This window comes from Kutzneria sp. NPDC052558 (assembly GCF_044547355.1).
In the GTDB taxonomy this organism is placed as follows: Bacteria; Actinomycetota; Actinomycetes; order Mycobacteriales; family Pseudonocardiaceae; genus Kutzneria.
In genome coordinates this window covers 1-57,671 of sequence record NZ_JBIUAG010000049.1, presented here as the reverse complement: position 1 = coordinate 57,671, position 57,671 = coordinate 1, and the positions used below count along the sequence as shown (strand labels likewise).

Annotated in this window: 41 protein-coding genes, 5 pseudogenes and 3 CRISPR repeat arrays (1 of these 49 running past the window's edge); of the genes and pseudogenes, 15 read left to right on the top strand and 31 right to left on the bottom strand. The window is 67.2% G+C overall.

The genetic code is table 11. The features are described 5' to 3' along the window. Window positions 1-1,064: direct repeats of the CRISPR family, unit length 28 nt; unit sequence GGAACAGCCCCGCGTCCGCGGGGACGAC (it extends 575 nt beyond the left edge of the window). Between the two features lie 66 nt (window positions 1,065-1,130). The 14 genes and pseudogenes from cas2e to ACIG5F_RS45810 form a co-directional block, all read right to left on the bottom strand. Next, on the bottom strand, window positions 1,131-1,496 hold the full coding sequence (gene cas2e, locus ACIG5F_RS45875) for a type I-E CRISPR-associated endoribonuclease Cas2e (protein ID WP_396526565.1): 366 nt from the start codon (window positions 1,494-1,496) through the stop codon (window positions 1,131-1,133). Further along, complete coding sequence (gene cas1e / locus ACIG5F_RS45870; protein ID WP_396526564.1) at window positions 1,493-2,452, bottom strand: type I-E CRISPR-associated endonuclease Cas1e; 960 nt, start codon at window positions 2,450-2,452, stop codon at window positions 1,493-1,495. Before cas1e ends, cas2e begins: the two co-directional genes overlap by 4 nt. Beyond that, window positions 2,449-3,111 carry a type I-E CRISPR-associated protein Cas6/Cse3/CasE gene (cas6e, locus tag ACIG5F_RS45865; protein ID WP_396526563.1) on the bottom strand — a complete coding sequence of 221 codons (663 nt, stop codon included), beginning with the start codon at window positions 3,109-3,111 and terminating at the stop codon, window positions 2,449-2,451. Before cas6e ends, cas1e begins: the two co-directional genes overlap by 4 nt. After that, the gene (gene cas5e / locus ACIG5F_RS45860; protein ID WP_396526562.1) at window positions 3,111-3,842 is read right to left on the bottom strand and encodes a type I-E CRISPR-associated protein Cas5/CasD; all 732 of its coding nucleotides are present in this window, start codon (window positions 3,840-3,842) and stop codon (window positions 3,111-3,113) included. The genes cas6e and cas5e overlap by 1 nt, the downstream gene beginning before the upstream one ends. Continuing rightward, window positions 3,839-4,975 carry a type I-E CRISPR-associated protein Cas7/Cse4/CasC gene (gene cas7e, locus ACIG5F_RS45855; protein ID WP_396526561.1) on the bottom strand — a complete coding sequence of 379 codons (1,137 nt, stop codon included), beginning with the start codon at window positions 4,973-4,975 and terminating at the stop codon, window positions 3,839-3,841. Before cas7e ends, cas5e begins: the two co-directional genes overlap by 4 nt. A 20-nt stretch (window positions 4,976-4,995) precedes the next feature. Further along, on the bottom strand, window positions 4,996-5,652 hold the full coding sequence (gene casB / locus ACIG5F_RS45850; RefSeq protein ID WP_396526560.1) for a type I-E CRISPR-associated protein Cse2/CasB: 657 nt from the start codon (window positions 5,650-5,652) through the stop codon (window positions 4,996-4,998). An 11-nt stretch (window positions 5,653-5,663) separates the two neighbouring features. Beyond that, window positions 5,664-7,259, bottom strand: a complete 1,596-nt coding sequence (casA, locus tag ACIG5F_RS45845) for a type I-E CRISPR-associated protein Cse1/CasA (protein ID WP_396526559.1) — start codon at window positions 7,257-7,259, stop codon at window positions 5,664-5,666. Window positions 7,260-7,261: 2 nt separating this feature from the next. Beyond that, a complete protein-coding gene (cas3, locus tag ACIG5F_RS45840) occupies window positions 7,262-10,072 on the bottom strand; it encodes a CRISPR-associated helicase Cas3' (RefSeq protein ID WP_396526558.1) in 2,811 nt (936 codons plus the stop codon). 143 nt (window positions 10,073-10,215) lie between these two features. Beyond that, window positions 10,216-10,392 (bottom strand): hypothetical protein, encoded by a 177-nt coding sequence (locus tag ACIG5F_RS45835; RefSeq protein WP_396526557.1) that lies wholly within the window; start codon window positions 10,390-10,392, stop codon window positions 10,216-10,218. 471 nt (window positions 10,393-10,863) lie between these two features. After that, a CRISPR array of direct repeats spans window positions 10,864-11,744; the repeat unit is 28 nt; unit sequence GGAACAGCCCCGCCTGCGCGGGGACGAC. Window positions 11,745-12,227: 483 nt separating this feature from the next. Beyond that, window positions 12,228-12,329, bottom strand: a pseudogene (locus ACIG5F_RS45830) (RHS repeat domain-containing protein); the annotation flags it as partial. Between the two features lie 277 nt (window positions 12,330-12,606). Continuing rightward, window positions 12,607-12,684: pseudogene (locus ACIG5F_RS45825) on the bottom strand (hypothetical protein); the annotation flags it as partial. Continuing rightward, window positions 12,666-12,812, bottom strand: a pseudogene (locus ACIG5F_RS45820) (hypothetical protein); the annotation flags it as partial. The pseudogenes ACIG5F_RS45825 and ACIG5F_RS45820, both read right to left, overlap by 19 nt. A 148-nt stretch (window positions 12,813-12,960) precedes the next feature. Then, window positions 12,961-13,134 (bottom strand): annotated as a pseudogene (locus ACIG5F_RS45815) (hypothetical protein); the annotation flags it as partial. Between the two features lie 315 nt (window positions 13,135-13,449). Next, window positions 13,450-19,923, bottom strand: a complete 6,474-nt coding sequence (locus tag ACIG5F_RS45810) for a LamG-like jellyroll fold domain-containing protein (RefSeq protein ID WP_396526556.1) — start codon at window positions 19,921-19,923, stop codon at window positions 13,450-13,452. A gap of 88 nt (window positions 19,924-20,011) precedes the next feature. On the opposite strand from ACIG5F_RS45810, the gene ACIG5F_RS45805 reads away from it, so the two are divergent. The 3 genes from ACIG5F_RS45805 (at window position 20,012) to ACIG5F_RS45795 (ending at window position 28,783) form a co-directional block, all read left to right on the top strand. After that, a complete protein-coding gene (locus ACIG5F_RS45805) occupies window positions 20,012-21,253 on the top strand; it encodes a hypothetical protein (protein ID WP_396526555.1) in 1,242 nt (413 codons plus the stop codon). Between the two features lie 260 nt (window positions 21,254-21,513). Next, window positions 21,514-28,416 carry an RHS repeat-associated core domain-containing protein gene (locus ACIG5F_RS45800; protein ID WP_396526554.1) on the top strand — a complete coding sequence of 2,301 codons (6,903 nt, stop codon included), beginning with the start codon at window positions 21,514-21,516 and terminating at the stop codon, window positions 28,414-28,416. Continuing rightward, a complete protein-coding gene (locus ACIG5F_RS45795; protein ID WP_396526553.1) occupies window positions 28,367-28,783 on the top strand; it encodes a hypothetical protein in 417 nt (138 codons plus the stop codon). Before ACIG5F_RS45800 ends, ACIG5F_RS45795 begins: the two co-directional genes overlap by 50 nt. A 111-nt stretch (window positions 28,784-28,894) precedes the next feature. On the opposite strand, the gene ACIG5F_RS45790 is transcribed toward ACIG5F_RS45795, so the two are convergent. Continuing rightward, window positions 28,895-29,134, bottom strand: coding sequence for a transposase family protein (locus ACIG5F_RS45790; protein WP_396526568.1), 240 nt, complete (start codon window positions 29,132-29,134; stop codon window positions 28,895-28,897). 52 nt (window positions 29,135-29,186) lie between these two features. Next, a pseudogene (locus ACIG5F_RS45785) lies at window positions 29,187-29,537 on the bottom strand (transposase family protein); the annotation flags it as partial. A 995-nt stretch (window positions 29,538-30,532) separates the two neighbouring features. Here ACIG5F_RS45785 and ACIG5F_RS45780 point away from each other — a divergent pair. Next, a complete protein-coding gene (locus tag ACIG5F_RS45780) occupies window positions 30,533-30,946 on the top strand; it encodes a hypothetical protein (protein WP_396526552.1) in 414 nt (137 codons plus the stop codon). A 177-nt stretch (window positions 30,947-31,123) separates the two neighbouring features. On the opposite strand, the gene ACIG5F_RS45775 is transcribed toward ACIG5F_RS45780, so the two are convergent. The 3 genes from ACIG5F_RS45775 to ACIG5F_RS45765 all read right to left on the bottom strand — a co-directional run bounded on the left by ACIG5F_RS45775 (window position 31,124) and on the right by ACIG5F_RS45765 (window position 33,118). After that, window positions 31,124-31,609 carry a hypothetical protein gene (locus ACIG5F_RS45775; protein ID WP_396526551.1) on the bottom strand — a complete coding sequence of 162 codons (486 nt, stop codon included), beginning with the start codon at window positions 31,607-31,609 and terminating at the stop codon, window positions 31,124-31,126. Then, window positions 31,606-31,995 (bottom strand): hypothetical protein, encoded by a 390-nt coding sequence (locus tag ACIG5F_RS45770; RefSeq protein WP_396526550.1) that lies wholly within the window; start codon window positions 31,993-31,995, stop codon window positions 31,606-31,608. The genes ACIG5F_RS45775 and ACIG5F_RS45770 overlap by 4 nt, the downstream gene beginning before the upstream one ends. A gap of 406 nt (window positions 31,996-32,401) precedes the next feature. Then, window positions 32,402-33,118: an SOS response-associated peptidase gene (locus ACIG5F_RS45765; protein ID WP_396526549.1), complete on the bottom strand. Its 717-nt coding sequence runs from the start codon at window positions 33,116-33,118 to the stop codon at window positions 32,402-32,404. Window positions 33,119-33,236: 118 nt separating this feature from the next. On the opposite strand from ACIG5F_RS45765, the gene ACIG5F_RS45760 reads away from it, so the two are divergent. Further along, window positions 33,237-33,911 carry a tetratricopeptide repeat protein gene (locus ACIG5F_RS45760; protein ID WP_396526548.1) on the top strand — a complete coding sequence of 225 codons (675 nt, stop codon included), beginning with the start codon at window positions 33,237-33,239 and terminating at the stop codon, window positions 33,909-33,911. 319 nt (window positions 33,912-34,230) lie between these two features. Here the strand turns inward: ACIG5F_RS45760 and ACIG5F_RS45755 are convergent, their stop codons facing one another. The 11 genes from ACIG5F_RS45755 to ACIG5F_RS45705 all read right to left on the bottom strand — a co-directional run bounded on the left by ACIG5F_RS45755 (window position 34,231) and on the right by ACIG5F_RS45705 (window position 46,132). After that, window positions 34,231-34,509 (bottom strand): DUF6881 domain-containing protein, encoded by a 279-nt coding sequence (locus ACIG5F_RS45755; protein WP_396526547.1) that lies wholly within the window; start codon window positions 34,507-34,509, stop codon window positions 34,231-34,233. Continuing rightward, window positions 34,509-38,411: an HYD1 signature containing ADP-ribosyltransferase family protein gene (locus ACIG5F_RS45750; protein WP_396526546.1), complete on the bottom strand. Its 3,903-nt coding sequence runs from the start codon at window positions 38,409-38,411 to the stop codon at window positions 34,509-34,511. The genes ACIG5F_RS45755 and ACIG5F_RS45750 overlap by 1 nt, the downstream gene beginning before the upstream one ends. A gap of 36 nt (window positions 38,412-38,447) precedes the next feature. Next, complete coding sequence (locus ACIG5F_RS45745; RefSeq protein WP_396526545.1) at window positions 38,448-38,852, bottom strand: hypothetical protein; 405 nt, start codon at window positions 38,850-38,852, stop codon at window positions 38,448-38,450. Window positions 38,853-38,892: 40 nt separating this feature from the next. Then, on the bottom strand, window positions 38,893-40,116 hold the full coding sequence (locus tag ACIG5F_RS45740) for a WXG100 family type VII secretion target (protein ID WP_396526544.1): 1,224 nt from the start codon (window positions 40,114-40,116) through the stop codon (window positions 38,893-38,895). Window positions 40,117-40,141: 25 nt separating this feature from the next. Beyond that, window positions 40,142-40,732 carry a DUF3558 domain-containing protein gene (locus ACIG5F_RS45735; protein ID WP_396526543.1) on the bottom strand — a complete coding sequence of 197 codons (591 nt, stop codon included), beginning with the start codon at window positions 40,730-40,732 and terminating at the stop codon, window positions 40,142-40,144. A 22-nt stretch (window positions 40,733-40,754) separates the two neighbouring features. Continuing rightward, the gene (locus ACIG5F_RS45730; protein ID WP_396526542.1) at window positions 40,755-41,162 is read right to left on the bottom strand and encodes a hypothetical protein; all 408 of its coding nucleotides are present in this window, start codon (window positions 41,160-41,162) and stop codon (window positions 40,755-40,757) included. Between the two features lie 100 nt (window positions 41,163-41,262). Beyond that, window positions 41,263-42,045, bottom strand: a complete 783-nt coding sequence (locus ACIG5F_RS45725; RefSeq protein ID WP_396526541.1) for an ESX secretion-associated protein EspG — start codon at window positions 42,043-42,045, stop codon at window positions 41,263-41,265. Between the two features lie 125 nt (window positions 42,046-42,170). Further along, a CRISPR array of direct repeats spans window positions 42,171-42,564; the repeat unit is 28 nt; unit sequence GGAACAGCCCCGCCTGCGCGGGGACGAC. 100 nt (window positions 42,565-42,664) lie between these two features. Further along, window positions 42,665-43,090, bottom strand: a complete 426-nt coding sequence (locus ACIG5F_RS45720; protein WP_396526540.1) for a hypothetical protein — start codon at window positions 43,088-43,090, stop codon at window positions 42,665-42,667. A 471-nt stretch (window positions 43,091-43,561) separates the two neighbouring features. Further along, complete coding sequence (locus ACIG5F_RS45715; protein ID WP_396526539.1) at window positions 43,562-44,614, bottom strand: hypothetical protein; 1,053 nt, start codon at window positions 44,612-44,614, stop codon at window positions 43,562-43,564. Window positions 44,615-44,655: 41 nt separating this feature from the next. Next, a complete protein-coding gene (locus ACIG5F_RS45710; RefSeq protein WP_396526538.1) occupies window positions 44,656-45,498 on the bottom strand; it encodes an SAM-dependent methyltransferase in 843 nt (280 codons plus the stop codon). A gap of 103 nt (window positions 45,499-45,601) precedes the next feature. Continuing rightward, window positions 45,602-46,132, bottom strand: a complete 531-nt coding sequence (locus ACIG5F_RS45705; RefSeq protein WP_396526537.1) for a hypothetical protein — start codon at window positions 46,130-46,132, stop codon at window positions 45,602-45,604. Between the two features lie 227 nt (window positions 46,133-46,359). Between ACIG5F_RS45705 and ACIG5F_RS45700 the strand changes: the two genes are divergently transcribed. Both ACIG5F_RS45700 and ribD read left to right on the top strand, forming a co-directional pair. Next, the gene (locus tag ACIG5F_RS45700) at window positions 46,360-47,541 is read left to right on the top strand and encodes a helix-turn-helix domain-containing protein (protein ID WP_396526536.1); all 1,182 of its coding nucleotides are present in this window, start codon (window positions 46,360-46,362) and stop codon (window positions 47,539-47,541) included. Further along, entirely contained in the window at window positions 47,538-48,449 is a 912-nt protein-coding gene (gene ribD, locus ACIG5F_RS45695; protein WP_396526535.1) for a bifunctional diaminohydroxyphosphoribosylaminopyrimidine deaminase/5-amino-6-(5-phosphoribosylamino)uracil reductase RibD, read from the top strand. The genes ACIG5F_RS45700 and ribD overlap by 4 nt, the downstream gene beginning before the upstream one ends. Here the strand turns inward: ribD and ACIG5F_RS45690 are convergent. Further along, a complete protein-coding gene (locus ACIG5F_RS45690) occupies window positions 48,400-48,930 on the bottom strand; it encodes a winged helix-turn-helix transcriptional regulator (protein ID WP_396526534.1) in 531 nt (176 codons plus the stop codon). The two genes, ribD and ACIG5F_RS45690, sit on opposite strands and share 50 nt — an antisense overlap. 318 nt (window positions 48,931-49,248) lie before the next feature. On the opposite strand from ACIG5F_RS45690, the gene ACIG5F_RS45685 reads away from it, so the two are divergent. The 8 genes from ACIG5F_RS45685 to ACIG5F_RS45650 form a co-directional block, all read left to right on the top strand. Then, entirely contained in the window at window positions 49,249-52,104 is a 2,856-nt protein-coding gene (locus ACIG5F_RS45685; RefSeq protein ID WP_396526533.1) for a BTAD domain-containing putative transcriptional regulator, read from the top strand. Between the two features lie 36 nt (window positions 52,105-52,140). Beyond that, the gene (locus ACIG5F_RS45680; protein WP_396526532.1) at window positions 52,141-53,493 is read left to right on the top strand and encodes an FAD-binding protein; all 1,353 of its coding nucleotides are present in this window, start codon (window positions 52,141-52,143) and stop codon (window positions 53,491-53,493) included. 322 nt (window positions 53,494-53,815) lie between these two features. Then, on the top strand, window positions 53,816-54,340 hold the full coding sequence (locus ACIG5F_RS45675) for a hypothetical protein (RefSeq protein ID WP_396526531.1): 525 nt from the start codon (window positions 53,816-53,818) through the stop codon (window positions 54,338-54,340). Window positions 54,341-54,570: 230 nt separating this feature from the next. Beyond that, on the top strand, window positions 54,571-55,230 hold the full coding sequence (locus ACIG5F_RS45670) for a hypothetical protein (protein ID WP_396526530.1): 660 nt from the start codon (window positions 54,571-54,573) through the stop codon (window positions 55,228-55,230). Between the two features lie 92 nt (window positions 55,231-55,322). Then, window positions 55,323-55,712, top strand: coding sequence for a hypothetical protein (locus tag ACIG5F_RS45665; protein ID WP_396526529.1), 390 nt, complete (start codon window positions 55,323-55,325; stop codon window positions 55,710-55,712). A 129-nt stretch (window positions 55,713-55,841) separates the two neighbouring features. Then, window positions 55,842-56,195 carry an SH3 domain-containing protein gene (locus tag ACIG5F_RS45660; RefSeq protein WP_396526528.1) on the top strand — a complete coding sequence of 118 codons (354 nt, stop codon included), beginning with the start codon at window positions 55,842-55,844 and terminating at the stop codon, window positions 56,193-56,195. A 92-nt stretch (window positions 56,196-56,287) separates the two neighbouring features. Continuing rightward, a complete protein-coding gene (locus tag ACIG5F_RS45655; RefSeq protein ID WP_396526527.1) occupies window positions 56,288-56,941 on the top strand; it encodes a hypothetical protein in 654 nt (217 codons plus the stop codon). Window positions 56,942-56,946: 5 nt separating this feature from the next. Next, window positions 56,947-57,671: hypothetical protein (locus ACIG5F_RS45650; protein WP_396526526.1), on the top strand; the 725-nt coding region annotated here is incomplete at its 3' end.

The window sequence follows — 57,671 nt, the reverse complement described above, 5'->3', positions numbered from 1 at the left end:
GGCTCGGCCGAATCAGCGCACCGCCACCGCCGGCGATGGGAGGAACAGCCCCGCGCCCGCGGGGACGACAGGTCCCGGGACTGCACGGCCTGCGGCTGCGGCGGAACAGCCCCGCGTCCGCGGGGACGACTTGTCGCCGCACCGACGCCCACGCCGTCACGCGGATGCCGACCAAGGTCCGGAACAGCCCCGCGTCCGCGGGGACGACGCGTGCGTGGCGCAACGGGCCTCAGCACGGGCCGGAACAGCCCCGCGTCCGCGGGGACGACGCGTGCGTGGCGCAACGGGCCTCAGCACGGGCCGGAACAGCCCCGCGTCCGCGGGGACGACGGTGTGCTCAGCGTCCAGACCACCGACGGGTGCGGAACAGCCCCGCGTCCGCGGGGACGACACCGACTTTACTCCGGCGGGAACCGACCATGACGGAACAGCCCCGCGTCCGCGGGGACGACTTGCCGACCGCCGTTGGGTCCTGGCTGGTCGAGCGGAACAGCCCCGCGTCCGCGGGGACGACCCACTCCGCCGTCCCCGGGCGCGTTCGCGCGTAGGAACAGCCCCGCGTCCGCGGGGACGACATCCTCTGTCTGCGTAGAAACGAGCGAAACGAAGGAACAGCCCCGCGTCCGCGGGGACGACACACCACCACCTTCGGCAAGACCGCCCACACCGGAACAGCCCCGCGTCCGCGGGGACGACTGCCCAAAACCTTGACGCGACCGCGCTCCACAGCGGAACAGCCCCGCGTCCGCGGGGACGACGGCCGAGAACCTCGACCGGCACGAACACGAGGTGGGAACAGCCCCGCGTCCGCGGGGACGACGCCCGGTGGTCATCCCTGCGTGCGTGCTCTCCCGGAACAGCCCCGCGTCCGCGGGGACGACGATGTGCAGCTCGAAACACAGCTCGGCGATGGAGGAACAGCCCCGCGTCCGCGGGGACGACGACGACCAGGTCTACCGCGACCGGGGACCCATCGGAACAGCCCCGCGTCCGCGGGGACGACAAGTGGTGCAATGCGTTGAAGTACGCCTGCCCCGGAACAGCCCCGCGTCCGCGGGGACGACACTTGTTGACCTGCGGCTTTGCTGTTGAAGGTTGGGATTTTCATTCACTTTTCTGTGCGGTAGGCCTTATCGTCGGCCGAACCGACGACGCTTCGAGGCGTTGCTCCAGCCGGTCTTGCGGGGGCGCACGTCGTCGTCGGTGTCGGTGTCGGGTGCTGAGCGATCGGGCCGGAGCATGAGCGTGATCCCGTCCACGTCTGTCGGGATCCAGTCGTGCTCGTGGACGGCGAAGGCCAGTCCCTGTTCGTTGCTGGCCGCGTAGACCATGATGGCCCGGCCGGAGCGGGCCATATCGACGACGCGCTCCCACATGAGGTCGCGGACCCTTGCCGGGATTTTGCCGACGAATACTCCCGGGGAGATCTCCAGCAGCCAGCGGGTCAGATGCCCGCGCAGTCCGGTCGGGCAGGCGGCCACGACGATGACGGTCATTGCGCGTCGTCTCCGTAGGCGGTGCCGCCGGTGACGGCGCGGCCGTTGTCGTCCCAGAGCATGACGACGCCGGCCTCGTCGAACGCCTCGGGGCCGTATTCGGTGGCCTCGTCCTGGTCGGACAACAGGGTTTTGATGTCCTGGACGCAGGTGTGCAGGAAGGCGCCGTCGCGCATGGCGTCACGCACCGCGCGGCGGGTCTCGCCGGGGATGTCGGCCACCTCTCGGCTGGCGATGTCGAAGGCGATTGGGATGGAGATCTGGGTCTTGTACAGGTCGGCGATGTCGTAGACGAAAGACCGGACGTGTCCGGTGTGGACGAATCCCGGTCCTGGGGAGCACCCCAGCGCGACGACGACGGCGTGCACCACGCCGTACAGGCTGGTGTGCGCGGCGGAGAGCGCCTGGTTGACGGCGTCGCTGCTGTCGAAGTCGATTGGGTCGTACTCGCGGCGGGTCCACTCCACGCCTGTGCGTTGCGCGTGCTGGCGGTAGATCCGGCGCACGCGCGCCCCTTCACGGCCCCGGAGTTGTTGCATCGACAGGGCGGTGGTGTCCTCGTCGGGAAAGCGCATCGCGTACATCGCGCGGGCGACCTTCAGCCGTGACGACTGGTTGGACACGAGCTTGGCCTGGGCGATCAGCAGCCGGGCTGAGTGCGCCAGGGTGCGGCCGTGGGCGTAGTACCGCACGCCGTGCTCGCCGACCCACACGGCGGTGGAGCCGCTCTCGGCGAGCAACACCATCGCCTGCTGGCTGACGGTCGTGCCGGGTCCGAGCAGCAGCGCGCCCAGGGTGGCGGCGGGGATGTGCACGGTGCCGCGGGCGTCGCGAGCGGTGATCGCGTTGGCGTCGCGGAGCACGACGCAGTGCTCCAGGTACAGGAAGGTCATCCGGTCCTGTGCCCGGACCAGGTGTGAGATCGGCACCGGCGCGGCGCCGGGGATGTCGTTCACCGCGCTGGCGCGAGGGTGAGCAGTCCGCAGCCGTACCCCTTGGCTGGGCCGATACCGCCGGTCAGGGAACGACGTAGCGCGTCGAGGTCGGCGATCTGCAGCTGTCCTTCGAAAACGGCGGTGCTAATGGTGACGGTCTGGTTCTGGCGCGGGAATTTCCAGATCCGCCGGCCCCGGATCGCGACGTCGGGTTCGCCGCCCGTAGTGGGTGTGATGGTGAAGCCGTTGCGTTCGGTGCGGTCCAGCAGCCACTTGGTCTGCTGGGCGACGGTGGTGTGACCCAGGCGTTGGGTGTCGGTCGCGGTGTCGTTCTTGCGGGCGCTGCGCACGGGGTTCGCGGTCAGGCGGAACGCCCAACGGTCGCCAACACGGAGCCGATCCAGCAGCGGTGTGTACTCGCGGGTGTCCCAGCCGTGAGTGGTTGGCCAGCCCACGGATTCCACCAGGTGGGTCAGGTCCGGCGGTTGGGGACTGACCAAATAGAGAGTGGTCTGGTGTGGATGGGTGTCCAGCCGCCACAGCACGCGTCCGTCCTCGCCGGGCTTGGCGTGGCCGGGTGGGAAGGCTGCGCAGACGGCGCCGTGCAGCTTGTGCGGGGAGGCGAGCAGGTCGCGGGCGGCGCGGCGGGCGGTGTTGACGTCGAAACGGCTCAGGAACATCAGTCGTCGTCTCCGAAGGCGGCCCACGGGTCGTGAAGGCCGTTGCCGCGGTCAGGGGAAACCGGCGCGGGGGCGCGGTATTCAGGGTTGGGGACGTCCAGCCGGTCACGGAGGACCGATCGCCAGGTGTGCTCGCGCCGGCGGGGGTCGAAGCTGAGCGGCACGTCACGGACGAGGTCGTCGGTGGTCGTGGCCGGCTCGACGTCGAAGACGGCGTCGAGCCGGGTGGTGGGCGTGGTGCAGGACTTCATCACCCATGGCGAGGCGTGCCAGGGCTCGGTGCCGAGCACCTCCTCGATCGTGCCGTCACGCAGGCCGTGTTCGACCTTGCCTGCGGGCGGGCAGGACCGGCGGCCAAGGAACAGCGGGAACTGCGGGCGGCGCACGGCATCACGTAGCCCTTCCAGCACCGACTGCTCGCCCTCGACGGCGACCAGGAACACCGCGTCGGCCAGGTACATCCGGTAGGACAACGGCAGCGCGGTGCCGCCGTCGAGGCTGAGCGCGGTCTGGAAATCCCGTTCGATTCGGCCCGGCTGCTCGACGCGCACACCGATCCGCAGATCGACCAGGTCCTCGATCGGATCGGTGCGGCGGCGGCCCTGCGCCGCGGCGAGCAGCCCGATCACCCCGCTCTTGCTGGGCGTGCGGTCGGTGGAGCGCCGCACGAACCTGCTGCTGGTGCCCCAGGACTGCAGCGGGGCGGCGAGCCGCAGCAACAACGCCGTCATGCCGGCGTGGCCAATCGCTGCGCCACCAACTCGCCCAGCGCCTGCACGCCGGCGTCGAAGCTGACCCGCTGACCGAGTTCGGTCAACGGCTTTGCGCGGTCGCCGACGCCGACGGCCCAGCCGGCGACCGGGGTCTCGTCGAACGCGGCGTGCAGTTCCTGCCCGTGCTGGGCCAGCCGTCGGATCGCGGTGGCCAGCCGGCCGCTGGTGTCGCGGTCGTCGACGGCGTCCTCGAACGCGCCGACGAGGTTGATCGGCTGCGAGTCGCGGACCATGATCAGCACGGCGTCGGGCAGAGTCCGGTTGGCGAAGGTGTTCTGCTTGCCAGTGGGCATGCTGCGCACAAACGCGCGGACAAAGGCCTCGACCGCGCGGCGGGTCGCGATCGCGTCGCCGAGGTTGCCTTGGAGCTGGTTCACGTCGATGGTGGCGTAGCGGTAGAGCGTGGAGGAGTTGAACTCGACGGTGCCGATCATGCCGGCCCCGGCGTCCTCAGCGGGGTCGGCGTTCTTGTGGTCGTCGACCGCGGTGTAGTAGTCGGACTCGTTGGCCACGGCGTGCACGCTGATCGCGTGGGCGACCTGGGCGGCGGCCTCGACGTTGAGATCGGTGACCTCGGCGACCATGCGCCCGAACAACGACACGTCCACCGAGTGCGCGCGGTCGGCGCGTGCTTTGGCGTCCTTCTTGTCGATGGCGACTTTGCCGTCGCCGGCCTTCTCGGCTGCCCGCACGGCGAGCTCGGCCAGGCCGATGACCTGACGGCGGCTGAGGAACACCAGGTAGCCGGCCTCGGCCGGGGCGTCCTGCTTGCGGGCCGGCTTGGTGGCGATGCCCGCCGCAGCCAGCACCTCGGCGGCCAGCTCCAGCGCCCGGTCGGCCAGCGTGGGGGACTGGGCGGTGATCTCCTCGCCGATCAGCTCGACCACGCGTTTGGTGCGCACGCCCAGATCCTGCTTGTCCAGCAGCTCGTCGAACGCGAGGCGGGTGGCGCGTTTCCAGGCCTGGCTGGACACCCGCGCGCGGGTCCGCCCGCCGTAGACGGCGGTCTTGGGGCTGCCGGTGTCGTCGCGGTTCAAATTGGACGGCGGGACGGTCTGGATGACGTGGATGTCGACGAACGTGCGTGACACGGGGTGCTTCCTCCGGCGGTTCAGGCTTGTGCGGATGCGGTCGGGGCTTTTTTCGGTGTGGCGCGGTAGAAGTCGCGTCCCCAGCGCAGTCGGACCTTCGAGGGACCGAGGGGGTCGCTCTGCCAGCGGATGAGTTCGTCGGTCAGCTGCGCGTAGTCCAAGCAGATGTGCTGGGCGCGCAGTAGCTGGACCAGACCGCGCAACTGCACGGCCAGCGCGTGGACGTCGTCGACACCGCCGAGCGCCTGGAACCGGCGCTGCACGGGGTGGATCTTCTCCTCGGGCAGCCCGTCGGGCAGCAGCTGCCGTAGCGCCTTGCCCATCCCGGGCCCGAGTTGGTGCATGCGTTCGGACTGCGACTGCTGGTGGGTGGCGTAGAGGGTCAACGCGATGTGGGCGGCGGTCTCCTGCGCCGTCGGCTCGTCCGATGCCCGGTCCTCGCTGCGGGGCGTGAACTCGGCTGCGGTGGTGTGCTCGAAGATGTCGGTGATCTCGCCCGGGCGTTTGCCGGCGGCGCGGCGCAAGCGGGCCAGCCCCGCGACCTGCGCGCCCCGGTTGGCCAGCGCTCCTTCCTGCAGAACGCGGATTCGGCTGTGCACCACGAACGCGGCCGCCGACAGCGACGGCTTCGTAGTAGGTGCGGCGTCCTCGGGCACAGCTTGTCCTTTCGTCGTCATGAGGCCGCTCCTTACTCGGGCGCCGGTGGGAAGGCCAGCGGCAGACAGCGGCGCAGCGTGCCGCGGAACCAGGCGTCCGCGTGGGAGGTGCTGACCTTGCGGCCGCCGGCGACGCGGCCGATCCAGGCGGTCGGCGACGCCTGGTCGATGAGTTGGTCGCCGAGTTCGCGCACGGCGTTGTAGGCGGTGTGGTGCCACTCGGCCTTGCGCTCGGTGGGGTCGTCGCCCGCGCCGAGCGTGCTGATCCAGGTGCGGAACAGGTCATCCAACCGGGCGTAGGCGAGTTCGGTGGCGCGGCTGGTCGGCCCGTCGACCTCCCGGCGGCCGGCGGCGGTGGCGATGTTGCCGGCGAGGTTCCCGACGGCGCGGGCGGCGAGCTCGGCGGCCTGCACGCACTGCACGGCCGCGTCGACCAGGCCGGCGCTGTCCGCGCCGAGCAGCAGGGTGTGGATGTCGAGGGCGTCGTCGATGATGTCGTCGGTGGTGGCGCTCTGGCTGCCGTAGGTCATGCCCACCGTGCGAAGCCGGATCCGATGATCGGGGTCGATGGCGGTCAGCGTGAGGCGCGCGATCCATTCCAGCATCAGCGGCGAGACCGCGGCTGCGGCGTTGCCGTCCTGCGGCTTTTCCGCTCCTGGCAGCATCGACTGCAGGCCGCGCCAGATCGCCCGGTCCGGATCATGCCCGCGCGGCATGTACACCAGCGGCATGCCGAGTTTCTTCTCCTGCGGCTTGCTGCGCCGCCACGCGGTGTGCGGCTCCAGATCGTGCATGTTCTGTGGGGTGAGTCTGTCCCCGTTGCAGATCAACACGCCGGTGACGTGATCGCCGTCGCGGACCAGCCGGATCCTGCGGCTCTGCCAGGTGTAGAGGTCCCGCGGCCCGGCGGGTGTGCGCGGAGATTCACCCGGGCCGAGGTGGTCGCGTTCCCAGGCCGCGCCGTCCTCGGCCCAGCGGGAGCGGTTGCCGCCGTCGTAGGCGATCAGGTTGAGCAGCAACGTCTCCCGCAACGTCGCGCCCTCTGCGAGGACGCCGCCGAGCAGGCCGCTCCAGCCGACGCCGATCGGATAGCCCTTGCCGCCCTTGACTCGGGTGTCGCCTACGGCGCCGGATTTGATACCCGACGGGTCGAACGCCTGGCAGTGCACCAGCCAGCGCGCCGCCTCGGGGATGTCCAACGAATCGATTGGCCCCAGGCGGGTGGTGAAGTACGGGTGGCCGTTGGGCACGTCGGCGATGAGCTTGTTCAGCTCCGACACCTCACCCTTGGCGGTCCGCAAATCGGCCACCTGGAAGAAGGGGGTCACGGGGTCGAACAGGTCGAACCGAGTTCGCCGCTTGTTGAGGTAGCGCTCGATTGCCTTGACCGGCAAGGTTTCTTTGCCCCACAGGTCTTTCCACTGATCGAGGTCTCGTGGGCCTTCGACGGCTCCGTGCACGATCGCCAGCAGCAGACGAGTGATCGCGAACGACTGTGTGGGCACTTCGCCGCCGAGGCCCTGCACCTCGTGCGCGCGCCGGAAAGTGTCCATGATGGACATGTCTTCGGGGGTGCCGCCGTGGTGGCGCACGGTGATCCACGGCTGGTCGATCAGGTTGTAGGACAACACTATCCTCGCTCGTGCAGCAGACCGCGGCGCGGGTCATAGGTCAGGGTGAAGCAGGCTGTTCCGTGGTGGATCAGGGCGCTGCGGTCCTCGTCGAAGACCAGGACCAGCTGCCCGGCCAACTGCGGGGACTGCTGGAAACTGGTGAACTGGTTGACCTCCAACGCGCTGATGACGTCGGCTACGACCGCGCGGTGGCACAGCGCGTACGGCAACCGCAACGCGCAGGACGCGATGACCCTGGCCTGCTCGGCCGGCATAGCGAGATCGACCGGAATCGGGACGCCGCCATCGGGGATCCAGTCCGGTGTCCGCAGGCCGTCCGTGCCATCGCGCTGGACGACCAGCACCTCCAACGACTCCTCGCCGTCGCGCACCCGGGCCATGCCCTTGTGGTCGTCGTCGACGTCCCCGATGCCGCCGCGGAGCCAGTCGACCAGGCTCTCGGTGTCCTTGCCGACCTTGGCGAGCAGGAAACTCTGGGCGTTCGCGATCCGGTCGCGGGTCGCGTTGTCCGCCGCCTCGCGGGCCTGTGTCATCGCGGCCTGCCAGGTCGGCGGGCCGAGGACCTCGTCGCCGTAGACCTGGCTCACCAGAGTGGGAATGTCATTGGGCAGCGCGACCGCGGCGCCGTCAGCGGGCAGCACCGCGGCCGTGCGCAGCAGCAGGTGCTCCTCGTACACCCGCCGCGAGCCCGGCACCGCCCGCACGGGGGCGTCGTTCCACTCCTGCACGCCGACCACCGCGCAAACCGGCTCCTGCAGGAGGACAGGGCGTTCGCGGTCGTGGCGGTGCAGCCGGCCCAGCCGCTGCAACAGCAGGTCGATGGGCGCGAGGTCGGTGACCATCAAGTCGAAGTCGACGTCCAAGGACTGCTCGACCACCTGCGAGGCCACCACGATGTGCAAGGGAGGCCGCTCCCGGGCTGGCCCCGGCGGGCCGAAGCAGCGCAGCAGGTCCAGATCGCGCGCGGCCCGGTCGCAGGCCAGGAACTGCGCGTGCGCCACCGTGACCGCGTCCGCGCCGAACTCGGCCTCCAACCGCGCGGCGGCCTCCTGCACACGGCCGACGGTGTTGCGCACCACCACCGCGCACCCGCCGCCGGCCAACCGCGCGCGCAGCCAGGTGACGAGCGTGTCGAGGTCGTCGTCCACGCGCTTTAGCGCCACCGGGGTCGGCTCGTCGATCGTGGCGATCGGCTGCGGCCTGATGCCGCCGGTGCCGGACACCACCGGATATCCGACCACGTCTGGAGTCTCGGACTGTTGATCGGCGCCGCTGGCGTAGGCGTCGAGCAGAGCGGCCCGGCGCGACGGCGGCAACGTCGCCGACAGCAGCACCACCGGCACGCCGTAGGCGCCCAGCCAGTGCAGCACCCGGTCCAGATATTGCGACATGTACACGTCGTAGGCATGAGCCTCGTCGATGATCACGACCTTGCCCGCGAGCGCGAGATGACGCAGCGCAAGATGCCGGCTTTTCAAGCCGGCGAACAAGACCTGGTCGATCGTGCCGACCACGAAGGAGGCCAGTGCGCCCTTCTTCCGCCCGAACAGCCACTCGTGCGCGACCAAGCTGTTGGTGTCGCAGCCGTCGACGATGTCGACACCGACCGAGCGGCCGGCGCGAACAAGCCCTTGGAAGTCGTCGTTGAGCGAGGCCTTGCCGTGCGCCAAGTACACCGAGGTCGCTCCGGCCGGCAGCCCGGGAAGGCGCTTGAGCCAGGGCAGGATCCGACCGAACATCGCGTCCGTCGTCGCCTGCGTCGGCAACGCCACAAAGCACCCGTCCGCGCCCGAGACGGCCGCCAGTTGCTCGGCGGCCAGCAACGCCGCCTCGGTCTTGCCCGCGCCCATCGGCGCCTCGACGACCACCAGGCCAGCGACCTCTTGCGCTCGCGCGGCCGCGACCGCGGCGACCTGCACGGGCCGGGCGCTCGCGTCCTGCGGGACGTCGAACCGGTCGCGGAACACCTGGTCGAGGTCGTCATGGAGCTGCTCGGGCACCCAACGGGACGGCAGGCCCAGCCGTGCCCAGGCACGCGCCAGACGCGCGGCGGTGACCTTCTCGTCCGGCACGGGCAGAGGCTGCTCGATGGTGGAGATCGGCAGCAGCGGGAACAGCTCGGTGTTGGAGGCGATCCAGTCGGCCAGGATCACGATCGCCGACAGCAGGGCCTGGCTCGGCCTGCTCAGCGCAACCCCGGCGAACCGCGCCAGCACCGCTTTCCCGCCCACCACCTCCGTCGCCTGCCCCAGCAGCATCTCTCGTGCGACGTCCCACTCGCCGGCGCCGATCAGCTCGATCCGGCCTCGCACGGCCGCCAGATCCATGGGCGCCGGCGGCACCCCGTGATGCCCGCCGACCACGACCGCCCACTGTTGGGCCCGTTCCTGCGTGAACCCGAGCTCCCGCACCAACCACGTGGCCACGACATCGTGGCCGACCAACGCGTGCGGCGCCGACCGTCGAGCCGGGTCGTGCCGCAACAACGGCGACGTCCGCAAACCGTTGCTACGCATCAAATCCGCCAACACCGGCACCTGCACGCTGAACGCGGGACTCGCTTTGGCAACGTCATGGGTGGCTGCCAGCCAGCACGCCGCAGCCCGCACGTCCTCCTCACCACCAGGGAAATCGCGCGCGAGGCGCCGGATCACCTGCGGGGACACCCAGGTGTCGACCAACAGGCCGGCGACGCCGCCTGCGTCAGCGAGGTGCTGGTGCAGCGGCAACCAGTGTGTGACCGCGCCGTGGTCGTCGGTGGTCGACTTCGCCCACGCCGACAACCACGCCGTCGTCGCGGTCCTCACGCACGCCTCCATCGGTTGAGTCGGGTCTGCTGCTCGGAGAGGTAAGCGCGTCGAGGCCCCCGCTCGTTAGCGATTGATCAGCAGATCACTCGATGGGGTTCGATCGTCTGATCGAACCCCATCGAGTGGCAAAGTGCGCTAGCTCAGGTGGTCAACGCGCGCAGCGTGGCGACCATTTTCGGCGCGGTCAACCCGACCGTGACGACGCTGGTCGCCACGGCGTGGAACACGCCGAGTGGCCGCCCGAGCGTCGGAGCGATGGTCGCCCATGCCGCCAGTCCGGTGCTGATGCCAGCGAGCAGGCTCACCGATCCCGCCACGACGCCGATCGTCGTGCTGTGCGCCAGCGACCTTCGCCGTGAGGTCGCTGAGCTGGCTCGTTGTTGGGCCATCTAAACTCAACCTGCTTTCTCGTTCATTGCCTGTCCGGGAAGCGAAGACGGCGGCCCTCGGTGCATGCCGGGGGCCGCCGCTGTTTGGCGACGACGTTGCCGTCCGAAGTTGATCTTGCCAGGTCCTATCGTGCTGTGCAAGCTGGTCGACGATCACTGCGACGACTTTGGCCGGCGTGTGAGGGCGGAAAGTGTCGCTGGGGCGGAGCAGCTTGTGCCCGTGATGCTGAGGGGCGTCACGAACCTACGAACTTACGCCCGAGTAGCCACGTCGTATGTCAGCAGGCGCATGGACGCTTGCGGCTTCCCGGTGCGTGGCCATGTTTGCGAAAGGCCATGCACCGGGAGCCTCGCCCGTGGGCAGCGACGACGTGCTGCTACTGACAGAGCGATGTGGGGAGAAGCACCCCGCGTGCGCGGGGACAACAACAGATCCCTCTTGGTCGAGCACTGTGACGAGGGAACACCCCTGCCTGCGCGGGGACGACAACTTGGGCGGGCACATCGTATAGGTGCTCGCCGGAACAGCCCCGCCTGCTCGGGGACAACGCGTTGACCGCGTTCTCGTGGTCCTGCTGCTGCGGAACAGCCTAGCCTGCGCGGGGACGACGGCTCGGGCGCGATTGGCAGTCGACGCCGTGGAGGAACAGCCCAGCCTGCGCGGGGACGACAAGCAGACCACGACGCCCATCTGGATGCGCGGCGGAACAGCCCCGCCTGCGCGGGGACGACGTTTTCCCGCACGGGTGGAAGATCCTCGCGATCGGAACAGCCCCGCCTGCGCGGGGACGACAACACCATGACCATCCGCGTGGCCACCAAGGCCGGAACAGCCCCGCCTGCGCGGGGACGACGGTAGCGTGGGCCGCTGCCGTCGAAACCTCGCCGGAACAGCCCGCCTGCGCGGGGACGACGCAGTTGGCTTCACGCTGGACGATGGTCGGGCAGGAACAGCCCCGCCTGCGCGGGGACGACTTCGCGGTCTGTAGCGTGAGCGCCATAACACCCGGAACAGCCCCGCCTGCGCGGGGACGACGCAGCAGCGAAGGTCTGCACGGTCCGAATGGCCGGAACAGCCCCGCCTGCGCGGGGACGACCACCGGTGAGAAGGAGGTGGCCAGCGCCCCGTCGGAACAGCCCCGCCTGCGCGGGGACGACGATCCCCCAACGGCAACCGGCCGTCAATCGTCCGGAACAGCCCCGCCTGCGCGGGGACGACTGGGCTATCTGCGCTGGGGTGAGGGTCTGTCCCGGAACAGCCCCGCCTGCGCGGGGACGACACTTGCTGGCCTGCAGGTTCGCACGTGGCGGGGCGGGTTTTCAATCGGTTTCGTCGAAGCTGTCGGTGGTGGCTGGGGACTATGGGGGCAGCGGTGGGCGCGGTCCCAGCCGGCGGACCCATTCGTTCGCGTCCGAGCGGGTCGAGCCACACCAGCGGGTTGGGCAGGTAGGCGTGCGGGTTCGGGCCGCCGTCGAACCCAAGCGGGTCGGCGGTGGTCGGGCCGGTGGCCAGCGGCAGGCCCCACAAGCTGGTGGCTTGCCGCCACGCGAGCGCGCCGTCGGGGGAGACCAGCTCGGTCGGGGTGCCCACGACGTCGGTGACGATGGCGTAGAAGCGGCTGTCGATCCACTCCTGCGACGCCAGCTCGACCTGGGTCAGCGGGATGTGGCTGCCGGGCTGGTCTGCTCGGCAGATTCGTGCCGTCCCAGGTGAAGTCGACGCGTTCGGCCACGGTATCGTCCGCGGCCAGGCGTAGCTTGGCCATGCGGCGGCCCAGCGCGTCGTACACATACCGCCACACGACCCCGTCCGGCCTGGTGACGGCGACGAGCCGGTCGTCGATGTCCCAGCTATAACGCCACATCCGGTGCCGGCTGGACAACGTTCGGGTCTGTCAGCTGGTCGTCCGGCCGTGCGGGTCGAGGTCGAACTGGTGGACGCCGGCGAGCTGGTCGACGATGTTGGTCACGGTGCCGTCGGCCCGGTAGGTGTACGTGCGGCGGTGCACCAGCGGCTGCCGCTGTCCTGGGTCGGGCGCGGTTGGTGTCCCAGGTCTGGGTCAGCGCGACCGGCCCGAACTGGCGGCGGCTCTCCCGGCCGGTGAGGTCGTGCTCGAAGGTCAGCGTGTGACCGGCGGCGTGCAGCACGATCGGGTTGCCGGCCGGGTCGTACTCCCAGCTGGACACGGCGCCGCTCGGGGTCACGCGCCGGGTGCGCCGGCCGAGCGGGTCCTAACTCGATTGCAGGGAGCGGCCGTTGACCGTCTCGGCGACGACCCGCCCGGCTGCGTCGCGGGCGAGCACGAGGTCGGTGTCGGGTTGGTGGCGCGGACCAGGCGGCCGGCCTCGTCGTAGCCGAAGGTCGTCGTCTGCCCTCACCGACGCGGTGCACGACCCGGCCAACTGGTCGTAGCTGCTGCGGATGGTCTGCCCGAGGCTGTTGGTGCGGCCAAGCACCTGGCCGGCGGCGTCGAGTTCGTAGCGCAGGGCGCTGCCGTTGTAGTCGATCTCGCCGATGAGGTTGTCCGCGCGGTCACCGCGACGATCAGCCCGGACTCGTCGCACCCGTGCTGGGTGCCATTGGGCTCGCCATGGTCGGCCGGTCTCTGCGGAGACAGTGCGGAGGTATCTGGATTTCGGGTCGGAGAGGCCCGTGTGCTCACGCGGCATGTGCGCGCAGCCGATCGCGGCGCCGTAAATCGAGTCGGATAGGGCGTGCGTGTTCGCTCCTCAGCGGCCAGCAACCCGACCTCCTGGATTGATCAGCGACGGCCCGCTGGTCAAGAGTCCGCGTGCAGTCATGCCGGATGGAGTCGTATTGGTTCGCCAAGTGTCGTTCCCACAGGTCACATCGCATTCGCCGTGTCGGCATGTTCGCCGTGGTGGAGTGACCACGGGACAAACGGGTTGCGATCGCAACACCGGTCGAGAACGTCCGTGGGGGTAGGGACGTGGAACTCGCCCCAACCCCCCACGGACGCCCGTTCAGCTGATCTGCTGGTTCAATGCCAGGACCTGAGCCGGGGCCAGGGCGTACGACCACGCCTGGACGTTGCTGAGCTTGCCGGAGAAGAAACCGGTGTTGGTGGCGTTGGCGAGTCCTCGGCCGATGGCGAGCGCGCCGCCGGCGGCGAAGGGAGTGGTGTTGTGGGCGGTGCCTACGACAGAGCCGTTGACGAACAGGGTCAGGGTTCCGGTTGTGGCGTTGTAGGTGCCGACCAGGTGAGTCCAGGTGTTGGTGGCCGGGGCGAACTGGGAGACGGCCTTGATCTGCGTCGCGCCGGCTGTGTCGGCCGCAGCCATGCTGAAGGCCCACCGTTGGGTGGTGGCGTCGTACTTGAGCGTGAACGCGGAGTTCTGGCTGCCGTCCTGGCTGGCGATGACGGAGTCGTTGGTGGTGCTGGAGAGGTTGGCCCAGGCGGAGACGCTGTAGCTGCCGGTGGTGGTCAGCAGAGGCCCGGCGGTTGCGACGTACCCGGTGGAGCCGTCGAGTTGGAGTGTGTTGCCGCGGGTCGGATCGTTTGCCCATGAGGTCGATCCGTGCAGTGTGCCTTCGCCTTGCCCGATGTTTCCGTCCTGCGTGAACCATGGGGTGAGGGTCTGGTCGGCGCTGTCGACGGCCTTGGTTGCGGAGGTCTCGGGCCTGCTCGTGCCGTCATCCAGGAGCCACGTGTTGTGAGGCCCGAGGTATTTCGAGGTCAGGGCGGCGTAACCGGTGGCGAACAGGTTGACGTGGTCGGACATTGACGCGTTCGGGTCCAGCACTGTGTGGTTGGTCGCCGGGTCGGCCTTGCCCACCACCAGATCGGAGTTCAGGTAGTAGTAGCTCGGGGCGGTCAGGCCGAGGATGGTGCCACCGCTGAGTTCTTGGTTCACCACTTGGCGCTGCGCCTCCACGGAATCGGAACAGGCGTCGTTGGACGATCCGCCCCGTCCGGCGTAGTTCGTGCAAGGAGTGAGCCCGACGGCGATCACGGTGATGTTGGCGTCGTAGAGATACCTCACGAGTTGCGCCTGGGCCTTGTTGACCTCATCGGCGGTCTTGCCGTTGAGGACGTCCTGGAGCCCTTCGTACAGCACGACGGTGGTGACGCCTGGTTGGGCAAGGAGGTCTCGGTCGACTCTGGAGAGCGCGGAGGGGCCGCCGACCCTGCCGTCGGCTGAAGGCTGGGCGTAGTCGGCGGTCACCTCGTTGGACTCGATGCCGGCGCTGACTGTGCCGTAGGGCGCGGGCGTGGTCGGTTCGGCGGCGGACAGGACGGCCGCGAGGTCGCTTTCGAGGTAGGGGTGGGTGTTCGGCGCGTCGATCAGGCCGTCACCGAGGACCACGGTGGTGCCGACGTGGTTGGTTGTGACGTCCAGTCCGGTGAGCAGGTTGGTGAAGGCGCCGTTCGGTCCGGTGAACAAGGCGCCGCTCGGGGTTCCGGATTGGTCCACGGTTCCAGGGGGTGTCGTGTACTCCCAGGCGTCGTTGGACCAGGTGTGCTCGACGAGGTAGGGCACCGAGCCCGACAGGCTGAAGGAGACGAGCACGTACTGGTTGGGGCTGACCGAGAATGTGAGTGGATCGCTGTAGGCCATGCCTCCGGCTGGGATCGTGAGTGACCGCGATGTGTTGAACGTTAACGGCTTCATGTCGGCCGCGGTTGTGGAGGATCGGGTGCTGCCGGTCGAGCTCGAGGCGATTGTCGTGTTCGTGATGGTCAACGGGTTCGTGCCCAGGGAGTTGTCGAGCTTGATCCGCACGGTGTTGCCCGCCAGGGAGGGCTTGAGGGCGATGCGGAACGTCTGGTTGGTGAAGTTGGCCCCCTGCTGGGTGTACTGGCCCTCGTTGGGGCTCGCCCACGCCCCGGTCCACGAGATGTTGGTGTCGATCGAGGTGGTGTTGCGGGTGGCCATCGCGAAGATGTGCAGGCCCTGCCCGAAGACCTGGTTGCTGACGTCCGGCAGGGTCACGCTCGTGATCTGCCGGCCTGCCTCGCTGGCCGGCAGTGCAACAGCGAAAGCGTAGATCTTGGGGCTGTTCGTGGTGTTCTGGCCTGAGCGGGTGTTCTCGTGTGGCAACTTGACCGCGGCAAGTGTGTCGGGGCCGGTGATCCAGTCCGGCACTATCAGCGAATAGGCAGTGTCGCGTGAGCTTGACCCGTTCGTCGTGGTGATGACGCCGTTGGCCGGACACGTGCCTTGCGGGTCAACGCCCGTGAAGCAGTAGGAGCCGGCAACCTTCATGTCCGATGTCACGGCCGGTGCTGACCGTGTGCCGTTGGGCGTGAATTGCACGTCGCCAGCGGTCATCTTCGCGTTTGTCGCGGTGGCCAGGAACACCAACGAGGTCGTGCCGTGAGCGGGCACCGGGCTGGAGTAGGTGATCGTCTGGTTGGCGGCGAGCAGGTTGTCCGGTTTGCCTGTGCCGAACTGCGGCAGGGTGAACGTGGCGCCGTCGACGGTGACTTTGCCCCCTGGTTGCCAGCCGGCGGCCTGGAGGTCCTCGGCGGAGATGCTGTTGGTGCCGTCGGCGTTACCCAGGTTGGGGGCGGAGTTGGAGCTGATCGCGATGTTGTTCGACGGATTGGCGGCGAGGCACTGGTCGAACGTGCCGCACGACACGTTCGGGTTGCCAGCGGCCAGGAACTCATACGACTGCGACTCGGAGACGTTGCCGGCGGCGTCGGCCGCGTACGCGTACAGGTAGTGCGTGCCCGGCGCCATCGGGGTGACCGAGATGTTCGCGGTCGCGTGGATCGAGGCGACCTCGGACGGCACGAGCGCCCTGGCGTAGGTCTGCACGTCGCTGACGGAGCCGTTGAGGTAGTCACTGGTGCCGGTGGCGGTCTTGGCTGCGCCGATGGTGAACGGGCCGGCGCCGGACCACGCGGTGAAGTTGCTGGTCCTGCCAACCTGTTGCCCGTCAACGTAGAGCGTCATCGAGTGGTCGTCGGCGTTGAAGACGCCGACGAGGTTGGTCCATGTGCTGAGTGCGGGTGGGGTGGTGCTTTGTGCGGCGGGGAAGCTGGTGGGGTTGGTGGAGTCGTTGCTGGGGCTGATGAAGGCCCATGCGTTGAGGTTTTTGTTGTATTGGAGGTAGAAGCTGGCGGCGTTGGTGCCGCCTTGGCTGGCGATCGTGTAGTAGCTGGAGGTGCTGTTGAGCTTGACCCATGCCGACACCGAATACGACCCAGCGGTGTTCAGCGCTGGCCCCGTGGCCGAGCCGTAGCCGGTTGATCCATCCAGCCCGAGGACCTTGCCGTGGACCGGGTCGGTGCCCCAGCTTGTCCCGCCGGTCAACGTCACCGGGTGCGCGGCCGTCGTGTCCGCGACGGCGTTGCCGTTCCCTTCAGTGAATTTCCAGCGATCGGCGGGGCTGGCCGACGCCCCACCGCTGAAGGCCGACACGACGTTGCCGGACTGGGGGGCTGTGGTGTCGATGGTCTTGTCCAGGGAGTACACCAGCTTGGTCGCCGTCGAGCTCGGGGTGCTCAGGGTGAACTGACCGGAGTCGCTGGCCTTGCCGCCGCCGGCGAAGGTCGTCTGGATGTAGGCGATCGAGGTCACGTCGGACTGCTTGAGCGCGTAGTTGTACACCTGGACGTCGCTGATGGAGCCGTTGAGGTAGTTACTGGTGCCGGTGGCGGTCTTGGCGGCGCCGAAGGCGAAGGGGCCGGTGGAGTTCCATGGTGTGGGGTTGTTGGCCTTGCCGACTTGTTGGCCGTTGACGTACAGGGTCATGGAGTTCTTGTCGTCGGTGTTGAAGACGCCGACGAGGTTGGTCCATGTGTTGAGTGCGGGTGGGGTGGTGCTTTGCGCGGCGGGGAAGCTGGTGGGGTTGGTGGAGTCGTTGTTGGGGCTGATGAAGGCCCATGCGTTGAGGTTTTTGTTGTATTGGAGGTAGAAGCTGGCGGCGTTGGTGCCGCCTTGGCTGGCGATCGTGTAGAAGTCGTTGGTGCTGTTCAGCCTGACCCACACCGACACCGAATACGACCCTGCCGTGTTCACCACCGCAGTGTTGGTCGACGCGTAGCCGCTGACGTTGTCCAACGACAGCGTCGTGCCGCGCGTGGGGTCTGCGGCCCACGTCGCGCCACCGCTCAATGTCGCGCCGTGCGGCCCGGTCGACGCGGCCGCCGCGCCATGGCCGTCGTGGAGACTCCACCGATCGACCGGTGCGGCGCCGGCGACGCCGCCGGCCTGTGTCACCAGGAATTTGCCGTCAGCGGAGGAAATCGTCGGGGCCGTTGGTGCGACCGGCTCGGCGATGAAGTGGCAGGTCGGCGACCAACCGCTGGTCGCCTCGCCGTCGGTCACCTGTGCGCGCCAGTCGACGACCTGTCCGTTCGACAGTCCGGACAGGAACGATCCCGGTAGGGAGAACTGCGCGTTGGTGCCCGATCCGACGCCGTCGGCACCAGGGCTGGGATCTCCAGGAGTGGCGCCGTCCAGCCAGTACTGGTAGAAGACCTGGAGCGGATTCCCATCCCTGTCGGATGCCAGCACGTTGAGTGTGGGCGTGTTCTGGGGCAGGGAGCGGCCCAGGTAGGAATACGGACTGCTGGTGGCGCACGGGATCGTCGTCGACCCGGCCGCGAGGTACATGCTGGACGGGTTCGGCGTGTCGGGCGGGTTGTTGTACTGGATCTCCAGGACCGCGTCCTTGTAGAACCGGCTGAAGCCGAGCTTGTTGCGACCCGGCTCGTAGCTGTCCTCCTGCAGCGACACCGTCAGTTGACCGTCGTGCGCCGCGGTGCTCGCCCGAATCCGGCCTGTGGCGTCAAACGCGGCCGTCACGCTGCGGGCGCCGTTGGGGTTGCAGTCCGGGTTGTAGGCGGCGCCTGTGGTGGCCGACGAGATGCGACCGTAGTCGGGGATACGGGAGTTCCAGCTCGTGAGCGAGCTGATGCCGCCGGTCCAGTGCATGTCCACGGTGTACTGGGCCTGAGGGTTGCAGTCCGCGGAGTAGTACTTGTTCGCGTAGACCGTGGCCTTGTTGATGATCGATCCCCACGTGACATCGGGTAGACGCCACTGGTAGTAGGCCCGTTCGATGCCGATGCAGCCCTTCCAGCCGTTGTAGCCGACGCCCAGTGCGCCTGAGTCGCCGGCTTCCGGATCTGTGGAGTCGAACAGGGGGACGCCGTTGCAGGGGGAGCCGGCCTTGGTCTCTTCGAAGTCGGGGGCGGTGACGGGGGCGATGCTCCAGTTGAACGTGGGGTCGATGTAGACCGGGAACGCCGTCGACTTGGCGTTGAGCAATCTGCGGTCAGGCTCCAGCTTTAGGCTGGACGACGACGCCGTGGCCTTGACCACGCTGACGTGCGCGCCGACGCCGGTCTTGTCCGAGTCGGCCGCGCTGCCCGCCTTGGGGCTTGCCGTCGCGGTGGGTTTCGGCGAGTCCCACATGAGCGGCGCTGACGCGGTCAGCGTTGCCGCGCCGTCGTCGCTGACTATCTGTATCCCGCCCGCCGTTGTGGTGATGTGTCCGCCGGCCAGGGTGGTGGGCAGCTGAAGCTGGTCAAGAGCGGGATTTCGGGCGGCGTCGGAATTGGTGACCACCAGGACGTCGGTGAAGCCGCCGGTCGTGGTAGCTGTGACTTGAAGGTCGACTCCAGGGAAAACGCCGGCGTAGGTGGCGGTCGGCCCCGTGACGGCTGGCGCGGGCAGTGGACTCGGCCACTTCACGGTGTAGGTGGTCGAGCCCGACGTCGTGGTGGCCAGCGGGCTGTCGCCACCGCCTGACAGGAGCAGGCTGCCGTAGGCCGTCGCGGCAGGGGCCCACCCGCCCTGGGCGGTCTGGTGGAGCGTGGTGTCGATCGGCACCCACTTGCCCTGCTGCCGGGTCCGCTGGGGCTCGGTCGTCTCGGTCAGCTTGAGGGAGCCGTCCGGCTGCGCTGTCACCTGTTGGGTCTCGGTGGTCAGACTGTCCACCGGAACCGGCTTGTGGCTGGAACGCGCCTGACTGACTTCGGACCGTGTGTCGCTCTTAGCCGGGGAGGATGTGGTGGTGGGCGTGGAGTTCGGCGACGCGGGCTTGCCCGGCGAGGGGGTCGGCGCCGGCTTCCCGGTTGAGCCGACCACGTCCGGGGACGACGAATGTGGTTGCGGCGCCGAGACCGCGCTGGGCGGGCTGACAGTGCCTGCGACCAGAATGCCTGCTGTAGCAAGTGCGGCGCCGACGCTTAGGCGCGTGGATCTGCCACCGAACATGGCGACGTACCCTCCCCCTGCGGCTGGCCCCCGGGTCAGCCGTTCGAAGCCGCTCCCGGCTCGTCCGAGGCGACAGTCGAACGCTAAGGTCCGCACCTGGTTGCACGCAGCGACTGTTCGGGCGCTAGCTGCTGCCCCGAATTGCTCCACGCGGCGCAGTCGGTTGCGTCGATCGGCCGTTTTCATGCCGGCAAAAGCGATCAATCTTCCAAATAAGACTTTGCCTAACGTGGTGTGTGGCGGCGGACAAACCTGGTTCACTGCGCCTGCGAGGCGCGGGCCTGGGGTGAGCTGTTCGCGCCTTCGCCGACAGGTGCTCGTGAGTGTCCACAAAGGATGGTGAGATCGCATGGGGAGATCCGGACCGACGCGATGGCGACTACTGATCGCCGCCGGTGTCGTGCTCGCCGCCGCGGCCGTCGTCGCACCCGTGCGGTGGAGTGTTTCGGCGCACGCGACATCCTCGACCGGCAGCACCTACGTGCCGGCGGCCGCGCCCGCGCGCGTGCTCGACACGCGAGCCGCGGGGCAGACGCGTCTGCCGGTGGACGGAACGCTGACGCTGCAAGTCCCTGGTGTTCCTGTCGGAGCCACGGCGGTCGTGCTCAACGTGACGGCCGTAGCCCCGACAGCAGGCGGCTTCCTGACCGTCTATCCCCACGGCACCTCGCGCCCGTCTACGTCCAATGTGGACTTCTCGCCGAATCAGACGACCGCGAACCTGGTGATGGTTCCCGCCGCCAACGGCTCGGTCGACATCTTCAGCGCGCACAGCTCGACCGACGTCGTGGTCGACTTCGAGGGCTACTACGAGCCGGCCACCGGCAGCAGCGACACGTTCACCCCGCTTCAGACCCCCGGCCGGATCCTGGACACCCGTTCCGGGCTCGGCATCCCAGGGGCGAAGGGGCCGCTGGGGCCGAACTCCCAGTTGGTGCTCCAGGTCAGCAGCCCGTCGGCGGGGATCCCGGACAATGCCGCCGCCGTCGTGCTCAATCTGACGGCGACCGGCCCGACGGACGCGAGCTACCTGACCGCGTACGCGACCGGAACCACCAGACCGGCCACCTCGAACGTCAACTTCGGCCCCGGGCAGAGCGTCGCCAACCTGACCGTCGTGCCGGTCAGCCACGGGCAGATCACCATCTGGAACAACGTCGGCACCACCGACGTGGTGGCCGACATCTTCGGCTACTACACCCAAGGCGCCGGCAGCACGTTCACCACGGTGACCCCGATGCGAGTCCTCAACACCTTGGACGGCACCGGAACCAACGGTGTTGCCCCATTGGGCGAGAGCACCGTCAACGTGCCGGTCGCCAGTGTCCTCGGCGCTCCGCCCAACATCACCGCGGTGCTGCTGCACGTCGCCGTGGTCAACCCGACGGCCGACAGCTTCCTGACGATCTACCCGAGCGGCCCGGCGCAGCCTGACACCTCGAACATCAACTTCTCCCCGGGGCAGATCATCTCCAACTCGGCGATCGTGCCGGTCGGCAGCGACGGGAAGATCACCTTCTGGAACCACCACGGAGCGGTGGACATCGTCGCCGACGTCTCCGGGTACTTCACCGCGCCGCCCTCGTCGTAGCCGGTCCGTTTTGTGTCACTTGTGTTGTTGGGGAATATCGCGGGTTCGTTCGGGCGGGGGTGACTCGTCCTGTCGGCGTAGGTCGCCGGGTGCATCAGCGCCCGAATAGTCGCTGTGTGCGACCGGGCGTGTGAGATTAGCGTTCAGTTTGCCGTCTCGGGTTGGCCGGGAGCGGGGGAGGGGGCTGTCCTGTGTGGACCGCCTCGGCATAGGGGGGTCGTGCAGTGCACGGGTTTCGTGCTGCTGTCAGACGTAGACCGATGCGTCACCTGCTGGTCGTCATCGCCGCTGTGGCCGGGTTGATCGCCGGCACCCTCGTGGACGTGCCACCACCGGCCCTGGCGACGACGTCGTCGTTCACGGCGCCTTCGGTGCCCAAGGACCAATCCGTCCCAGTCCACCCGGTCGCCAGCCACTACACGCCGCCGAAGGCGATGCCGGCCTGGCAGCCCAGCAAAGTCACCTGGCCCTCGGGCACCTCCGACGTGACACTCGGCGCCGCCGCAGCGAAATCCGCGGTCGCCGCCGGGGGCTCGCTGCCGGTGTCCTTCGGCCCGGCGAAGGCCGGCGCCGCATCGGCCCAAGCCGCCACGGCGCCCGTCACCGCGCACGTCGCGGTGAAGCCCGCGCCGGCGGGAACCACCGGCCTGATGGTGTCCGTGCAACGGACCGACCACGCGCCCGAGGCCGTCACGACCAACGTGGCCGTGAACTACAACCAGTTCCGGGACGCGGTCGGCGCGGACTGGGCGAGCCGTCTGATGCTCGTGCAGCTGCCCGACTGCGCGCTCACCACGCCCGAGCTGCCGCAGTGCCGCACGCAGACCCCGCTGGCCTCCACCAACAACGTGAAGACCACAACGGTGTCGGCCGAGGTCACCATGCCCAACGCGGGCAAGCCGATGGTGGTGGAGGCCGTGGCCGCGGCCAGCGGCGGCGGCGGGGACTTCTCCGCGACCTCGCTCAAGCCCTCAGGCTCCTGGCAGGCCGGCGGCGCCTCAGACGCGTTCTCGTGGTCGTACCAGATGCAGACTCCCGCCGTTCCGGGCGGCCTGGTGCCGAAGCTGGGCCTGAGCTACAACTCGCAAGCGGTGGACGGACTCAGCTCGTCCACCAACAATCAGGCGTCGTGGATCGGCGACGGCTGGTCCTACGAGCCCGGGTTCGTCGAGCGGTCCTACCAGTCGTGCCACCAGAATCCCAAGGGCACGACCCAGACCTGGGACGAGTGCTGGTCGCCGAACACCACGCTGACGCTCTCCCTGGGCGGGCAGACCACGACCCTCGTCCCCGACAACACCCAGAAGGACGTGTACCACCCGCAGGGAGACTCGAACGAGCGCGTCACGCACGTCCCGGCACAAGGGGGCGCGGGCGAGCAGTGGATCGTGGCCACGGCGGACGGCACCGTCTACTACTTCGGCCTCAACAAGCTGCCCGGCTGGACCGCAGGCGACGCGACCAAGTATCCGACCACCAACTCGGTGCTGAGCGTGCCCGTCTACGCGACCGCCGCGGACCAACCCTGCTACAACGCGACGTTCGCCAACTCCTACTGCCTGCAGCCCTATCGGTGGAACCTGGACTACGTCGTCGACGCCCACTCCGACGCCCTGTCCTACTTCTACAGCATCGAAAAGGGCCACTACGCACGCAACCTGGGGACCAAGGCCGACACCGACTACGACCGCGCGAGCTCCCTCACCAAGATCCTCTACGGCCAACGTGACGGCCAGGTCTACTCCACCCAGCCCGCAGCCGAGGTCCTGTTCAACTCGACCGGCCGGTGCAAGCTGGCACAGTGCGCCGACCCGTCCAATCCGGACAACATCACCACCCAGGATTGGCCGGACACCCCCAAGGACCTGGACTGCAAGGCCAGCGCGGACTGCTCGTCCCAAGCGCCGACCTTCTACTCCACCTACATGCTGTCCTCGATCCAGACCCTGGCCCTGGTCGGCTCGACCGAGCAGCCGGTCGACCAGTGGACGCTGTCGCACAGCTTCCCCGTGACGAACTCCGACACGACACCGGCGCTGTGGCTCGACTCGATCAAACGCACCGGGCAGGACACCTCGAACAGCGGTTCCACCGCGGCCATCGACCTGCCGCTGATCACCTTCGTGGGCACAGGTCTGGCCAACCGGGTCAATGCCAATAATGATCGCCCGTCGATCACTCGGCAACGCCTGCAGAACATCGTGACCGAGACCGGCGAGAAGATCACGGTCAACTACAACACCAGCTGCGGCACACCACCGACTGATCCGGCGCACAACACGACCACCTGCTACCCGGCGTACTGGACACCGCCAGGCGCGACGGACCCGGTCATCGACTGGTTCGCCAAGTACACCGTGCACTCGGTCGACTCGGACGACTCGACCGGCGGTGGCACCAACCATCAGTCCACCACCACCTACATCCCGGTCGGGGATGCGGCCTGGCACTACGATGACAACCCGCTCACCCCGACCACGCCGGTCAACCAGCGCACTTGGAACCAGTGGCGTGGCTACCAGGGGATGATTGTCCAGACCGGCGGCGTCGTCGCGTCCGACCCGGTGATGAAGACGCAGTACACGTACTTCCAGGGCATGGACGGCGACATCCTGCCCAGCGACATCCCGACCGGCAAGGGAACTCGTCCCAGCCACGTCGCCGACTCTCGCGGCGACCCGGCGGTCACCGACTCCGACCAGTTCTCCGGCATGACCTACGAGACCCAGGTCTTCAACGGCTCCTCGGTCATCTCCGACACCGTCACCGACCCGTGGTCGTCCACACCGACCGCAACTCACGCGCTCACCGGACTTCCGGCACTGCAGGCCTTCCAGACCGGAACAGCGGACACCAAGGTCTATGTGCCGTTGGCCGACGGCACCGTACGTAAGACCGAGACCGACTACCACCACGACCAGTACGGCCGGGTCGACCAGTCCAACGATCACGGTGACCTGGCCACGACCAGCGACGACCTGTGCAGCACGACGACCTACACCGACAACACCTCGCCGAAGACCTTCATGCTCGACAAGGTGTCCGAGGTCAAAGTCCTCGCGATGAGCTGCGGAGCGCGGGACGCCACCCCCGCCGACACCGTCACTGACACTCGCACTTTCTACGACGGCGCAACCGATCTCGCGACACCGCCCACCGTCGGCGATGTGACCCAGGCTCAGCAGCAAGTCACCTACAACGGCGGCGTGCCGCAGTACAACACGACCACGACCACTGTGGACCAGTACGGGCGCACGCTGACCGTGACCGACGCCAACGGCAATGCGTCAAAGACCGCCTACACACCGACGACCGGCGCCGAGCCGACAGCGATCGTCGTGACCGACCCCAAGTCGCACACGACGAAGTCGACACTCGACCCGTTGCGGGATCTGACACTGAGCGCGACCGACCCCGCGGGATATGTCACCAGCGCAACCTACGACGCGCTCGGCCGCCGGCTGGCCGTGAACAAGCCGGGAATCACCGCCGCCGTCAAGTACTCGTACACGGTGGCCAACAACGCGCCGTCGGTCGTCACCACGCAGACGAAGAACGACAACGGCAGCTACCGCACGTCGGAAACCCTCTACGACTCGAAACTACGGGCCCGCGAGACGCAGACACAGACACCGGACAACGGCCGTGTGGTCACCGAGACGTTCTACAACACCAACGGGCTGGTGTCGGAGACCGACGACCCGTACTTCAACTCGGACCCGGTCTCTGCGACCTTCGTGCAGGCGCCGTCGGACAAGGTGCCCTCGGCGACCGGAATCTCCTATGACGGCGCCGGCCGCAAGACCGCCAGTGTCGCCAACCACTTCGCCGTCCAGACCTGGCAGACGACATACGCATACGGCGGCAACACCATGACCACAATGCCGCCCACCGGCACCGCCGCCACGACCGCGTTCACCGATGCGCGGGGCAACACCACCGACGTGTACCGGTACCACGCTGGAGCCACCCCGGATCCGCTCACGGCCGCGCCGTCGGACTACGACCACACCCGGTACACCTTCTACCCCAGCGGGAAACAAGCCAGCATCGTCGACCCCGCAGGCAACACCTGGTCCTATGAGTACGACCTGGCCGGCCACCAGACCGTCATCCACGACCCTGATGCCGGCACCACTGTGGACACATACGACCCCGTCGGACAGCTCACGACGACCACAGACGCGCGTGGCAAGCAAACCACGATGCAGTACGACGAAGACGGCCGTAAGACGAACACGTACGACACCACCGGCGGCGTGGCGCCGTCACCGTCGAACACGATCGCGTCGTGGACGTATGACAAGCCCAAGATCGGCTACCCGACATCGGCGACGTCGTACTCGGGCGGCGACGTCTACAGCACCGCGGTCAGCGACTACAACCAGTACGGCAAGCCCACCGCGGTGACGGCCAAGCTGACCGGCGAGGGAACCACGATCATTCCCGCGGCAGGCCTGATGACCTCGTGGGGATACACAGCCACCGGCAACCTGAACAACATCAACGAGCCGACCACGCCCGGCCTGCTGAACGAGATGGTGTCCTACCACTACGACGCCTTCGGCGAGCCGACCGGCCTGGATTCCAGCGGCGGGTATTCGTCCATCTACGTCAAGGCCGTCGGCTACTCCGAACTGGGCCAGCCGAAGCAGTACACCTTGCCCACCAACGGCGGGCAGATTCAGGTCAACCTGGGCTACGACTCGCAGACCCAGGCGCTCAACGAGGTGCAGACCTTCGCCTCGAAGACCTCGTCCGCCCCCGTCGACGACCTCACCTACAGCTTCTCCAACAGCACGGTGTCGCAGGGCGCGGGCCTCGTCGTCGGCACCACCGACAAGCAGAACGGCGGCACGGTCACCGATCAGCAGTGCTTCGCCTACGACTACGCCAGCCGCCTTTCCGCCGCCTGGACCTCGCTCGACAGCTGCGCGTCGACCCCGAAACCCGGCGCCTCCTCGACGGTCGGAGGCACCAGCCCGTACTGGCAGTCGTGGACCTACGATGCGGCCGGCAACCGCGCCACCCAGGTTGACCACGACACGTCCGGCAACACCTCGGCCGACACCACCACGACCTACAACTACCCCACGGCCGGCAGCCCCCAGTCGCACACCCTGACCAACACCACCGCGACAGGGCCCAAGGCCTCCACCCAGACCGCGTCCTACACCTATGACGCGGCCGGCAACACTCAGCAGATCACGGGTGGCGCGACGGGCGATCAGTCGCTGACATGGACCAACCAGGGCAAACTCGCGACCGACACCACCAGCACCGGCGGCAGCTCGTACGTGTACGACGCCGACGGCAACCTCGTTGTGCGCCGAGACCCCGGCCAGACCACCCTGTTCATCGGTGACCAGCAGATCGTGCTCAACAAAGCCACGAACACCGTCACCACAACGCGCTACTACAAGATCAACGGCCAGACCGTCGCCTGCCGCACCGGTGACGAGAACCCGCAATACCTTGTTCCCGACCGCCAGGGCACCGACCAACTAGCCTTCGACTCTGGTTCTCAGGCCCTCACGAAGCGCCAGTTCCTGCCTTTCGGTCAGACCCGTGACTCCGCCCCCAGCCTGTGGCCCAGTGGACTGGGGTATGTCGGCGGCCTGCCCGATCCCACTACGCAGCTGGAGAACCTCGGCGCCCGCGAGTACAACCCAGCCAACGGCCGCTTCCTCTCAGTCGACCCCGTGCTGGAGGCCGGCGACCAGAATCAGTTGAACGGCTACGACTACGCAGGCAACAACCCCGTCACCGGCAGCGACCCGTCCGGATTGATGTCCGACCCGTCCGGTCCCGCATGTGGCACGCCCGGAGGCGTCGCCTGTTGGAATCCTTGGGGAGACGGAGGAGCAGGTGGTGGAGGCGGTGGTGCCGATTCCAGTGGAGACGATCCTCCGAGCGGAAATAGCTGCTCTAAAACTTGCGGCGAATCTCCAGATAAGGTTCGGCAGGGTAAAGCCCGTGCCGCAATAATTGAGAGGAGCAAGCCTTTTTGGACCCAGGTCAAGGACACCTTGTACGTCCCGGCGCTCCTTCTTGGTATTGTTGATGCGAAGAACTGCGTTTTGCATGGCGATGTTGCCGGCTGCCTCTGGACGTTGGCGAGCATCATTCCGCTATTGAGGCCTCTAAGGGCTCTTGATGCTCTTGTGAACGCGGCGAGGGTGGCTGCAGAGGCGGACAAGATTGCTCAGGCTGCCACTGCTGCTGCCAAGGCGGCCCAAGCTGCCGACGATGCGGCGAAGGCTGCTCAGGCTGCGACCGATGCTGCCGCCGATTCCAGCAAGGCTGCTGAAGGTGCTGGAGATTCCGGCAAAGCGGCTCAAGATGCTGCCGGCTCTTGTTTGGCAAATAGCTTTGCCGGTGACACCCCCGTTCTAATGGCTAATGGAAGCGTCAAGCCGATTCGAGATGTCAAGGTGGGCGACGAAGTTGCCAACGCCGCTCCGGGGGATTCTGTTACTCAGCGGCACGTTGTAACGGCGGTTCACGTCACCGACACTGACACCGACTTTGTAAGTTTGTCTGTCACTTCACCTGATGGACACAAAGCTATTATGGTAACGGCACATCATCTGTTCTGGAATGCAACGGCTCATATCTGGACGGAGGCGGCAGATCTCAAGGTTGGCGATCGCTTGGAAGGAATCGGGGTTGCACAGGTAGTGGTAAGTGGCAGCTGGCGGTTTACCAGTAGTGTTCGCACGTACAACCTTTCTATCGACGCGCTCCATTCGTATTATGTCGTTGTTGGCGACGCTCCGGTGCTTGTTCATAATGATGGTCAGTCTGACCCAAGCGTCTTTAGTAACTTGTATCCAGAGGATACGGGTGGGTGGACGAGAGTAATCAATATCGGCAATGCGCTCGTTAGAACCGGAAACTATCAGTATGTAGTTTTGACCGACGGAACCCTGCTGTTGGGTAAGGGGGACGGTCATATTGCGCTGACAAAAGGCGCCGATGTCTCCGCGGCTGGCGAGGTGCGCATCAAGAGTGGTAGGATAAGGGAGATTAACAATCTTTCGGGTCACTATAAGCCTTACGGGTCGAATGCAGAAGCCTCCGCGGTAGATGCTTTTAATAAGGCCGGTTTCGATGCGACAGGAAAGTATGTTGAACATAAATTCCCCGAACCGCGCTGTTGATGACGACTGTGCGAGGGTCTTTGGCAAGATTGACTTCCTTTTGAAGGTTCAAGAAATTGCCGACGGAGTGGATCAGATTGAGCCGCTTTTGGAGGATTTGGTTGATTCAATCCTCAGGGCTTCAAATTGTAAGGTTCGTGTAGAATTTAAGTTTCAAACACTGGTTCGAGACCTAAATGTTATGAGCCTGGAGATCTTGCAGTACTGTATGTACAAGCTGCGCTGGCAGTCGATTCGCGATATGGCTGAAGATCTTCTGATGAAGGAAGCTGGGATAAATCGCCGGAGGCTGCTCGAGCGCCTTGTTGAGTCTTTTGGTGATGATTGGCCTGAGCGTGAATTGTATAGGCGTTACGATGGTGATTGACTTTGTGGGCAGGGTAATCTTTGTTGGCGTGAAGGTGAAGTTCGCCATAACGACAGGTTGGACTATTGTGGTTATGCGGCATAATAGTCTGGGAGCGTTATTCACGAAGGGTTACCAACCAAGTCGGTAGAACTCAAGCGCTACAACGATCTGGAGCGCAGCTGGAAGCTCGGCGAGACGGCCTCGATGCCCGGTGGCGAGGATCTTCCAGTTCTTGAGATGTCCAATGCATCGCTCGACGGCGGATCGTATCGAGGAGACTGTCTTGTTGTTGGCCTTGTTGCCGACGGAGAGTTCGCCGCCACGTGGATTTTTCGTGGGCGTGATCGCATGAGTTCCTTGATAGGCCATGAGTTCCTTGATAAGCCGGGTCGGCGATGACCGGAGTGTCGACCAGGACCTCCTCCCATCCGCACTCGGTGAACGCATTGCGGTCGTGCATGGAGCCCGGCAAGGGAATCGACACTCCCCGCAGGCCGCCGGAGGTGTCCGCGGCGACCTGGATGTTCAGCCCAGCGCGGTGCCGCTTGCCAGAGTAGTTGTCGTCATGACCAGCGCGGTTGCCAGTCGGGACGTCGGTGCCGTCGACCAGGACGATGCGGCCGCGAATGGCGTCCTTGAGGTCGGGAACGTGAAGGCAGAGAGCTTCCCCGATAAGGGGCAGGATGCCACGGTAGACTCTGGAGACAGTTGGTTGGCTGAGTCCGAACAGGTCGCCGATGGCGGCCTGGTTCAAGTTCTGACGGACGTACACGAGTGTGAGCACGACCGCGCGATACAGTCCCACGATCGGAGGCCACAGTTGCCCCTCGCGACACTGGGCAATCTGCCAGATGCGCGTGACGAGCTCCTCAATCTGGTCAGCGGCAAGCCCTGTAGTAGACTGGTAGCGCAACGGTTCCGCCTGTAAGTCGTGTTCTGTAGGAGGAAAACGATCTTACTCGGGCGGAGCCGTTGTCCTATTTCTGGGTGATCAAGTCGTCAGAATAACGTTCCCTGACCTGGGAGGTCCTGCAGAAGTGATGGAGAAGGCCGTCAGGGATTTCGAAGATTTCTGGTGGGAGACGTTTGGGAAGCCGAACAAATGACAGTCGAACGTAGTCGGTACGATCAGTGGTATGACGTCTTTAGTGTGGCGTATGAGAACCCTGCCTTGGTATCGTCGCTAAACTGTCCAAACTGTGGGTCGCGGGCGCTGAATCTCGTTTTTCGGGGCAATTTTAGCGACGATGTGCGGGCGATTGCAATATTCTGGTGCGGATCATGCATGGTCGGGTTGGCGTCAAATATGACACCTGTGCCGGATGGTGCCGAGGTTACGGTTTCGGACGCCGTGGTAGCGCCCAACTTCAGGATTGTCAAGCGAGGTGTCGGTTAAATTAAACCGTTGACTTTTCGGTTTTGATGATCGGTAATGGCTGGGGAAGTGTGGGCTGTTCTCGCTGGCTGGCCACTGCGATTGGTCGCCTTGTGGTGGCAGTGAAGGCCGTGCCGTGAGGCCTGACGGCCAACATCTGCCGCATCGTTACCTACAGCTTCTCCAACACCACGGTGTCCCAGGGCGCGCGCCCCGTCGTCGGCACCACCGACAAGCAGAAACGTACGTGTGTTGATGGGAATCTGGTGATATTGGTGGAGGTTTTCACTTGGCGGCCAGTCTGGTCGCTGTGTGTCACTATGTGGGTGCCGAAAAAACGACAAAGGTTGGGCGGCGTTCGTGGCGGCCATGGCGGACGAGGAGAATAGGTAGTGTCGACCGAAGCCGGTAATATTCCAGTGCTTAGTATAGGTATTGTCGTTGACGGCACGGCCTCGGGAAATGCTTGGGACAAGGCTGCAATAGCTCTAACGGGTAAGGTTCGTGAAGTTTTGGGTGATGACGAGTCGCCTTTGAGGCTGAATGTGGTTTTTCATATAGCGGGCGACTGGGTTGCGCCCAAATTTGTGGGTGTGCGAACGGGAAGTTACTCTAGCGTCGAAGCACTCTTGGTGGTACAGGCTGCCGTACCGAAAGAGGTGAGCGCGGATCTGAATCGTGACCTTTTTAAACTGCTCGAGATGTCGGTTGACCGTGCAGAATCGTACGCAAAGAGGAAGAAGATTTCAGGGTCCCTCCCTGGGTTGCGAAACGTGGTCGACCGTTTGCGCGGGGAATGGATGTAGCTGACCGATTATGCGCGTGGAAGGTGGACCGCTAACCGTAGTCGAACCGAAGCTCGACTACGGTGGCCAGCGCGGCGGGGCTGTCTGTGCCGATCTTGGTGATGGTAGCGACGCTATTGGTCTAACATGCCGTCGATATTTCGTCGCGACCAAGCGGTGTGGCCAAGGGTTCAAGTTCTATGCGTCTTGTTTGTTCTGTCGAGCCAAGGCCTGTCGCAGGGCGGTGATGCTTGGTTCGCGGCTGATGTCCTCCAAGTCGAGACCCTCGATGTGGATGAGCGCCCTGGTGGCGGTGTCGGGGTTGGTCGTGTTGAGACGGGCGATCTCGTTGAAGCAACTGGAGAAGGTGACGTGCATCCGCTCCGCGAGTTCGGGTGGATCGCTGATCTCGGGGCCGCTGGCGAACGGCGGTGTGGCGACGATGATCGCCGGTGAGCCGTCGCCGCGGGTGTTGGTCAGGATCTGGGATCGGCCTATCTCGGGGGTGCCGCCGTACCGGTCGTGCGCGAGGTAGAACGTCACGATCTGGGCGTCGCAGTCGTGGGATACCGCAGATCCGGCGCCGAGCCGGAAGTCCAGGCCCGGCAGGTCCCCCAGCACGCGCCGCCAGTCGTCCAATGTGGACTGTGCTACGGAGGCGAGGACGTACTGCACCGCGGTCACTCCTCATCGTTTGTGCGGTAGCGGCGAGTAGGGAGGTATGCGTGGCCGCCCGAGGTGCGGCAACACGAGCTGGGCAGGGCGACACCGCCCAGACCGCCCTTGACGTCGGCGATGTGGGGCAGCACGGCGTCGTCCGGGATCAGATCCTTCTTCACCGTGGTGCGCACGATGGTGTATGGCCCCTCGTCCGGCCAGTTCCGGTATGCCTCCCGGCCGTAGGCCGCGGTGCCTTCTGCGTTGTAGGAGAAGTACTTGGCCTCGATGCCCGGCGGGTTGGTGAATCCGCGCTTGCTGTGGATGTCGCCGAGGTCCTGTTCCTTCACCGCGCGGTACAGGGTGATCTCGTCGTCGTTGACCTTCCTGCCGTTGCAGTCCCGTCCGAGCAACCCGAGCGGGTCCAGCCAGCTGAGCGGGGTGGGGACGTAGCCGTGCGGCCGGAGGCCGCCGTAGAGGCCGAGCGGGTCGGGAGTCGCGTACTCTCCGCCGGCGGAGTCGTGGTAGCGACCCCGGAAGGTTCATCCGGAAAGGACATTGGGCCCTGTGCCGACGCGGTTGCTCGAGAACGTGCCACCACCTGTGAGAACGGGCAGCGATCCGCGAACTACCCGCGGACGTCGCAGCCAGTACCGAAAACTAGCCCTGGACACCGCAAGGTTCGACTGAACAGGACACGAATCCGCAGACTAGACTTGAACGGCGAGGCCGGTGAACGTTCGGATCTACTTTGCGGGTCGCAGTTCAACGCCTACTCGACCCGCAAGGTTCGCGCGGACAGGACACGGACGAACCTGGTCAACTGACAGGGGTGAGTAGGTGTGGGCCGTTGTTGCGGACGCTGTTGACGGCCGTGGACACCTCGTAGGGTTCGAGGTGTGGTTCGGGCAGGCTGTTGATCAGGGTTTGGACGTCGTCGGGGTCGTCGAGGGTCGGGTCGAGCCAGGCGTCGAGGAGGTCTCCGGGCGGGATGACCAGCGGGCTGCGGTCGTGGATGTGGCCGGTGGTGTCGGTCGCGGTGGTGGTGATGACGGTGCAGGTCCACAGCCACCGGTTCGGCTTGTCCTCGGGCTGGTCTGGGTCTGGGCGCAGTTCGTAGAGGCCGGCCATGGCCAGCGGTTGGTCGTCGGCGGCGTGTAGGAAGAATGGGACCTTCTTGTTGTCGATCGTCATCCACTCGTAGTAGCCGTCGGCGGGGATGACGCAGCGTCGGCGTTTGGCGGCGGCTTTGAAGGCCGGCTTGGCCAGCAGGGTCTCCACCCGGGCGTTGATCATCTTGCTACCGATTTTGGTGTCCTTGGCCCACGAGGGGACCAGGCCCCAGCGCGCTGGCCGCAGCAGCCGCGCCGCGGGCGCCTCCGGCTCGTCTTTCGGGGCACGTTCCAGCACGGCGCGGACCTGCTGGGTCGGCGCGACGTTCCAGGACGGCTCCGGCTCTTCGCCGATGACCTCGGCCACGTGGAATGCCGCGGCGAGCTCGGCGTCGGTCTGGGTGCTGGCGTAACGACCGCACATATCCGGATTCTGCAACGGGTGGCCGGCCGCTGCGAGTCGACGCTGCCAGAACCCCGGGCACGCAAGGCCGTGCCGTGGCGCTCGGGCCGGGCCGATCTGGCTGACGCAGTGGGCGGCGTTGCGACCACTGCTGCCGGTCGGCATCGAGCCGGGTTGCCCTCGTCGAGGGCGTGTCCGCCCGAACATCCTGTTTAGCGTTGGCGGTGAGGACTTCGAGCTGCCGCCGGTCGCGCTGTGGCCGGGCGAGGCGTTGGAGCAGTTGGCGGCCGGTGCCTGCCAGTGGGATACCAGGTCCATCGTGGGCATCGCCGAGGTGGCCGACGATGTTGACCAGGCGATCGAGCACTCCCGCCGCGCCATCGAGACCTGGCGACGCGTGGGAGACCGCCGCGGTGAAGGCATCGCGCTGGACAACATCGCCGAGTGCTACCGCAAGGCGGGCGACTACCAGAACGCCAGGACGTACTACGTCCTCGGGATCGAGGTGTTCCGGGAAATCGACGACCTGTGGGGAGAGGGAGTCGGCTTGGCCGGCCTGGGAAGGGTGCAGCAGCATCTGGGTGACCTCGCCGACGCGGTGGCGACCTTGGAAGCCTCCCTCGACGTCCGTCGGCGGATCGGCGACAAGTGGGGCCAGAGCGACAGCCTGCACTGTCTGGGGCTGGTCCTGCAGGACTGCGGTCGAACCGCCGAGGCGCGGATGGCTTGGACACGTGCCCTGGTCATCTGCGAGGAGGTCGCCGACCCGCTTGCGGAGGAGATCCGGGCTCTTCTCGTGGCGGCGGAACGGTAGTGGGTGATGCAGCCTGTCCACCGCCGAGGACCAGTTTGGGCAGTGTGCCCGATCCCAATTGTTCGTGCCGGTTCCGCTGCCGCCGTGGAGCCTGGTCATCTCGTGCTCGTTCTGCGGCACCACCAACCGCGCCGCCGTCGGCGCGGTTGGTGAACTTCATTGCTGCCTGCCGCACATGGTGCGGGTTGGGCTGGTCGGGACCGCCCTCCAGCTCAAGCGGATCGTCGGCGACGGGGCCGGCGGCCGTCTGGTCATCGAGTGGAAAGGCAGCTGGCAGCTGCAAGTCCGGTTTGGTCCCAGTCAACCGAGGAAACGTCAGTCAGCCACGGGCCTGTGTCCACAGTGCTTCGAACGTGTCGCGGCTGATCTCCTCGGCGGAGAACTCGTCCTGCTCGTTGATCTCCGCGATCGGTGGGACGGGGATCTCGCCGACTCCGGTGTGGGCGGTCTCGTGGTGCTCGTCGGCCCACTCCAGGTGGCCGTCGGGGAAGAGGTTGACTTTGCGGGTCTCGTAGCCGTCGTCGCCGACCTCGCTGTAGAGCGTGACCGGCTCGTCCGGGAACTCGTGGTGCCACTCGACCTTCAAGTACCAGACCATCAGCTCTGTCCTGTGCGTACGATGCGGCCCGCGATGTTGAGCGGCTTGCTGCCTGGAATGTAGAACACGTTGGGCCGGCCCTTCACCTGGTAGACGTCCAGCCCGGTCACGTCGACCTCGACGAAGTGGGTGAACTTGTGCCCCGCGTACGGCACGCGAAGGAACGCCGCCGACAGCTGCCCCCTGGTCTTCGTGCCCGGCACGATGTCGGACAGGTACTGGCCGTCGCCGTAGCGGGCGTCCTTCGGGTTGTGCTCCTTGGTCGAGGCCCACAGCTCCTGGCTGTCCAGGATGCCCTGCAGGCCTTTCTCGTTGGTGTAGTGGTAAAGCGTGCGGCGCGGCGGGTCCGGACGTTGGAGCTTGTCGTTGGTGTCGCAGGACTGCAACCCGAACGGGTCGCTCCACGCGGTCGGGTTGGGGACGTAGCTGTGCGGGTTCGGTCCGCCGTGCAGGCCGATCGGGTCGGGGCTGGTGTAGGTGGCCGTGGTGGGGTCGTAGTGGCGGAAGTAGTTGTAGTTCTGCCCCATCTCCGCGTCGTGGTACTGCCCGGGGAACCTCAGCGGGCAGTAGGCGCGTTGCGGTGGGGCAGGCATCGGCGCGCCCCAGTGGGTGGTGGTCTGCCGCCACGCGAGCTCACCGGTGGGGTCGACGAGTTCGGTCGGTGTCCCGATCAGGTCGCTGACGATCGCGTAGAACTGGGCGTCGATCCATTCCTGCGGTGCGCTGGCCGTAGGCAGACGTTCGGTCTGGGCGAGCGGCGTGACGGTGCCCGGCCGGTAGTCCCAGCTGGTCACCCGGCCCTGAGCGTCGGCTTGCTCGGCCAGGGTCAGGCCATCCCAGGTGAACAACGTCTGCTCGACGACCTGCCCGTCAGCACCGAGCCGCTGTTTGCTGACGCGGCGCCCGAGAGCGTCGTAGCTGTAGTGCCAGGCGGTCTGGTCCGGGTCAGTGACGGCGACCAGGCGGTCTTGGCTGTCCCAGGTGTAGCGCCAGGTGCGGGGCTTGCCGGACAGCGTGCGGGAGTGCCGGGCGATCAGCCGGCCGTGCGCGTCGTGCTCGTAGCGGATGCCGCCGGTGCTGCGCAGCTGGGTGCCGGAGTGCTGCCGGGTGCCGGCGGCGTCGGTGTCGGCGGTCGGGGGCAGCGGGCTGGCGGTGATGTTCCCGCTGGGGTCGTAGCTGTACCGTTCCTGGTGCTGGGGAGCGTGGACGGTGGTGGCGCGGCCCAGCGCGTCGAGGTCGTAGGTCCGCACGCCGGCGAGCTGGTCGATGATGTGGGTGACGGCGCTGTCGGCGCGGTAGGTGTAGGCGCGGCGTTGCAGTAGCCGCCGTTGGCCGCCGGCACCGGGGGCGGTGAGGGCCTGGGTGTGTAGGCGGTGATTGACGTCCCAGGTCTGGCTCAACAGCACGGCGCCGACGCGGCGGGCGGTCTCGCGGCCGGCGAGGTCGTGTTCGAGCAGCATTGCCTGGCCGGCGGTGTGCAAGGCGGTGGGGTTGCCCGCGGGGTCGTAGACCCAGCGGGAGATCGCGCCACTGGGGGTGGCCCGGTGGGTGCGGTGGCCGAGGATGTCGTAGCCGCTGGTGACCGTGCGGCCGTTGCACGTCTCGGCGAGGACCCGGCCCAGGACATCGCGTTGCAGGATCAGATCGGTGGTGGCGTTGGTGGCGCGCACCAGCCGGTCGGCCGGGTCGAAGACGAAGGTGCTGACCTCCTCTGCGGTCTGGCATCGCACCATGCGGCCGAGCGGGTCGTAAGTCAGGACGGTGGTCTGGTCGAGGCTGTTGCTGCGGGAAGTCAGCTGCCCAGCGGCGTCGCGGGTGTAGCGCAGGGTCGCGCCGTTGAAGTCGGTCTGCCCGATGAGGTTGCCCGCGGCGTCGTAGTCGTAGCGCCAGACCAGCCCGGACGGATCGGCGACCGTGGTCAGGCGGAGTTCGGTGTCGTAGCCGAAAAGCGTGCGGGCGCCGGTTGGGTCGACACGGGCCACGGGGCGGTCGAAAGGCCCGTACGTGGTGCGGGTGATCGCCCCGTGCGGGGCGTGGTGTTCGACCGGGTTGCCCTCGCCGTCATAAATCCACCGGTCGGTGGCGCCGTCGGGCAAGATGCGGGCCGTGAGATGTCCGTCGAGCGCCCAGGACAGACGAGTGACGCCGCCTGCGGGGTCGTGGATGGCGGTGATCCGGCCCCATGGGTTGCGGTCGTAGCGGGTCGTCGCTCCGGCGGGATCGGTGACAGTGTTGGGAAGTCCGGCGTCGGTGCAGGTGTAGCGGGTGACCGCGCCGGCCGGGTCGGTGATCGTCGCCAGCCGGTGCCGGTCGTCGTAGCCGAACCGCGTCGTGGCGCCGGCCGGGTCGGTCGCGGCCAGCAGCGCGCCCTGGGGAGAGTAGGTGCGCCGCCAGGTCGCCCCGTCCGGGTCGACCATGACGACCGGGAGACGGAGATCGTTGTACTCGACCAGATTCTGCGTGCCGTCGGGTCGGGTGACGCGGGTCAGGTCGCCGGCCTCGGTGTACTCGTAGCGGGTGGTGCGCCCGAGCGGGTCGGTGACGACGAGCAGCCGGTCGTAGCGGTCGAACTCCGCGCGGGTGGTCCCGCCCAGCGGATCGGTGATCTCGACGATCTGCAGGGCCTCGTTGAGCTGGTAGCGCGTGCTGTGGCCCAGCGAGTCGGTCGCGGTGGTGACGAGGTTTTCTCGGTCGTAGTCGAAGGTGTAGCTCAGGTGGCCGCCGTCCCCGTCGCCGCGGACGCAGCGCCCGGCCGCGTCGTAGCCGTAGCGGTAGGACACGCCGTTGCGGTCGGTCCAGCCGGTCAGCCGGCCCTCGGGGTCGTAGCGCAGAGCCAGTGTCTTACCGGAGCCGTTGGTCACCTCGACCAGTCGCCGCGCGTCGTCGTAGCCGAACCCGCGCACCGGCACGCCGGCGTCGTCGGCGTCGTGGACGAGCAGGGCGGTGATCAGCCCGTCCTGCGAACGGATCTGGATCCGGTAGCCGCCCGAGTGCCGGACCTCGAGGGGCACGCCTGCGCTGTCGTGGTCGATGTCGATGCGGTTGCCGAGCCGGTCGGTGACCGCGGTGAGCACGACCAGCCTGTCGATTTCCCCGAAGTGCAGGCGCTGCCCGGCGTCGCCGTCCTCGACCACGTAGTCATGGCCGTCGCGGCGCAGCGGCCAGCGCGGTCCCTCCACCGGCAGGACCGCGTCATCGTCTGGCGTCGGGTAGGACAGGAGCATGCCGTCCGCGGCCACGAACACGATGCCCTGCTCGTCGATGTCCAGCCGCTGGTCGAGCATGGAGGCCCAGCTCGGACCGAACAGCCGACCGACTCGGTAGGAGGAGATGTGCGTCCGGGTCAACTGCAGGGGCAGCGTGCCGGGCAGGTCCAGGTCGGTCTCGGTGAGCAGGACGTCGCCGGTGGCCATGTCGACCGGGTCGCCGCCGGTGCACTTCTTGCCGCCGGGAATCGCGTGCTGGCGCGGATTATCGCCGACCTGCGTGCGGGCAGGGGAGTGCCGTGACGTGCTGCCCCGTCCGCTGCCGACCGAGGTCGCGGTGCGACTGCCGCCGTGTGCTGTGCGGCCCGCCTCGGCGTCGGGGTGCAGGCGCTTGAGCAGTCCGGCGCCTTTGCCGTCGGCTTCCTCGTAGAGGTCGGCGGTGGTGCCCAGGCGCTTGCCGGCGCCCTCTACGACGCGGCCGCCCTCGCTGAACACCTTGCCGGTGATCTGCACGCCCTTGCCGAACGCCTTGGCCACCACAGCGCCGATGCCCGAGCGGTCGCCGCTGGCGTGGGAGACCAGGTTCTGGCCGGCCGTCTCCAGCTTCTGCCCGCCGTCGGCCAGCTTGCCGCCGAAGCCGCTGAGTTTGCCGCCCGACCGGCGTAAGTGGTCGGGATGAACATTGATCTTGCTCACCGGCGGGCCTCCAACCGAGTCGGGCGGATCAACGACTCACACACCCGAGTCAGGATGGTCACGGACCACGATCACCTGGTCCTTGGTCTTCTCGGCGTACCGGTGCCACGCCTCTCGGTGCGTGTCGGCGGCCTCGGTGTCGCCGCGGGTCGAGGCCAGCAGGCACTCGCCCATCAGGACGGTGGTCATCACGTGATCGACCAATGCCTGTCGGGACGCCTCGTCCGGTTGGATGTCCAGTTGGGACAGCATCAAGTCGTTGATCTTGTCCAACTGGCCTACCGTCTCGCGGGTGCTGGCGTGGACAGCGGCCCAGCCGGCCTGCTGGGTCTTCAGGTAGTCGATCCATTCCTGGCGCGTGGCCGGCGGCATCGCGTCCAATTCGGCGCGCGCCTCGTCGGTGAGGTCCAGCCCCTCGTACGGTGATTCTCCCTCGATCACTGGGACCGCCTCCCCACGCTGCCGCGACGTCTGGTGATGGTCAGGGTTGATAGTCCGGATCGCCGATCACCGGGGGCACGGTCTTCTCCCCGGTGCCCCAATGCTCGTCGGTGGGCTCCATGAACTTGTTCAGGTGCTCCTGATCTTCCTCGCCCTTGCCTTTGCCTCGACAGGCTGGCCCGCCCATGCCAGGGCTGCCGGCCGTGCCGGGCCGGCCCGCAGTGCCGGCCGTCGGCCGTCCGCCCGGTCCAGCTTCTTCCAGCGGGCCCGCTCCAGCACTTCCACCGCGTCCGGCGACGTTGCCTGTGCCACCGGCGCCGGCGCCACCGCGCGCGCCGAACCCCGACGATGAACCGCCGCGACCTCCGCTCGTGCTGCCGTACCCGTCGGGGCCTCCGCCACCACCAGGCGGGCCGTAGAACCCGATCGGGTTGATCGGCGGCGTGCCGACGGGCGGCCGGACCGGATCCGTCACCGGTAGGAAGCCGCCGGGCGGCCCAGGCGTCGGCGGCCCGCCGACCGGTACGTGCTGGATCGTCGTGGGCGGCAGCGTGTCGACCGGAGGAGCGTCGTGACCGAGCGGCGGGATCGGCTGCTGCCCACGGAAGTCCTGCGGCTGCAACGGATTGCTGCTGCCCCGCCCCACTGGGCCCGGCTGCTCCACCTTGTACGGAACAGGCCCACCCGGCTGCTGCGGCGGGGCGGCGTCGATGCCGTTGCTCTGCGGCACGGCCGGGTACGCCGACATCGTCGTGGTGGCGGTGGTCGAGTTGTTGTTGTAGTCGGCGTAGACCGCTGCGGCGGCGTCCGAGGCGTGCAGGGCCTGTTGTTCCTGTGCCTCAGCGTCGGTCTGGCCGCCGGTCAGGTGTGACCATCCCCGCGACAGCCAACTGTCGGTCGCGGTGACCTCGACCGGCGGGGGCATCTTGTTCTTCACGTCGGCGAAGTGGTCGGCCTGGCTCTGGGTGGACTGACCGATCGTGTGGGACACGTCCTTGGCGTTGAGCACGAACTGCGCCATCGGGGCCACGTCGCCGTGCATCGCGTCGGCCGCGGAGCCCTCCCACGTGGCGCTGGCCGTCCGCAGCCCGGAGGTGATCAGCTGGTGCGCGTCGTCGAACTGGCTGCTGATCTTGGACTGCCACCCGGCGACGGCGGTGGACAGGCTGCTGGGGCCGGTTCCGTTGTGCAGCTGCGTGTAGATCGTCTTGTGGTCGAACGCCGCGTGCGCGTCGCCGGGGACTTCCCGGTCAAACGGCCACATCCACCCTCACCTCTTCCCGAGTTTCCTACTGTCCAGCGGGGATGTTCTTCAGCGCGGCGCTGGCGACCTTCGGCGGGAACGCGCACGGGTTGCTGGCGTCCGGGTTGTCCTTCCCCGTGACCACTACCGTGAGGGACAGCTCCTGTGTGTCGGAGACACCGAGGAACATTCCGCAGGACAGCTTCTGCTTGTCGACCAGCACCGCCGGGTAGCTGTCGACCGTGGTCGGTTGGAAGAAGCTGTAGTTGTCCTTGGAGAGGTAGGTCTGCTCGATCCCCTTCCCCGTCTTGATGAGGGGCGCGAGGACGACCGTGACGTTGTTGTTCTCCCACATGCACGACGGGTCGCCGGTGGCTGTGGTGTCTGGCTTGGGCTGCGACCGTGGGGTGGCGCCGAGATCTGCCAGCTGCTGGGTTGTGAGCAGCTGGCACGGGGCGATTCCGTTGAGGGTCTTCGGGTTGCTGACCTTGGGCGCCGTGTTTCCCGACGGCGTGGTCGTCGAGCTCGTCGAGGACGCTGGTCCCGGTGTGCCCGGAGCTGTCGGGGAACAGCCGGACACCGCGAGCACGGACAGGCCGGCGGCGAGAGCGCCGATCCGACGAAGCTCAGATTTCACAATCACTTCCAGGTCCGGGTCGTCAGAGCGTGAACTTGATCTCGGCGCTGTTGTCCGCGACGTTGTATAGCTGCATGGTCTTGTCCGTCTGGGCGATCAGGTCGTCGCAGCGGGCGATGCAGTCGTTGAGGGTCTTGCCGAGGCATCCGTCGTCATCACCGGCCATGCGGCGGATGTCGTTGACAGCCTTCTTGCTGACCGCGTCCTCGGCCGGATAGCCGACGGTCCTGAGGATCTGGGAGTCGGCCAGCATCTGGACGAACTTCTCCTTGGTCTGCACCCAGACGGCCTTGACGGTGGGCAGCTGGTCCGGCGCGACCTTGAGAGTGCCTTGCGTGACACCGCCCTTGCCGTCGCCGACCCAGGTGGTCAGCGTCGCCATCTCGGTGCCGACCGCCGCGGCCTGGCCGACCTGGAATTCCTCAGGCATCCCCAGCATCCTCCCCAGGATCATCGACTCCGTCGTACCCGACCGCTCATCGTGCCACGCACCGCACACTCGCCGGCGCGAACGGCACCCGATGAGACGGTCACAACCGCCGTCTGGTTCCCGCCAGCAGCTCCTCCACGGCCCGCACCACGACGTTGAAGTCGGCCGGCGAGGCGACGGTGTATGCGGCTCGCGTGTAGAGCACGGACCGGCCTCGGTGGGTGTCGATCACTTGCACCACCCTGGGCGAGCGGTGCCGGCGGCCGGACGAGTCGCGGGCGGCGACGCCGATCTTGCCGTACCCGGTGCGGTCGCCGCCCAGCAGCGAGACGAGGTTGCGGGCGTCGTCGGAGCGCAGGCCTCGTGCCTGCAGGGCCGCAGTGAAGGCCTGGTCGGAGTCGTCGCCGCGCTCGGCGACGTCGCGGCCGGCAGCGTCCAACTCGGCGGTCGGCACACTCACCACCGAGCCCCGGGCCGGCGACAGATCGGGCAGCACGCCCACGAGCGCGGCGGTGACCTGGTCAGCATGAACAGTGTCGACCTGGACCTCGTCGTTGTCGAGGACCGCGCGCACCGCGTAGCCGCCGCGGGCGGCCACGCACGCGCGGATCTCCCGGCCCATGCCGGGGGAGAAGCGGAGGTCCAGCTCGACGGGGGCTTGCGTGAACAGGGCGAGGGCGCCGTAGAGGTCGTCGTCCAGGTCGCCGCGGCGGTCGATCATCCCGCGGGCGCGAAGCCGGTCCTCGGCCTCGTCAAGAGCCCGTTGCGGGTCGTCGGGCACGGTGGCGTGGTTGCGCCAGGTGAAGATCACCGGCAACGCCGGCAGGCGAGACCGCTGCCAGGCGACGCCCAGTTCGGCGTAGTCCAGCTCGACAACTGCCACGAGACCCCCGTCTCTCCTTCAGCACGCAGCCTGCCGACAGTAGCGGATCGGTCACGCACAGGAGGAGGAACTGGGGGAGACGGTGGTTAGTCGCGGGGTGGAACTGCGTCGAGCAGCGTCCACGCCGTGGGTCCCTGCCTGTGCGGGGACGACCTGCTCGGCCTTGCCACGATGGCCGCCATCTACGGAACAGCCCCGCCTGCGCGGGGACGACCCCTGAGAAGACCGGGAAGGGCGGCGGGAGCCGGGAACAGCCCCGCCTGCGCGGGGACGACTTTGGCCATCCATCCGACGGTGTCGACGAGGTCGGAACAGCCCCGCCTGCGCGGGGACGACACCAGGCCCTCGTCGCCGAGGGGCTTGACGACCGGAACAGCCCCGCCTGCGCGGGGACGACAAAGCTCTGATGCGATAAAACCAGTGCGCACCAGGAACAGCCCCGCCTGCGCGGGGACGACCAATGACGCCGGGCGACGTGCAGGGGAGGCATGGGAACAGCCCCGCCTGCGCGGGGACGACACTTGCTGAACTGCAGGTTTGCACCTTACGTGCCAGGCTTTCAACCGGTTTCGTCGAGCCTGTTTGCTGGCGGTGGCGGACCGGACCAGAACGACAACGATCAGCCGCGGGGCGGCAACCCGCCGAGGAGTGTCCAGGCCGCGCGGAGGTGGAGGACGAAGTCCCCGGCCTGCTCGGTGTCGAAGAGAACTTGGCAGGTGCGCTGGTCGGGCAAGGTCAAGGCCAGCTCACTGGGCCCGAGCTCCGTCGGATCCGACGTCAGCGTGTGGGGTCGGTCACCTGCGGGTCTGGCGTTGAGCAGCAGCCGCCCGTGTATCGGGTGCGAGCTGGATACGTAAGAAACCTCACCACCCAGCAGCGCGGTCAGCAACTCGAACAGGTCGTCGGCGGACAGGCTGACCGTGAAATCCGCGTGCCCGCCGAGAGCGACCGTGACGGTGTCCCGGTGCGCGGCGATCGTGGTTGCGGACAACGTCCTGGTGATGACGACGCCAGGCACGACCCGCGCGAACATCGGATCAGACACAGGGCCGGTCCTCTCCCGACGTATCCGCCGCTGATGAGATGGCCACGGCCGACACGAAGGCCGAGGCGCGGCCCTGCGGCAGCAGATCCTGGTCGTGGCTCATGGCGACACCACCTTCGGGTGCGGAGGCTTAGGCCCGGTCGTCTCGTGGCGTCTCAGGACGAGGAGTGCGCGGGGGGCTGTGAACAGGCGACGTGGGCGCACAACGGTCAGAAGGGTGGCGAGGACGCCGGATGTCCTCCTGGTGGGCACGGGTTCAGACATGGGGACCGCCTTCGATTTCGGTCGTTCCCACCGGCGTCGGGGAGGAAGCTGGCTGGGCCGGTGTGCCGGCCGTCGACGTCGGGGCGCGGAACACGAGGCCGGTCTCGGGCCGGCGCGCGGCCGTGACCACGGAGGTCGCAGACGGCCTGGTCTCGGTGGCGATGGCCGCCCGGCGGCGTATCGGCGGGGACTGGCGCAGGCCGTGGCTCATCGCGACACCAATTCCCGTTGTGCCGATGCGAAAGTCGGTGCCGTCATGGCGCGCCGGAACACCGCCCACGCCTCGGACACGTCGATGCGGGTGAACGGCGGTGTGGCGGTCACCGGCACCTCCCGCAGGGTGAGCTTCCCGGTCGGCCCGCCGGAGATCCCGGTCACGACAATGGTGACGGAGCCGTCGGCGAGCCGGGTGACGTAGAACTGCTCGCCGGCAAGACCGGCCAGCGGGTGCACCAGTGCGGCGGCGACCTTCACCGCGGTGCGCCCGCCGGCCCACTCCAGGCACAGACCGTCGGGGCCATCGAGGCGGACGGTCAGCCAGTAGGTGGTGCCCAGGACCTGCAGACGGCGAAACACCCCGCTGGCCAACGCCGCAGGGCCAGGAACTCGGCAGCCGGTGCGGATCGCGGAGCGCTCGGCCGCGGTGAGCAGGCCGTCGAGGTCGGGCAGTCGCTCGGAGCCGATCACCTTCCGGGTGAAGGCGAGCGCGGCCACCCACTGGCGAAGGCTCGTGTCCGACAACGCGATCAGCTGGCTCGGGCCGTCGGCGAGGTGGAGTTGGACGTGTCGGCGATGCACGGTCGCCCGCAGGCCGGCGAGCCCGCGCAGGCGGCCGTCGAGGACGTGCGGGGTCAAGGCCGCCATCATCGGCGCCAGAACCCCCGGGTGCAGATGCACAATCGTACCCTCGGACGGCTCCTGGGGGCGGATCATTCGGCACAGCGGCATCGGGGCCTCGACCGTGGTGGCCGGCCACTGGTAGGGGGCGATCTGTCCGAGCGCGAACAGCATTCCGGCTTCCAGCTGCTGCTGGACGACGTCGAGGGTGTCGGCCAGCAGCGCGTCGCGGAAGCGATGATTCACCGCGGGGGCGGGGTACTCGCCGAGCAGCCGACTCTCGTAGCCCTCGTCGAGAAGCTCGTGCATCCCGGCCCGCTCCTGCGCGGACAACACGTGCAGGGCCTGGGTGACGGTCGGCAGGAGTGTGGAGTCGGATTCGCCGGTGTAGGTCCGGCGCAGCGTGGCCAGACGGCGCGTCAACGAGAGACGGTGGGGCATGACGAGGTGCTCCAGATGGGGATTCAGAGATGGCAGGCCAGCGCGGCGAAAGCAAGCGACTGGGCGGGGTCGCCGACGTCGGCCCAGTGCTCGGGCCGCCACTCCGGCGTGTAGACCACGCCGGGCCAGACCATGTGCTTGAAGCTGGCCAACATCGCGGTGATCTCCGCCCGCGACCGCAGATGGGCCTGATTCTGGGTGCGCTGGTAGATCTCGACGATGTCGGCCAGCCGGTCGGGGTAGTCGCTGGCGGTGGCGTGCGTGAGGCCGAGATAGCTGCCGGCCGACAGCGCGTCGGAGTAGGCCCGCACGATGCGGGCGGGCTGCTGGTGGTCGGGGATGAAATGCAGGACCGCGCACATCAGGACCATGATCGGCTGTGAGAAGTCGAGCAGCTCCAGCGTCTTGGGGTGTTGCAGGACGCGGTCGGGGTTGGTGATGTCCTCGTGGATGCAGGTGGCGCAGGGGTTGTCCTTGAGGATGTGGAGGCTGTGGGCGACGACCACGGGTTCGTTGTCCACGTGGACGACGCGCGCGTCGGGCACGAGGCGTTGCGCGACTTCGTGCACGTTGCCGGCTGTCGGGGAGCCGGAGCCGAGGTCGAGGAACTGGCGGATGCCGTGCTCGATGCCGTACGTGACGAACCTGCGCAGGACGGCGCGGTTGTTGCGGGCGGCGACGTGGGCCTCGGGCATGATCGCGAGGACCTCCTTGGCGGCCTTGCGGTCGACCTCGAAGTTGGTGGAGCCGTCGAGGAGGTAGTCGTAGATCCGGGCGGCGCTGGGGCGTTCGATGTCCACATCTGACGGTCGCCAGTCGGAGTTCCTGGCCCACTGGTCTTCGTCGTGGCCGTCGGCGATGCCCACGATGGTGCTCCTTGTCGGGAATGGTGATGCGGTCAGGCAGACAGGGCGTGGCGGCCGCCGGATGGTTCGGCGCTCGGCAGCGGGATTGTGGGGACCGGCACGGTCATGGCTGGTTGAGTCGATGCTTCGAACCCAAGTCGATGCTCTGGCTGGAGATCGAGGGGGTGTCGGTGCCGTTGTGGTGCAAGGCATGTCGGCTCGACCAGCTCGTCTGGGTGGGTATCGGGACTGTGTTGGTCGGGTCGCGTTCCGCTGCGCGGTTGGCCAGATGCGCTCGAATCTTGTCGAGCTCGCGACGGACACCGATCCGAGGCAGCAACCACTGCCAGATCTCCTCGGTGGTGGCGGTGGCGAAGAAGTTGGTGACGCTGAGGACGCGGCAGGTGGCTTTTCGAGTTGGCCAGTAGGGCCATCGCCGTGTCTTTGGGCGGCACCGCCGACAACGACCACAGTCGTCGACCTTGTGCAGCAGCACGAGTACGTAGCAGGCGCCGGCGAGTCGCAGGAGGATCTCGTCGAGGTCGGTCGTGCCGAACACCGAAAGCCCGCGGATGTCGCCCTGGTCGAAGCCGTGCAACACGTCCGCAAGCTCATCGCGGATGAGAAGGCGACTGGCCGGCGACGGGCGGTTCATCGGGCGTGTCCGATCCGGTAGCCCATTCCGGTGGCGTCCAACAGCAGGGTGAGACGCACTGGAATCACCTCTTCCCTTCTGGTTGTGCTTCTGCGAGTAGACCCATACCTCGTGAGTCGCACCACGTCGCGAATGGGACAGGAATGGGACACGGAGGGGACGTGCGCCCTCTTCACCTGCGAGAATGGTTGGCGTATCATGGATGCGATCACACGAAGGGGTGACACATGGCCAGGCGTGAGAGCCCGTTGACGAAGTTGCGCAGGGCTGCGGGTTACACGCAGGAGTCATTCGCCGACAAGCTTCACGTCGATCGACGCACCGTCGGTCGATGGGAGGGCGGTAAAGCGGCGCCATCGCCAACCATGCATCCGACGTTGGCGCTAGCTCTCGACATTTCGCCAAAAGAGTTGATTGTGGTTTTGGATCAGACCGCGGCGTCGGCAGCGAGAAGTCATGCTCTGGGCGCGGCGGACACGGAGGTCACGTCCTCGCGGCGGTTGCCGACCGGCTCGGTTGATCACGTGGATGAGCTGGTCGCACATCTGCGGGAGCAGTGGCACGTACTCGTGCGGGCGGACAACCTCCTCGGCCCTCGTCGCGCGCTGGCCGGTGTCCTTGAACAGCTCGGTGTGATCGAGGAGCTTTTGCCTGTCACCAAGGGGGTCGAGCGGGGTGAGCTAGTCAAACTTGCTGCGGCATACGCGGAATCGGCCGCCTGGCTGTACGAGGACTCCGATCAGATGGGCAAGTCCGTGTGGTGGATCGACCGTGCGATGGCATGGTCGCACGAGGCGGACGACCGCAACATAGTGGCGTGGAGCTTGTTCCGTAGAAGTCAACACGCCTCGGCCGGTCGGGACGCACAAGGGACACTCGGTCTTGCTGCTGCCGCCGGGCGCGAGACCGTTGAGACGGCAACGCCGATGTGTGCGGCGATCCTCCAAGAACAAGCTCACGGCCACGCCCTGGCGGGCGACGAGAACCTCATGAACCGCATGCTGGACACCGCTCAGAGGTTCGCTGCTTCGGAAACCAGCGGGGACGCGCGGCAGGGCCACGGATCCTTCTGCACTCCGCCCTACCTCGAACTGAAGCGGGCACAGTACTTTGTGGTGCTGCGGAAACCGGCCCGAGCGGTTGATCTGTTCGAGTCTGTGCTGCCTGCTCTGCCGCCCGTCTACCGCCGGGATCGAGGTGTCGCCTACAGCCGCCTGGCGCAGGCGCACGTCGCGATGAACCATCCGGACCAGGCGGCGGCGTTCGGAAGGAAGGCGCTGGAGATCGCACGTAGCGTCGGCTCGATCCGGACCGAGCAAGAGGTGTCGAGGCTGGGCGGACAACTCAAGCGCCACAAGCGGATTCCTGACGTTCAGGCTCTCTTCGACGACCTGGGTGTTTCGGCGTGACGACTTCGGACTCCGAACTCGTCGCGATGCGGCGGGCGATCAGCTTGTCCGCGCTCGGGCTCGGCTCGGCCAGTCCCAACCCGCCGGTTGGCTGCGTGATCCTCGATCGTCAAGGCCGGCCGGTGGGAGAGGGATATCACCAGCGCAAGGGCGAATCCCACGCCGAGGCGCACGCCTTGGCCGCGGCTGGGGAACGCGCATACGGCGGAACTGCGGTCGTCACCTTGGAGCCCTGCAACCACGTCGGACGGACACCGCCATGTCACCAAGCCCTGATTGACGCGGGTATCGCGCGCGTGGTGATCGCCGTCATTGATCCCACCTCGCGCGGCGCTGGCGGGGCCGTGCGGATGCGCGAGGCAGGGCTGGACGTCGAGGCTGGGGTCCTTGTCGAGGAAGCGGAGGTTGTCCTCGGTCCCTGGTTGCGAGCGCTGCGCCGCGGCCGGCCTCTCGTGATCTGGGCATTCGAAGTCGCGAAAGACGGGCCGACGGCGATCCCTCGGAGCCAGTGCGACGCGTTCGCGCTCCGCGCGGGCGTCGACGCAGTCCTGACAGCTGGTGGCCGGCTGATCGAGGGACGCCCTGGTGGGCACGGCGCTGGGGTGTTCTCGTTGCCCAGCAATCTAACTGGCGATCCTGCCCTCGTGCTGGAGAAGCTGTACAAGGCAGGTGTTCGGACTCTGCTACTCGATGGCGGCACCGACGTCGGCGGCCCGTTCGTTGACCGTGGCTTGGTCGACGAGATCTGTTCGTTTGTTGGTGAAACGGCTCCGTCTGGGGTGCCGCCCACGGACCGAGCTCTGCTGCCCGTGGGCTTCGGCATTCGGTCGGTCAGCAGAGGTACCGACGGTGTCTTGGTCACAGCGACTCAGGCCCAGCTGTCCGAAGCTCAGAAGTGGCCCTCCTGATCAGGTCAGGATGCGCGTGCTGTTTGTGCCACCCAATGGCCAAAGAGAGCGCGTCGAGCAGTGTGCGGGCCGTGCCGGACAGCTCGTAGTGGACCTCGCGCGGCCACACGCCTTCTAGTTCGCTTCGGTGAACCAGGCCGACGGCTTCCATACGGCGAAGAGTGCAGATGAACGTGCGTGTTTGCGCGTATCGGCATCGCCCGGTTCGCCGGTCGATCACGCGGCTGGCTCGGACCTTGTCGAGTAGCTCGGAGTACCGGTGTGAGCCGAACTGCAGCGCGATCAAGATGTCCGCGCTCCATTCCGCTGCGAGTAGGTGTCTCACCTCCAGCAATGCTTGGAGGAAGGTAGCGGCGTCGTCGTGGAGGTGTCGGTCGGCGATATTCTGGTCTTCCGGCGGCGCTGACGAATGTGAGACTCGCGCGTCTTTCGGGTTGATCTTATTGTTCAGGTGAGCAGGCCATGTTGCCGTGCTAGTCATAGTGCACCTGTGCGATCTGCAAGTTGAATGAGTACGGTGTGCGGCCGGATGGGCCGCGGTATCGCTCGAAAGGATTAGTATCTGGCGTTCGATTCGGTCGTGTTTACGCCGAGTGATCGGCTGCTATCGGAGGCGTGTGCGTACAGGCGTGCTCCAATCGAGTGGTTCGCCGGCGTCTGATCTGTCCGTGGTTCCAGATTCGTCAATGCTTCTGTTGGATGGCTGTACGACGACTGCAGGCGTCTGAAGTCGCGCACCGGCGCGGCATCGGCGGCTGGGGGCAGCGAGTCGGCGTCGACTGGGGGCTGGGCGGGATTCATGACGAGTTCAGGAGGCAAGATCGGCGAGGAGTTCGCAGGCGACCTGCGCATCGCGCTCTTGGGGCCGCCGGCGGCGGCCCTGAACGGGCGGGACCTGCGCCTCGGGCCGCCGCGGCAGTGGGCGGTGCTCGCTCTCCTCGCCGCACGCGCAGGACAGGCTGTGGCGAGGGACGAGATCATCTCGGCGGTGTGGGGAGCCGCGCAGCCGGTCTCGGCCGAGAGTGGGGTCCACACCTATGTGTCGGGACTTCGGCGCCTCGTGGAGCCGGCTCGCACGAATCGCCAGCCCGGTCAGATACTCGTATCGCATGACGCCGCGTACGAGCTCCGAGTGCCAAAGGAAAACATCGACATCTGGGAATTCGACCGCCTGTTTGACGCGGCCGAATCGCGGTGGCGTCACGGCGAGTTCGAAGCGAGCCTTACGGGTCTGGAGTCGGCGCTCGCGCTATGGAGGGGCCCCGCGTTCAGTGGGATTCCAGGGCCATTCGCGGAAACCGAGCAGGTCCGCTACGACGAGCTGAGGCTTGCCGCGGCTGAAAGAAGGGCGGAGGTGCTGATGGCTGTCGGGCGGCAGATCGAGGCGATCCCTGACCTTCAGTCGCTCACCCGCCAGAATCCGCTGCGTGAACGAGCCAGGCACCTGCTCATCCAGGCGCTCTACCGAAGTGATCGGCAGGCCGACGCGCTGGCGGAGTTTCAGGAGACCCGGCGATGCCTTGTCGAGCAGCTCGGCGTCGAACCCGGCCATGCTCTGCAGACGCTCCACTCGCAGATCCTCCGCGGCGAACCGGCAGACGACCTTGGCGGCCATGACCCGGGACCCGTGAGCACCAGGTCCGACGACCACATGGTTCCGTCGCAGCTTCCAAGGAGAAACGGCAGACTGACGGGCAGGACATCCGAGCTGAAGCGGTTGAACCGTCTGCTCGACTCGCCCACTCAGGTCGGCGATCCGTTGCCGGTGGTGTTGATCACTGGTCCCGCCGGGGTCGGCAAGACCACCCTGGCAGTGTCCTGCGCACATTCCGTGGCGGAGACCTTCGACTGCCAGATGTATGTCAACCTCCACGGCTTCGACCAGGAACGAGCGGCATCCTCGTCAGCGGTGGTGCTGGGCGGCCTGTTGGAGGCACTCGGGCTGAGCTCGGCCCGCATGCCGGCCGATGTGGATCAACTGTCGGCTCTGTACCGGAGTGCCACGGCGGCCAAGCGGCTCCTTCTTGTGTTGGACAACGCCGAGAGCGCCGCACAGGTTCGTCCACTCCTGCCCGGTGGAGCAGGGTCCGCCGTGATCGTCACCAGTCGGTCCCGGCTCGACGGCCTTGTCGCTCGGGACGGCGCTCATCCTGTGGTGCTCATGCCGCTCAGCGCGAGGGACTCCATCGACCTGCTGGCCGACGTCATCGGCGAGCACCGGATCGCTGGCGAGCCCGAGGCGGCGGCCCGTGTGACGGCGCTGTGCGCGGGGCTTCCGCTGGCGATCAGGGTTGCCGCCGAGCGCATCGCGACGCGGAGCCACCTCGCGCTGTCTGATGTCGCTGCGGACTTGGCCGAAGAGGCGGGGCGGCTCGATGCGCTGACGATTCGTGGCGACGACGAGACCTCGGCGCGGACGGTGTTTTCCTGGTCATACCGCCATCTCGACGCCGAACATGCTCGGTCGTTCCGAATCTTGGGCCTTCATCCCGCCGTCGACTTCGGCGTCGGCGCCGCTGCCGCGATGCTCGATGTCGCGATCTCCGAGGCGCAGGAACAGCTCGACATGCTTGCGAGTGTCCATCTCGTCGAAGAGATCCGGCACGGCAGGTACCGGTTCCACGACCTGATTCTCCTGTACGCCAAGGAACTCTGTGTGGAAAGGGACGATCCGAGGCTCCGATCGGAAGCGGTGGAGCGGCTCCTGCAGTGGTATCTGGCCATGGCCGTGCGTGCCTCCGACGCGGCGGCTCCTTGGCGGTGCCTGCCCGATAATCAAGCGAATGTTCAAGGCCTGCAGGCGATCTACGACCGCGACGACGCGCTGAAGTGGTTCCACAACGAGTCCTCGGCGCTGTCCGCCGCCGCGGAGCTTGCGGCCAAGTCCGGCCGGCTCGATGTTGCCTGGCAGATTCCGCTTGCCGAGTTCAACTACCTGCACCTGGTGAAGAACTGGAGTCTGTGGGCGGCGGTGTACGGCCTTGCCCTGGACTCGGTCCAGGGCAAGGGGCAACCGGTTGGCGAGGCATGGATGCACCATGGACTGAGCGTTGCTGACCATGGCCGGGGCGAGTTCACCGGTGCGTATGAACATTCACGACGTGCGCTGGAGATCCGTCGAGCGCTAGGGGACCGGGAAGGCGAGGCGTGGAGCCTGCACGGGCTCAGGATCGCCTGCCTCGGTCTGGAACGGCTGGAGGAGGCCGAGCGCCACCTCATCGCCGCCATCGGGGTCCATCTCGAACTCGGAGACCGCTACGGCAAGACGGTGACCACTTTGTTCCTCGCTGAGACGAAACGAGAACTGGGGCAGTACAGCGAGGCGATCGAGCTGGCCGGCACAACACTGGATGACTACGAGAAACTTGATTCACCCCATGGGATGGGGCAGACGCTCAAGGTGCTTGGGCGATCCCACGCGTACCTTCACCAGTACGAGCTGGCTGAGCATTACTACCAGCGGGCCCTGCGAGTGTGCCACGACGCCGGCGACGAGGTCGGCGAGGAGGAGTCACTCTGCGGGCTGGCCGATGTCATGACCGCGGTGGGCGCGAACGATCGAGCTCGTGTCTACCTGACCCAGGCGCTGGAGATCCTTCAACGACGTGGCGATCCGCAAGCCGAAGATGTCCGCTCACAGCTCGCGACCACCTGAGACGATGTCCAGACTCACACCTGGGGAGAACACGACATGTCCATCCTGCTGGCTGGTGCCGAAAATCTCACGCTGACCGGTCGACTTCGCCACGACGACGCCGCCCTGACGTGTGCGGCGGTGGACTTCGGTGGCGTGGCGAAACGCCATCCGATGGCGGTGCTCGTCCCAGCGAACGCGACCGACATCGCACAAGTCGTACGGTTCGCGGCCGACCGAGGAATACCGGTGTCAGCCCGAGGAAGTGCCCACTCGCTGTACGGGCAATCGCTTGTTTCCCAAGGGATCGTCATCGACATGAAGGGCCTGGGCACGGTCCACCGCGTCGACGGCGACCAGGCCCTCGTCGATGCCGGAGCATCCTGGCGTGCGGTGCTTGCCGCGACCCTCCCGCATGGGCTCACGCCGCCGGTCCTGCCGGACTTCCTCGACCTCTCCGTTGGCGGAACGTTGTCGTTGGGCGGTATCGGCGGTACTAGCCACCGTCATGGAGCTCAGGTCGACACCGTCATCGAACTGGAGGTCGTGACGGGCACCGGCGAGATCGTGACCTGCTCTCGGACCTCCAACGTCGCACTGTTCCGGGCCGTACTCGCGGGGCTCGGGCAGTGCGCGATCATCACCCGGGCGACCATCCCGCTGATCGCCGCCCCTACGCATGTTCAGCACACACGAACCCGTTACGAGACAACGGCCGAGCTGAACGCCGCGCAAGTCGCCCGAGTCGACGAGGGACGGACCGACTATGTCGAGGGTCTCGTCACACAGGACGGCGAAGGCGGCTGGCTCCGGTGGATGGAGACGGTGGCGTACCTGGGAGAAGGCCACGCGCTTGGAGAATCCACCATCCAGGACAACGGCGTCGTGATGGAATCGACCACGAAGTCGTACTTCGACTTCGTCAACCGGCTCGGCGACGAAGCCGCCTTCTTGGCAGATCTGGGGCCGCAGAGTCAAGTGCGGCCGTACTGCACAGTGTTCGTGCCGAGCGGCGCTGTCGACGCTGCTGTCGACGCCGCCCTCGCGCGACCGCTCTCGGAAGTCGGCGAGCAAGGCCTGTACCTCGTCTACCCGCTCCGACGTTCCCGGTTGTCCACACCGCTCTTCCGGCTGCCGGACGACGAGGTGGTGTTCCAGTTCAGCGTGTTCCGTTACGCGGGCTCGGAAGCGACTGAGGTTGTCGAGGGCATGCTCGCCGCCAACCGGGTCATGCACGCCGAGGCGCTCCGCTGTGGGGGGACTCTGTACCCGTACTCGGCAGTGGAGCTTGATCCGCAAGGATGGCGGGATCATTGGGGCGAGGAGTGGAGCTTCTTGGAGGAGGCCAAGGCAAGTCATGACCCGCAAGGAGTACTCGGCTGTGGCCAGGGCATCTTCCGTACTCGGTAGAGCGACCAGATACAGGGGTCATCCGAAGGTGTGAACCTGCACGGGAGATCCCATGGTGCACCTTGAATGCGCCAAGGAGGCGCGGTGTAGAGCTTCAGGTGTGACGCGATGACCGTCGCGTCGCTTGCCGAGAAGGAAGGTCACCATGAGCCTCTCGATGACTCTCCCCGGCACCGTGACGTCCGCATGTCGGTGCCGGAATCCCCTCTGCGCCACCGCGTGCGGACCGGGAGCCGGCTGCCGGAGGCGCGCTGCCCCCGCTGCCTCCGAGCAGCCGGCACCTCCAACGAACCTGGCGGCGCGACATCCGTTGGAGAACAACATGACCTCTCGCGCCGTGCAATCCCTTGGTGCGGTGGCACTGATTCCCTTGGTGCTGACATCCTGCACTGACCGCGCTCCCGATGCGCCACCAGCGACCGCTTCACCGGCCACGACATCAGCGTCCGCTGATCCGCGTGGCGAGATCACCCAGGCCTACGTGGACTTCTGGGCCGTGGGAAACGCGGTCGCCCGAGAAGATCCGGGAACCTGGCGCACGAAACTTGAGTCGGTCGCCGTCGATCCTCAGCTTTCGCGAATGCTGGACAACCTGGGCGCACTGCAGTCGAGGTCGTTGACCGTCTATGGCGCGACGCGAGAACACGTGACGAACATCGACATCGCCGGCGACATAGCCACCGTGCAGGACTGTCAGGACGCGAGCGGCACGGGCCAGGCAGACGCGAAAACCGGCGCGCACAAGACGGTCGGAGTGCCGCGAAGCCCGGTCACCGCCCGGATGCAGCACGACACGGACGGAAAGTGGCGAGTAGCGGAGGTTTCATACCCTGGAGGGACGTGCTGATGAGAGGAAAAGGTGTGGTTGGCATTGCAGTGCTGACTGGTTCGATGGTCGTCCTGCCGGCCGGCGAAGCGCTGGCAGACGTACCTGGTGGCCAGATTACCGTGGCACCGGTGGATCCCGGCGGAGTCTTCGCTGGCCCGGGCGTCGGCATCGGAGCGATGAGCCCCGGCGGTCCAGGAGTGCCAGGAGGCTCCGGGGGCCTAGGTGGTGCCGGCCCGGCCGCCGCGTGCGTGTTCGAGTCGGCGGGCAAGACCACCTCGGAGTTGTTCGCGGCGGGCACGCCCGGATACGGGGGCACGTTGGCCGGCGGAGGGGCGAAGGGCTACTACCTGGTGTGCGGTGGGGCTCACCGTGGTTGGTTCAACGGGCCGGACCAGCTGCCGGCGGGTGCGGTGTTGGTGACCCCGGAGCAGTTGGCGCAGCAGGCGTACCAGCAGCTCGCACTTCCCTTGCCGGTGCCGCATTTCTCGCCGGACCTGCGGACGGCCTCCGGTCGGGCGACGGTGGTGGGGGAGCACACCTGGGTGTGGACGGACAAGGCGGGCTGGGCGGTGCAGTCCAAGCGGGTGCAGGCCGGACCGGTGTGGGCCGAAGCCGTTGCCACACCGATGAAGTTGCTGTTCACCCCGAATACCGACCGGTCGTTGTCCTGCTCAGGGCCGGGTACGGCCTACACCCCGTCGGCCGGGCTGCACCGGGCTTCGCCGGACTGCGACTACGTTTTCGTGCGGCCCCGTGATCACGTCGACGCCACGTTCGCGATCCAGTGGTCGGTGCGGTGGACCGGGTCGACCGGCGCGGCGCCGGCCGGCGGCACGTTGCCGGACATGACCTCCCGCGCCATGCTCGGGTTCGCGGTCGAGGAAGTTCAGTCGCTCAACGCCGGCTGAGTCCCGTTTCCTTCGAATTTCTGTTGCGGGACAAGTGTGCCTGTCGTCAGATCCGTTGCTAGCTAACACAGACTATGAGGGAGAGGTGCGTCATGTTGATGTTCAAGAGTGCGGTGGTCGCGGCGAGCGTGGCCGTTCTGGTCGGTGGCGTGAGCGCGCAAGCGCAGCCGAACCACGCCACGCCGGTGTCCGCGCACCATCAGTTGATGTCCTCGGTGGCCGTGCCCGGCGCGCCGAGGGCTGTGCTGGAGCCGCCTCCGCCGGAGCTGGTGCACACCTGTTTCCTGATCAATGATGACGGCGTTCGCATCCATGTCACCTTCGACTTGTCCAGCACGGTGGTGGGGTTGGCGTACAAGGGCGATCTGTTCCAGGTCCCGAATTTCCCTGGCGGCGGCTTGCTGGAGGGCACCGACCTGCGCACTGGGGTGCACGGCTGGATTCGCGACATCTACGCCGATCGCCTCTACCTCCACTGCTGAGACCCGCGCCCGTATGCGGGGTCCGGCCTGAGGAGCATTCCGATTCCGGGTTCCTGTTGCGGGACATCTGTGCCCGTAGCCGGGCCCCGTCGCAGACAAACATCGGACGCTGTAAGGGAGAAGTGTGTCATGGTGATGGTCAAGAGCGTGCTGGTCGCTGCGAGCGTGGCCAGCTTGGTCGGCCCAGCGCAGGCCCCGGCGAGCGTGGAGCTCGGCGCCTCGGCGCACGCGAGCGGCGCGGTGACAGCAGTGGCAGCGCGTCCGAAATCGGGCGGCCTGTGCAACTGGTTCAACGCTGACGGCGTCAACATCCGGTCGGCGCCCAGCACCTCTGGTGCTGTTCTCGGGCTGGCCTACTACGCCGACCCGTTCAAGGTCGCGGGTTATGAAGGGGGCCAGTGGCAAGAGGGCACGGACCTGCGGACGGGGGTACATGGTTGGGCTTCGGCTCAGTTCATCACGTTGGCGTTTTCTGACTGCTGAGGCCGAGCCGCCGGCCATATCGTCCGTTCCCGCATTGGCTGAGTCCTGGCCTTCCCATTCCATGATTGTCGAATTCCTGTTGGGGGATAGCCATGTCCGCTCCCGGGCTCGTCGCGACCACCACCCGCTCCACCCCGTCACCGCCGGCTCGGCATGGGCCGTGGTTGCGGGGCCGGTGGTGGCTGGTCGCGGGCGGGGTGGTGATCCTGGCCGGGTCGCTGGCCGGCGTGCAGGCCTACGTGGTGGCGCAGAACCAGACCATCCCGGTGCTGGCATTGGCCCGTGACGTGGGCTGGGGGCACCGGTTGGTCGATGGGGATCTCGTGGTCGCCCAGGTGATCCCGGACGAGCACGTGCGCACGGTCGACGCCGGCGAGCGGGACCAGGTGCTCGGCCAGACCGCGGTGCGGACGTTGGCCGCGGGGACGTTGCTTGCCCGGGCGGAGTTGACCACCGCGCGGGTGCCGGCGGCGGGGCAGGTGGTGGTCGGGGTGCTGCTCAAGCCCGGCGGTCTGCCCGCCGCGGGTGTGCGGCCGCAGGACCGGGTGCTGCTGACCCCGACCACCGCCTCGTCCGGCATGGAGGTGGTGGCGCCGGTGATCGGCGTGGTCCTGGACTCGGGCAGCCCGAACGCGGACGGCTCGCTGGTGGTCGACGTGATCGTCGACGGCGCGCCGAACCCGATCGCGGCCCCGGCCGGGGTCGGGCAGGTCGTGCTGTCGCTGCTCGGTCCGGACGGGCGGTGACGGTCATGGCGATCATCTCGATCGTGTCGGCCAAGGCCTCCCCAGGGGCGACCACGACCGCGACCGCGTTGGCCGTGACCTGGCACGCGCCGATGCTGTTGGTCGGGGCGGATCCGGCCGGCGACGACATCATCGGCGGCTACCTGGGGCCGTGGATCGCGAAGGGCTGGGTCCAGCCGGGCAAGGGCATCGTCAGCTTCACCACCGCCACCCGTCACGCCGGCCCGGACGAGGTCGGGGATCTGGACGGGCACACCCAGCTGCTCCCGGGTGCCCGCAACGCCCGGGCGCTGCTGGGGCTGGCTGAGCCGGCGCAGCTGACCGCGCTGGGGGCCGGTGGGTGGCAGCGCCTGGCTCGCGCCCTGACCGCCACACAGACGACGGGCATCGCCTCGGACGTGATCATCGACTGTGGCCGGTTCGGGCCGGTGACGCCGAGGGGGTTGTTGGAGATCGCTGATCTGGTGTTGGTGGCGGTGCGGCCGCAGCACCGTTCGGTGATGGCCACCCGCCCTCTGGTCCGCCTGCTGGGGCAGCTGGTGCCGGCCGAGCGGCTCGGGCTGGCGGTGCTGGCCGCCACCGACCGGCAGGCCGCCGAGGTGGCTGAGGTCCTGCCGGCGCCGATCGGCCTGCGCCTGCCCGACGATCCCTCCTGCGCGCGCTCCTTCTCCGACGCCACCTCCATCACCCTGCCTCGCACCTCGGCGCTGATGCGCGCCGCGACCGCCGC

What these genes read in the sequence shown, in the direction of transcription:
- cas2e (WP_396526565.1), bottom strand. Translation starts at nt 1,496, where the DNA reads ATGACCGTCATCGTCGTGGCCGCCTGCCCGACCGGACTGCGCGGGCAT.
- cas6e (WP_396526563.1), bottom strand. Translation starts at nt 3,111, where the DNA reads ATGTTCCTGAGCCGTTTCGACGTCAACACCGCCCGCCGCGCCGCCCGC.
- cas5e (WP_396526562.1), bottom strand. Translation starts at nt 3,842, where the DNA reads ATGACGGCGTTGTTGCTGCGGCTCGCCGCCCCGCTGCAGTCCTGGGGC.
- casB (WP_396526560.1), bottom strand. Translation starts at nt 5,652, where the DNA reads ATGACGACGAAAGGACAAGCTGTGCCCGAGGACGCCGCACCTACTACG.
- ACIG5F_RS45805 (WP_396526555.1), top strand. Translation starts at nt 20,012, where the DNA reads ATGGGGAGATCCGGACCGACGCGATGGCGACTACTGATCGCCGCCGGT.
- ACIG5F_RS45800 (WP_396526554.1), top strand. Translation starts at nt 21,514, where the DNA reads ATGCGTCACCTGCTGGTCGTCATCGCCGCTGTGGCCGGGTTGATCGCC.
- ACIG5F_RS45795 (WP_396526553.1), top strand. Translation starts at nt 28,367, where the DNA reads ATGCGACAGGAAAGTATGTTGAACATAAATTCCCCGAACCGCGCTGTT.
- ACIG5F_RS45790 (WP_396526568.1), bottom strand. Translation starts at nt 29,134, where the DNA reads ATGGCCTATCAAGGAACTCATGCGATCACGCCCACGAAAAATCCACGT.
- ACIG5F_RS45765 (WP_396526549.1), bottom strand. Translation starts at nt 33,118, where the DNA reads ATGTGCGGTCGTTACGCCAGCACCCAGACCGACGCCGAGCTCGCCGCG.
- ACIG5F_RS45755 (WP_396526547.1), bottom strand. Translation starts at nt 34,509, where the DNA reads ATGGTCTGGTACTTGAAGGTCGAGTGGCACCACGAGTTCCCGGACGAG.
- ACIG5F_RS45740 (WP_396526544.1), bottom strand. Translation starts at nt 40,116, where the DNA reads ATGTGGCCGTTTGACCGGGAAGTCCCCGGCGACGCGCACGCGGCGTTC.
- ACIG5F_RS45730 (WP_396526542.1), bottom strand. Translation starts at nt 41,162, where the DNA reads ATGCCTGAGGAATTCCAGGTCGGCCAGGCCGCGGCGGTCGGCACCGAG.
- ACIG5F_RS45705 (WP_396526537.1), bottom strand. Translation starts at nt 46,132, where the DNA reads ATGAACCGCCCGTCGCCGGCCAGTCGCCTTCTCATCCGCGATGAGCTT.
- ACIG5F_RS45700 (WP_396526536.1), top strand. Translation starts at nt 46,360, where the DNA reads ATGGCCAGGCGTGAGAGCCCGTTGACGAAGTTGCGCAGGGCTGCGGGT.
- ACIG5F_RS45690 (WP_396526534.1), bottom strand. Translation starts at nt 48,930, where the DNA reads ATGACTAGCACGGCAACATGGCCTGCTCACCTGAACAATAAGATCAAC.
- ACIG5F_RS45685 (WP_396526533.1), top strand. Translation starts at nt 49,249, where the DNA reads ATGACGAGTTCAGGAGGCAAGATCGGCGAGGAGTTCGCAGGCGACCTG.
- ACIG5F_RS45680 (WP_396526532.1), top strand. Translation starts at nt 52,141, where the DNA reads ATGTCCATCCTGCTGGCTGGTGCCGAAAATCTCACGCTGACCGGTCGA.
- ACIG5F_RS45675 (WP_396526531.1), top strand. Translation starts at nt 53,816, where the DNA reads ATGACCTCTCGCGCCGTGCAATCCCTTGGTGCGGTGGCACTGATTCCC.
- ACIG5F_RS45665 (WP_396526529.1), top strand. Translation starts at nt 55,323, where the DNA reads ATGTTGATGTTCAAGAGTGCGGTGGTCGCGGCGAGCGTGGCCGTTCTG.
- ACIG5F_RS45660 (WP_396526528.1), top strand. Translation starts at nt 55,842, where the DNA reads ATGGTGATGGTCAAGAGCGTGCTGGTCGCTGCGAGCGTGGCCAGCTTG.
- ACIG5F_RS45655 (WP_396526527.1), top strand. Translation starts at nt 56,288, where the DNA reads ATGTCCGCTCCCGGGCTCGTCGCGACCACCACCCGCTCCACCCCGTCA.